Raw genomic sequence first — 56,944 nt, forward strand, 5'->3', positions numbered from 1 at the left:
GCCGTGCGGGGGAGGAGGACGGGGAGTCGGCGCCGGGGAGGAGCGTCAGGACGCGTCCTTCACCATCCCGCGGACCGAGAGCTGGACGACCAGCGGCCGGTGGTCGCTCCCGGCGTCGTCGCGGTCGTCGACGACCTGGTAGCCCGAGACCTCCCAGCGTCCGGAGAAGAGGACGTGGTCGATCGGGGCGCCGAGCGCGGGCGGGACCGAGGACGGCCAGGTGCCCAGGGCGGCGCCGCCCGCGACGGTCCCCGCGTCGCGGCAGCCGCCCAGCGCGGCCGAGCCCGGCAGCCCGGTCCAGTGGTCGACCGTGGAGTTCAGATCGCCGAGGACCACGACGTCCTCCTCCGCGGAGCAGAGCGCGGAGACCGAGAGCAGATCGCTCCGCCACTCCGCGAGGCGCGAGGGGATCGGCGCCATGGTGTGCACCGCGGCGAGGACGGGGCGCTCGGGAGTGTCGGGGCGTGCGACGAGGGACGGTGTCGATCCGGTGACGACCGCGGCGGTGTCGACGCTGTAGCCGCCGAGCGAGGGGGAGAGCAGCAGGGCCGCCCCGTCGTCGGCGCCCGACCCGGCGTAGTGGAGGGTCATCGACATCCCCTGGGCGCTGAGCGCGTTCACGACGTCCTGCGCGTGCGTCTGCGAGACCTCGAGGAGGGCGATGCCGTCGACCGCGCTCTCCCGGGCGAGCGAGGCGATCGTGTCGACGGGCACGCCGTCGTGCAGCACGTTCCAGGTCGCGAGGCGCACGTCGGCGAGGCGGTGGGCGCGCGGAGCGGCGGAGTCGTAGCCCCGCGCTCCCTGCACTCCCGCGAGCACGAGCGCGAAGACGACGCCGAGCGCTGCGAGGGCCAGCGCGAGGCGCCTGACCGGAGCGACGAGGACCGCGATCACGACCAGGACAGCGGCGAGCCCGACGGCCGCCGCGCCCGTCGCGAGCCGGAACGGCACCAGCTGGGCGAAGGGGGCCTCCCGGGCGATCCCGAAGAAGCCGGGCGCCGCGACCACCAGCAGAGCGATCGCCACGATCACCGCCACCGCGGTCTTCACCAGTCTCGTCCCCATCGCCGCCCAGGCTACTAGGGCATCGGAGGGCTCGCAGGCGGCGCGTCTACGATGAGCGCATGCATGTCGACGGGGGCCGTTACGACCTCCACACCCACTCCGTCGTCTCCGACGGCACCGAGGCTCCGGCCGTCCTGGTGCGGGCCGCGGCCGCGGCCGGGCTCGCCGGAGTGGCGCTCACCGACCACGACACGACCGGCGGCTGGGCCGAGGCGCTCGCCGCGGCCGAGGAGGCGGGCATCGACCTGCTGCCCGGCATGGAGCTCTCCTCCCGCGTCGGCTGGGCCAGCGTCCACGTCCTCGCGTACCTCGTCGATCCGGCGGATCCGGGGCTCGTGGCCGAGACCGCGCGCATCCGCTCGGCCCGCACGCACCGCGCGGAGGCGATCGTCACCGCGATCGCGGCCGACTACGACCTCACCTGGGACGACGTCCTCGCCCAGACCAGCCCGGGCACGACCATCGGGCGTCCGCACATCGCCGACGCGCTCGTCGCCCGCGGCCTGGCCACCGACCGCTCCGCGGCCTTCGCGGGGATCCTCGACTGGCGCGGCGGCTACTACCGCCCGCACTACGCGCCCGACCCGGTCGACGCCGTGCGCCTGGTCCGCGCGGCGGGCGGGGTCCCGGTCATCGCGCACCCGGCCGCGAGCGCCCGCGGGATCGCGGTCGAGTCGATCCTCCCGCAGCTCGTCGACGCCGGCCTGTTCGGCCTCGAGGTCGAGCACCGCGAGAACACGGCCGACGGCAAGCGCCGCCTGCGCGAGCTCGCCGAGCAGTACTCGCTCGTCACCACGGGCTCGAGCGACTACCACGGCACGGGCAAGCCCAACCGCCTGGGCGAGAACACGACTGCGCGCGCGACCGTCGACTCGATCCGCTCCTCCGCCCGCTGAGTCGCGGAGAGCCGCTGACAGGCGGAGAGCCGCCGGATCACCGTGACCGCTGAGGGGCGGAGAGCCGCTGAGTCGCGTGGGGACCCCGCTGAGTCGCGGGAGAGCCGCTGGGACGCCGAGAGCCCGCCCTCCCGCGACGGATCGCGGGGGGACGGGCTCGGGGCGCGGAGGCTCAGGCCTGCGCGTCGGGGCGCGGGGAGCGGCGGCGCGACCGGGTGCGGCGGCGCGGCTCGCTGTTGCCGTCGTGGTGCTCCTTGCTCTCGCTCGAGGGAGCGGGGCCGGTCTGCTGCGGAGCGGTCGAGTCGGCGGAGTCGGAGCGGGTGCGGCGGCGCGGCGGCCGGTCGCCCCGCTCGGAGCGCTCGCCGCGGTCGGAGCGCTCGCCCCGGTCCGGGCGCGCGTCGGCCTTCGCCTCGGCGGGGATCGGGGTCGGCTTCAGCCGTCCCTTGGTTCCCGCGGGGATGTCGAGGTCGGTGTAGAGGTGCGGCGACGACGAGTAGGTCTCGACCGGGTCGGGCTGGCCGAACTCCAGCGCCCGGTTGATGAGGGCCCATTTGTGCAGGTCCTCCCAGTCGACGAAGGTCACCGCGATGCCGGTCTTGCCCGCGCGCCCGGTGCGGCCGACGCGGTGCAGGTAGGTCTGGTCGTCGTCCGGGATCGTGTGGTTGATCACGTGGGTGACGTCGTTCACGTCGATGCCGCGCGCGGCGACGTCGGTGGCGATCAGGATGTCCTTCTTGCCGGCCTTGAACGCCGCCATCGCGCGCTCGCGCTGCTCCTGGTTGAGGTCTCCGTGCACGGCCGCCGCGTTGAAGCCGCGGTCGTTGAGCTCCTCGACGATGCGGGCGGCGGCGCGCTTCGTGCGGGTGAAGATGACGGTCTTGCCGCGGCCCTCGGACTGCAGGATGCGCGCGATGACCTCGTCCTTGTCGAGCGAGTGCGCCCGGTAGACGATGTGCTTGATGTTCGCCTGCGTGATGCCCTCGTCGGGGTCGGTCGCGCGGATGTGGATGGGCTTGTTCATGAAGCGGCGCGCGAGCGCGACGATCGCGCCCGGCATCGTCGCCGAGAAGAGCATGGTGTGGCGGGTGGGCGGCGTCTGCGCGAACAGCTTCTCGATGTCCGAGAGGAAGCCCAGGTCGAGCATCTTGTCGGCCTCGTCGAGGACCATCACCTGCACGTTGGCGAGCGAGAGCAGGCGCTGCCCGGCGAGGTCGAGGAGCCGGCCGGGCGTGCCGACGACGATCTGCGCGCCGGCCTTCAGCTGCTCGATCTGGCCCTCGTAGGCCTTGCCGCCGTAGATCGAGACGATCTTGGTCGGCCGGTTGGAGGCGGCCAGCTCGATGTCCTCGGTGACCTGCACGGCGAGCTCGCGGGTCGGGACGACGATGAGCGCCTTGACGCCCGGCTCCGGGTCGGTGCCGAGGGCCTGGATGAGGGGGAGGCCGAAGCCGAAGGTCTTGCCGGTGCCGGTCTTGGCCTGGCCGATGATGTCCTGCTTCTGCAGGGCCAGGGGGATCGTCTGCTCCTGGATGGGGAACGGCTCGAGGATGCCCTTGGCGGCGAGTGCGGCGACGATGTCGTCGTCGATGTTCAGATCGGAGAAAGTCACGGAGTGAAGCGCCTGTCGTGTCGAACGGTCTACGCCCCTGTACGACTCCGGGCGCAGGGTCACCGATCCAGCGCCGGTGACATCCCGGCGAGTCTACTGCTCCCGGCCCCGCCGGCCCCGGAACCCCGCTCCTCCGGCGCCCTATGCTGAGGAAATGGCTGCCTGGTTCCGACGTCGACGTCCCCTGCTCGAGGTGCCCCGCCTGACGCCCCGCGGGGAGTCGAGCCAGAAGCGCGACCGCGTCGACCTCGCCGACCTCACCCCCGAGGTGCTGCCCTACCTCGGCCAGGTCGCCTACCTCCAGCTCGCGGTGTTCGAGGTGCTGGCGCGCGCCGTCGCCGAGACCGACGACCTCGCGGACAAGGAGGCCATCTCCTCCGCCGCCGGCACGGCGCTCGCGAAGCACCACGCCGTCGTCGCCGAGCTGCGCCGCCGCGACGTGGAGCCCGGCGAGGCCATGGCGCCGTTCCGCCCAGCGATCGACACCTTCGAGCGGCTCACCCGCGGCGCGGACCTCCACGAGACGCTGCTCTCGGCGTACATCACGGCGGGCCTGCTCGACGACTTCTTCATCCGCCTCACCGGCGGGCTGCCCACCGACGTGGGGCCGCGCATCGCGCAGACGCTCGGCGCGGACACGGGCGTCGACGGCGTGATCGCGATCCTCCGCCGCGAGATCGCCGCGGACGGGCGCCTGGGCTCGCGCCTGGCCGTCTGGGGCCGCCGCCTGGTGGGCGACACCCTCCTCGTGGCGCGCTCCGCGCTGATGGGCTCGGGCAACCACGACTCCGACGAGTCGCGGATCGAGCCGGTGTTCACCGAGCTCATCGCCTCGCACACGCGCCGGATGGACGCGCTGGGGCTCACGGCCTGACGGTTCCCGGCGTCGCACTGCCCCGGAATCCGGAACGACGGAGGCGCGGAAGTCCGAGGACTCCCGCGCCTCCGGCTCGGATCAGGGGGCGACGCGTCCCGAGAGCATCGCCTGCAGGGAGGCCTCGTCGCGGCGGGCGCGGCTGCGCCCGAGCGAGAGGCCGACCGGGACGACGACCACGGCGGTCGCGACGAGGGACAGGACCCAGATCAGGCCGCCGTCCCACGGCAGGCCCGCCCAGGTCAGTGCGACCCAGACGACTGCGGCGACGAGGCCGCCGATCGCCGGGACCAGCACGGAGCCGTGCAGGTGCCGGTGCGGCAGCCCGTAGCGCGCGGCGAGACCGATCAGGACCCCGAACAGGGTGATGAAGAGGAGCTCCACGACGTGTCCGCCCGGGACGCTCTAGGCGACGAAGCCGACGCGGCGCGACTCCTCGGAGCCGACCTCGACGAAGGCGATGGTGGCGGTCGGGACGATGTAGATCTTGCCCTTCTCGTCGCGGAGGCGGAGGACGGCGGTGCCGGCCTCGAGAGCGGTGGTCACCGTCTTCTCGACCTCGGTCACGGACATCGACGACTCGAAGTTGAGCTCGCGCGGGGTGTTGACCATTCCAATACGGATTTCCACCAGCAGTGCCTTTCGGGAGGGGACGAGGGTGTCAGGATACGGGACCGCGCTCGGACGACCGCGCCGGTTTCGCGGTGAGCGGAGCGGGCGGCCGGGGCTCCCGGCGGGGACGGGCGGGAGTGTCGGACCCGGTGGCTACCGTGGTCGTGTGACCGCTCCCGCGACCCCCGCTCCCTCCACCGCAGCCTCCGTCGGCGAGGCGCTCCCGGGCGAGCCCGCGGTCGTGCTGGACGACTCCCAGCGCGCGGTGCTCGCGCTGCCCGAGGGCCGCAGCGCCGCCGTGCTCGGGGCGCCGGGGACGGGCAAGACCACGACGGTCGTCGAGCTGGTCGCCGAGCGCGTCCTCGAGCGGGGGTACCCGCCCGAGTCGGTCGTGGTGCTCGCGGCCAGCCGCACCGCCGCCACCGCCCTGCGCGACGTGCTCGCCCTGCGGCTGGGAGTGCCGACCCGGGGCCCGCTCGCCCGGACCGCGACCTCGCTCGCGTTCGAGGCGGTCACCTCCTCCGCTAAGGAGCGCGGCCTCGAGCGGCCGACCCTCCTGACCGGCGGCGAGCAGGACGCCCTCCTCTCGGAGCTCGTCGAGGGCCACCTCGAGGAGGGGACCGGCCCGCGGTGGCCGGAGGAGTTCAGCCCCGAGGTGCTGCGGCTGCGGACCTTCCGGACCGAGCTCCGCGAGTTCGGGATGCGTGCGACCGAGCACGGGCTCGACTCGGACGCGATCCGCGCCCTCGGGGTCGACGCCGAGCGAGGGGAGTGGAGCGCGGCGGCCGACGTGCTCGACGAGCTGCGCGAGGTGGTCGAGTGGATGGCGCCCCAGGCGGGCACCCGTCTGGACGCGGCGGAGTTCGCGGCCTACGCGGCCGAGGCGATCCGCGCCGGCGAGGGCGGCGAGCGGATCGACGCGCTGCGCCTCGTCGTCGTCGACGACCTCCAGGAGGCGAGCGAGTCGACGCTCGTGCTGCTGCGGGCGCTGACGGAGCGCGGGGTGACCGTGATCGCGCTGGGCGACCCGGACGTGGCGACCAGCGCCTACCGCGGCGCGGCCTCCGACACGCTCGGCCGGTTCGCCACGAGCATCGGCGCGTCCGACGTCGAGACGCTGGTGCTCGCGCGCGTGCACCGCCACTCGGCCGCGCTGCGGGCGGTCGTGTCGGCGGCCACCGAGCGGATCGGCACCGCGGCGGCCGGCCGGCAGCGGGCGGCGGTCGCGGCTCCGGCCCCCGAGGCGGGCCCGGCACCCGTCCTGGTGCTGCACGCCCCGACGGCGGCGCGCGAGGCGGCGACGGTGGCGCGGCTGCTGCGCGAGCGGCGGCTGCGCGACGGAGTGGCGTGGCGGCGGATGGCGGTCGTCGTCCGCTCCGGAGCCGCGGTCCAGCCGCTGGTGAAGGCGCTCGCGGTGGCGGAGGTGCCGACCCGCTCCGTGCTCGCCGGACGGGCGCTGCGCGACGATCACGCGGCCCGGGCGCTGCTCGTGCTGGTCGGCGTCGCGATCGGCGAGCGGCCCCTCGAAGCGGAGCTCGCGGCGGAGCTGCTGCTCGGCCCGTTCGGCGGGGTCGACCGGCTGGGGCTGCGCAGGCTCCGGCTCGCGCTCCGGGCGGAGGAGCTGGCCGGCGGCGGCATCCGCGCGAGCGACCCGCTGCTGGTCGAGGCCCTCGCCGCGCCCGGCCGATTCGCGACCATCGACTCCGCTCCCGCCCGGCAGGCCGAGCGGCTGGCCGTGACGATCGACCGGGTCCGCCGCCTGCACGAGGAGGGGGGCTCGATCGAGGAGCTCCTGTGGTCGGCGTGGGAGTCCAGCCGCGTCGCGTCCTCCTGGCGCGAGCTCGCCCTCGGCACCGGCCTGACCGCCGCCGAGGCCAACCGCAACCTCGACGGCGTGGTCGCCCTCTTCAGCGCCGCGCGCCGGTTCGTGGAGCGGGCGACCGGGCACTCCGCGGTCGGCTTCGTCACCGAGATCCTCGAGGCGGAGGTCCCCGAGGACACGCTCGCTCCGCGCTCCGTCGAGGACGCGGTCCTCATCGGCACGCCCTCCTCCGTCGTCGGCCTCGAGTTCGACGTCGTGGTGGTGGCGCGACTGCAGGACGGCGTCTGGCCCAACCTCCGCCAGCGCGGCTCGCTGCTCGATCCGGACGGCCTGCTGCGGCACGCCCGCGGCGAGGGCGGACTGCCGCTCGACGCCCGCAAGGCCACTCTCGACGACGAGCTCCGGATGTTCGCCCTGGCCGCCTCCCGCGCCCGGCGGCAGCTGGTGCTCAGCGCCGTCGCGGGCGAGGACGAGACGCCCTCCCTCTTCTTCCGGCTCACCCCGCCGGACGCGCCGCGGCTCGATCCGGCCTCCGCAGTGCCGCTCACGCTGCGCGGGGCGGTGGCGGCGCTGCGCCGGACCGCCACCACGCCGGACTCGACCGAGGCTCCCGCCGCCATCCGAGGGCTCAGCGCCCTGGCGCTCGCGGAGGTCCCGGGCGCCGACCCCTCCTCCTGGTCCGGGGTGCTCGAGCCCTCGACCACGGAGCCGCTCTTCGACGTCGGCGACCCCCAGCGTCCCGTCTCCGTCTCGCCGAGCCGCCTCGAGGCCTTCGAGCGGTCCCCTCTGGATTGGTTCGTCGACGCCGTCTCCGGCTCCACGACGAGCACGGCGATGGGGGTCGGCACCCTCGTGCACTGGGTCCTCGAGAACGCCGAGCGGCCCGATCCGCAGGAGCTGTGGGCGGCTCTCGAGTCGCGGTGGCCGGAGCTGGTCTTCGAGTCGCCCTGGCTGGGGGAGCGGCAGAAGCGCGTCACACGGCGGCTGATCGACGGCCTCGCGGGCTACCTCGCCGACTTCGAGCGCGGGGGAGGCGTGGTGCTCGGCCGCGAGCAGCAGTTCGAGCTCGACGTCCCGCCCGCCCGGGTGCGGGGCTCGATCGACCGCGTCGAGCGCGCGGCCGACGGCGCCGTCACGATCGTCGATCTCAAGACGGGCCGCAGCACCCCCCGCAAGGACGACATCGCCGAGCACGCGCAGCTGGGCAGCTATCAGCTCGCCGTCGCCGAAGGGGCGATCGAGGCGGCCGATCCGGCCGACGGGGGAGGCGCGAAGCTGCTCTTCGTGGCGACGGGCGTGCGCGGGAAGCCGTACCGCGAGGTGGTCCAGGAGCGCTTCGGCGAGGAGGAGCTGGAGCGGCTGCGCGATCGCGTCCGCGCCGCGGCCCTGGGCATGGCGGCGGCGGGCTTCTCGGGCCTGCTCGACGCGATCCCGTTCTCCCCCGGCGACGCCCTGCGGTACCGCATCCACGCGGTGCCCGAGGTCCCGGGGGACGGACTCCTGGCGATCGACGAGGTCGACGAGACAGAGGACCCGGAGGACTCCGAGGAGCCGGGTCCCGATGCGCCGGCCGATCCATCCGGCCCCGCCGACCCCGACCCCTCCGCCGTCCTCGAGGAGGAGCTGCCGTGATCGACGCCCTGACCATCGCCGAGCGCCTCGACCTGCGCCCGCCCACCGCCGAGCAGCGCGCCGTCATCGAGGCGCCGCTCGAGCCTGCCCTGGTGGTCGCCGGTGCCGGCAGCGGCAAGACCGAGACGATGGCGAACCGCGTCCTCTGGCTCCTCGCGAACGGCCACGCGGCGCCGTCGGAGGTGCTCGGCCTCACCTTCACCCGCAAGGCGGCGGCCGAGCTCGGCGAGCGCATCGGGCGGAGGATCGACCAGCTCGGCGCGGCGGGCCTGCTCCCGCTCGCGCCCGGGCAGTCGGCGCCCGACCCGTTCGAGGCCGCCACCGTCTCGACCTACAACGCCTTCGCGAACACGATCTTCCGCGACAACGCCGCCCTGATCGGCCGCGAGGGGGACGCGACCGTGCTCTCCGAGGCCTCCGCCTGGCATCTCGCGCGGGGAGTCGTGGCCGACACGGCCGATCCGCGCATCCTCGAGGTGGAGGCGGGGATCGACCGGCTGACCGACCTCGTCGTCTCGCTCGCGCACGACCTCGCCGACAACCTCGCCGATCCGGCCGCGGTCGCCGCGTTCGCCGAGGACTTCCTCCGCCTGGGCGAGCTGCCGCGCGGAGGCAGCGGCTCGGGGCTCTACCGCGAGCTCGAGAAGGCGCTGCAGGCCGTGGGCGCGCTGCCGGTGCTGACGGCGCTCGCCGAGCGGTTCCAGGAGGCGAAGGCCGAGCGCGGCTTCGTCGAGTTCTCGGACCAGGTGGCCCTCGCGCTGCGGATCGTCGACCGGGTGCCGCGGATCGTGGACGAGCACCGCGCGAGGTACCGGGTGGTGCTCCTCGACGAGTACCAGGACACCTCCGTGCTGCAGACCCGCCTCCTCTCGCGGCTCTTCGCCGGGCAGGGAGTGATGGCCGTGGGCGACCCGCACCAGTCGATCTACGGCTGGCGCGGTGCGAGCGCCGAGGGGCTCGGCCGCTTCGGCACCGATTTCGGGGGAGCGGGCCGCTTCTCCCTCAGCACGAGCTGGCGCAACGGCCGCCGCGTGCTGACCGCCGCGAACGCGATCGTGGAGCCGCTGTCGGCGGGGAGCGCGGTCGCGGTCGACACGCTGAGCGCGGGGCCTCAGGCCTCCGAGCACCCGGTCGAGCTCACCTTTCCCGAGACGATCGAGGAGGAGGCGGACGACGTCGCCGCCTGGTTCGCCGGGCGGCTGCGCGAGAACGCCGAGCCGCCGTCGGCCGCGGTGCTCTTCCGGGTGCGCGCGCACATGGACCGCTTCGCCGCCGCGCTGGCGAAGCACGGCGTCCGGTACCACATCCTCGGCATCGGGGGCCTGCTGCGGCAGCCCGAGATCGCCGACCTCGTCGCCGCGCTCACCGTGGTCGAGGACCCGGCCGCCGGCAGCGAGCTCGTCCGCCTCCTGGCCGGCGCCCGCTGGCGTCTGGGCGTCCGCGACCTCAAGGCGCTGCGCGACCTCGCCTCGTGGCTCGCGGCGCGCGACCACGCCCACCGGCTGCTCCCGGAGGAGGTGCGCGAGCGGATGCGCGCGTCCGTCACCGAGGGCGAGGGCGGCTCGATCGTCGAGGCCCTCGACTTCATCGCGGCGCGCCGCCCCGGCGACGACGGGCGGATCGACCACTCCGCGCTCGGCGGGTTCAGCGCCGAGGGCCTGCGGCGCCTGCACGAGGCGGGCACCCTGTTCGCCCGGCTGCGCGCCCGGGCCGGGCTCGACCTCCTCGACTTCGTCACCCTGGTCGAGCAGGAGCTGGGCCTGGACATCGAGGTCGAGGCGAACGAGTCGCGCGGGGACGGCCGCGCCAACCTCGAGGCCTTCCGGGAGGCGGTGGCCGGGTACCTGCAGACGGACGACCGCGGCGCCGGCACCGGTTCCTCCCTCCGCGGATTCCTCCGCTGGCTCGTCCTCGCGGACAAGCGCGACGGCCTGGCCCCGCGACCGGAGGACCCGGAACCGGGGACGGTGCAGCTGCTGACGATCCACGGCTCCAAGGGTCTGGAGTGGGACCTCGTCGCCGTCCCGCGGATGGTCGACGGCGAGCTCCCCGGCACGCCGGTCGAGGGCTTCCGCGGGTGGGTCAGACTGGGCGCGATGCCCTACGCGTTCCGCGGCGACGCCGCCGAGCTCCCCGATCTCGCCTGGCGCGGCTGCAGCACGCAGAAGGAGGTCGTCGACGCGATCGGAGCGTTCGGCGACACCCTCCGCGAGCGCAACGAGGCGGAGGAGCGGCGTCTCGCCTACGTGGCCGTCACGCGGGCGCGTCACCACCTCCTGCTCAGCGGCTCGTGGTGGGCCGGCCAGGCCAAGCCGCGCGGACCGGGCGTCTTCCTCCGCGACCTCGAGGAGGCCGGCACGATCCCGCCGCTGCCGACCGAGCCCGCGAACGAGGAGAACCCGCTCGAGCGGGCCCCGCGCACGTTCCGCTGGCCGCACGATCCGCTCGGCTCCCGCGGCGACCGGGTCCGCGCCGCCGCCGCCCGGGTCCGCAGCGCCGAGCCCGCTCTGCTGGGGGCGCGCGGCGACGACATCCGCCTGCTGCTCGCCGAGCGGGCGGTGCGGCTGGCCGGGGGCGAGCGCACGCCGCTGCCCACCCGCATCCCCGCCTCCCGGTTCAAGGACATCGTCAGCACGCCGGACGAGGTCGCGGCGCAGCTGCGCCGGCCGATGCCGGAGCGCCCCTACCGGCAGACCCGGCTCGGCACGACGTTCCACTCCTGGGTCGAGAACCGCTTCGGCGTCCAGAGCGGGGCGGAGGCGGTCGACACCTTCCCCGACGAGCTCGACGACGCCGGCCCCACGAGCGTCGAGCAGGAGCGGCTCGACGCCCTGATCGCCATCTTCGAGCGCTCGGAGTGGGCCGACCGGCGCCCGGAGGCGGTCGAGATCGAGATCCACCTCCAGCTCGCCGGCCACGTCGTCGTCTGCAAGCTCGACGCGGTGTACCCGACGGAGGACGGCGTGCAGATCGTCGACTGGAAGACCGGGCGGGCGCCGAAGGACGCCGCCGACCTCGAGCTCAAGCAGTTCCAGCTCGCGCTGTACCGGCTCGCCTACTCGCGCTGGCGGGGGGTTCCGCTCGAGAGCGTCGACGCCGTGTTCTACTTCGTCGCCGACGACCTCGTGCTGCGGCCCGAGCGGTTCTACTCCGAGCGCGAGCTCGCGGAGTCGCTCTCCTCGGCGACGGGAGCGAGCCCGCGGCCGTGAGCGGAGGAGCCCGTGCGGGCTCCCGGCGTGCGGTTGAGGAGCTCCTCGACCTCCGAGACCTCCAGCACCGGGCCGGTGTCGGTCGAGAGGGGCGCGGAGAGGTCGCCCAGCACGCTGTCGACCAGCGTGTCGAGCATGGCGACCGCGTCGTCCACGATGGCGGAGTCGTCGGTCTCGGTGCCGTGCAGCAGCCAGCGGGCGAGTTCGAGCTCGGCGTAGAGCTGGGCGCGCTGGCGGATCGTGCGGTCCACTGCTCCCGCGCGCATCCGGGAATAGGCGGAGAGCGCCGTCTCGGAGCCCGGGGCGCTCAGCAGCCAGTGCAGGTCGCGCGCCGGGTCGCCGACCCGCAGCGCCGCCCAGCCGAGCACGGCCGCGACGACGTCGCCGGAGCGGAGGAAGGAGTCGGCGGTCATCGAGCCGTTCACCACGGTCGGGTCGAACTGCCAGAGCGCCTCGTCGGAGGAGGCCGACTCCCAGCGCGCGACGAGCGCCGCCGGGACGTGGCCGGTGTCGGCCGCGCGCTCGATCACCGCGACCGTCTCGTTCACGCTGTCGCGCGCGGTCGCGATCGGCAGGCCCGCCTCCTGGACGAACGACACCGGGAGCGAGTGGATCGCCCCGACGGCCCGGCCGATCGAGTCCGCGAGCCCGCTCTGCGCGGCCACGTCGTCGATGAGGACGCGATCTCCCTCGAGGTACTCGTAGACGACCGCGCGGGTGCCGTCGAACGGCGTCTGCCCGACGCTCTCCTGCAGATCGAAGGGCAGGCGGCTGCGGATGCCGGCGGTCAGCGCCCGGAGCGCGACGAGGTCGCCGAGCTGCTCCTGCTCCGCGAGCGCGGACGTGGGCACGCGCACGACGAGGCGGGCGCCCTCGCGCGTCGTCAGCAGGGCGGAGTCGAAGTCGCCGTGCGTCGAGGAGGTGAAGGGGCGCGCGGAGCGGACGTCGAGGCCCTCGACGGCCGAGGTGGCCAGCGCGGCTAGAGTGAGATGGGATCTGGCCATGGTTTCCAGGGTAGGCGGCTCGTGCCCGGCCGGCCCGCCGCCACGCGCTGTCCCGCCGATGCCGTCGAAGGCCCGCGACAGCGGTCCTCGCGGCCCCCGTCACGAAATGAGCCCCGGATGTCACTGCCCTTCGCCGATCGCCTCCCGCTCTCGCGACAGGCGGCCGACCGCGACGGCGTCGGACGCTCGCGGCCCGCGCTCTTCGACGAGCTGCTCGCCGATCCCGCCACCCGCGTGCTCGTCCTGCACCACGACCGGACCCTGGTCGAGGCCGACCGCCTCGTCCTGCGCCGCCCCGAGGACGTGACCGCCGGAACCCTCCGGATCTACCTCGGCCGCACGCTCGCCGAGGCCCCCGGCGAGCCGGTCGGAACCCCCGTCATCGCGACCGTCCTCACCGACGCGGCCGCCGCCGAGCTCGAGCCCGACGAGGAGCGGTGGAGCGGCCTGCGCCCGATCGCCGAGCGCCTGAGCGACCGCGACGCGGGCCTGTTCACCGAGGCTCTCGCCATCGCGAACTGGCACGCCTCGCACGGCTACTCGCCCCGCAACGGCGACCCGACCGTCGTCGAGCAGGGCGGCTGGGTCCGCCGCTCGCCCACCGACGGCAGCCAGGTCTTCCCGCGCACGGATCCGGCGATCATCGTCTGCGTCCTCGACGCGGACGACCGCCTCCTCCTCGGCTCGAACGCGATGTGGGGCACCGGCCGCTTCTCCCTGCTCGCCGGCTTCGTCGAGCCGGGCGAGTCGCTCGAGGCCGCCGTGATCCGCGAGATCGGCGAGGAGTCGGGCATGCGCGTCGTCGACCCGCAGTACCTCGGCTCGCAGCCCTGGCCCTTCCCCGCCTCCCTCATGGTCGGCTTCACCGCCCGCCTCGCCGAGGACCAGTCCCCGGAGGATCTGCTCCCGGACGGCGAGGAGATCGTCGAGCTGCGCTGGTTCACCCGGCAGCAGCTGCACGACTCGCTCGAGTCCGTGCTGCTGCCCGGCCGCTCGTCGATCGCCCGCGCGATGATCGAGGACTGGTACGGAGGCGAGCTGGAGAACGGCCCGATCGCGTGACCCTGCTCGACGGACTCGACGAGGGGCAGCGCGAGGCGGCGGAGGCGCTGCTGGGGCCGGTCTGCGTCCTCGCGGGAGCGGGCACGGGCAAGACCCGGACGATCACGCACCGCATCGCGCACGGAGTGGCGACCGGCGTCTACACGCCCGGTCGCGTCATGGCACTGACCTTCACCAGCCGCGCCGCGGCCGAGCTGCGCTCGCGCCTGCGGGTGCTCGGCGCCGGGGGCGTCCAGGCCCGCACGTTCCACGCAGCGGCTCTCTCGCAGCTCGGCTACTTCTGGCCGCAGCTGGTGGGGGGCACGATGCCCCAGCTGCTCGACGGCAAGGCCCGCCTGCTCGGGCACGCGGCCGAGCGGCTCCGCCTGAAGCTCGACACGGCGACGCTTCGCGACCTCTCGGCCGAGATCGAGTGGCGGAAGGTGTCCGCCCTCTCCCTCGAGCAGTACGCCGTCGCCGCCCGCACGCGCCCCCTGCCCGGACGGCTCACCCTGGAGCAGACGGTCGCGCTCGTGGACGAGTACGAGGGGCTGAAGGACCAGCGCCGCCAGATCGACTTCGAGGACGTCCTGCTCGTGACCGCCGGGATGCTCGAGTCCGAGCCCGCGATGGCGATGCAGGTGCGCGAGCAGTACCGCTTCTTCGTCGTCGACGAGTACCAGGACGTCTCGCCGCTGCAGCAGCGGCTCCTGGAGCTCTGGCTCGGCGACCGGAGCGACCTCTGCGTCGTCGGCGACGCCAGCCAGACCATCTACTCCTTCGCGGGTGCGCGGGCCGACTACCTCCTCGACTTCCCGTCCCGCTGGCCGGCCGCCACCGTGGTGCGCCTGGAGGAGAACTACCGCTCGGCCGTGCCGATCGTGCAGACCGCGAACCGCCTCATGCGGGGCAGGCCCGGCGCCCTCTCGCTCCACGCCGTCGCCGCCGCCGAGGCGCCGGAGCCCGCGATCGACGCCTACCCGGACGACATCGCGGAGGCGCGCGGGATCGCGGCGCGGGTCGCGGCCGACATCGAGGCGGGGGTGCGCCCCTCCGACATCGCGGTCCTCTTCCGCACCAACAGCCAGTCGGCGGTCATCGAGCACGCCCTGCACGAGCGTGGAGTGAGCGCGCACATGCGCGGCGGCAAGCGCTTCTTCGACCTGCCCGAGGTGAAGCAGGCCGTGATGCAGCTGCGCGCGGCGTCCGTGTCGATCAGCGGCGAGCCGCTGTTCAAGTCGGTGAGCGACGTCCTCCGCTCGCTCGGCTGGAGCGCCGAGCCCCCGTCGGCGCCCGGTGCGGTGCGCGACCGGTGGGAGTCGCTGGACACGCTGGCCCGCCTCGTCGACGAGGCCCCTGCCGGATGGACCTTCCGCCAGTTCACCGACGACCTGATCGCACGCCAGCAGGTGCACCACGAGCCGGACCGCGGCGCGGTCACCCTCGCCACGCTGCACTCGGCGAAGGGCCTCGAGTGGGAGTCGGTGCACCTGATGGGGCTCGCCGAGGGCCTGCTGCCGATCTCGTACGCCGCCGGCCTCGAGGCGATCGACGAGGAGCGGCGCCTCCTCTACGTCGGCATCACCCGGGCCCGCCGGCGCCTGCGCCTCTCGTGGGCGCGCTCGACGGTCGGCCGCGTCACGCGGAGGGAGCCGTCGCGCTTCCTCGAAGAGCTCGGCACGCGCACTCGGGGTGCGGCTCCCGCTCCCGCACGGTGAACGCTCCGGAGGCGTCGCTGTAGACCCGCTCGGCCGCGCGGAGCCCTCGCCAGCCCGCGAGGAGCCGCCGCAGCACGGCGTCGGCGGCCGCCACGGCGATCGCCGCGCTCGCGAGCGGCGTGCGGGTGGGGGCTGAGCGGCCGAGCACCTGGATCACGAGGCGCGCGCGATCCGGGTCGAGGTCCATCCGGTCCCGCTCGGCGCAGTGCAGGCACGGTCCGGACCCCGGCTCCACCAGGGGTCCGAGGCGCACCGATTCGTCGCCGAACACCACCGCCAGGTGCGGCACATCGGCCGCGAGCCAGTGCGCGGCGCGGGCGGGGGCGACCGCGAAGTCGGCGATCAGCACGGCGAGGTCCGGCGTCCCGTCGTCGGCGAGCAACGAGCAGCCCTCGCTCCGGAGCAGCGTGCGCAGTGCGTCCGGTGCTGCGCCCGTCCCCTCGACGACGACCCGCGGTGCCGGGGGAGGGCCGGGCTCGACGCTGCGCAGCAGGACCGGCCGGAGCGCCTCGAGCACCTCGTCGACACGCGCCTCGCTCGCTCCGGCGCGCGCCGCGATCAGGCGGACGGTGCCGGCGCTGGTGCCCACGCGGAGGGCGTCGAGCAGCAGCTCCTCCGGGTAGCCGACGCCGTCCAGGACCGCGTGCGGCCGGTCGAGGCCGAGCTGCACCGCGGTCGCTGAGCGCCAGAGCAGGGGGAGTCGGGGATCGAGCCGGAGCACCATCCGGCGATCATGGCCGAGACCGGCCCGGCGCCGCGCGAGTTGTCCACAGGCGGGCGCCGGACGGGGGGTCAGACGGGGCGGTCGCCCGTGGGGGAGGAGCCGCGGTCGTCGTCGTCCGGCGAGCCGGCGTCGTCGGTCGTGTCCGGAGCGTCTCCGGAGGCGCCGTCGCCCTCGCGCGGCATCGTGCCGTTCAGCAGGTCCTCCAGCGCGCGGTCCATCTCGTCGGGCTCCGGGGTCTCGCCGCGGGCCTCGGCCGTGAGCCGGGCGACGAGCGCGCTCGGGTCGTCCAGGTCCTCCGAGCCGGGGAGCAGGTCGGGGTGCGACCAGAGGGAGTCGCGGGCCTCGGGCCCGACGGCGTCGGTCACGGCCTGCCACATCGCGGCGGCCTCGCGGAGGCGGCGCGGGCGCAGCTCCAGCCCGACGAGGGTCGCGAAGGCGGACTCGGCCGGGCCGCCGGAGGCGCGGCGGCGGCGGACCGTCTCGGCGATCGCCCCGGCGCTGGGCAGGCGGGAGGTCGCCGCCGCGGTGACGACGTCGACCCACCCCTCGATGAGGGCGAGGACGGTCTCGAGGCGGCCGTGCGCGGCGAGCTGCTCCTCCGTCTTCGGCGGGATGAGCGCGCCGGAGGTCATCGCGTCGCGGAGCTCCTCGGGGTTCGACGGGTCGAAGCCCTCGGCCAGCTCCTCGAGGCGGGTGGTGTCGATGCTGATCCCGCGCGCGAAGTCGGTGATCTGCGAGATGAGGGCGAGACGGAGCCACTTGCCGTGCCGGAAGAGGCGGGCGTGCGCGAGCTCGCGGACCGCCAGGTACAGCTGCACCTGGTCCAGCGGGATGTCGAGGCCCTCACCGAACGCGGCGACGTTCTGCGGCAGGATCGCCGCGTCGTTCTCCTCCAGCAGCGGGATGCCGATGTCGCCGCCCGAGACGACCTCGGCGGCGAGCTGCCCGACGACCTGGCCCAGCTGCAGGGCGAACAGGGTGCCGCCGATCCCGCGCATCATGCCCTCGGCACCGGCGATCATCGCCTGCATCTCCTCCGGGGCCTGCTCGCGGAGCACGCGGGTCAGCGCGTCCGAGATGCTCAGCGCCACCGGCTCGGCGAGCTGGGTCCAGACCGGCATCGTCAGGGAGATCCACTCGAGGCGGCTGATCGAGCGCGGCGTGCGGCTCAGCTCGGAGACGTACGCGACCTCGTCGAGCCAGAGCGCGGCGACGCCGAAGGCCGCGTCGATCGGAGCCCGCACGGAGTCGGACACCGGCGCGGACTCGGCGCGCGCGAGCTGCTTCGCCTGCTCGAGCGAGAGCGTCCAGTTGACGCCGCCGTCGCCGTTCTGCTGCATCGCACTCTGCAGCTGCGAGAGCAGGTTCTGCAGGGCCACCGGGTCGTTCGGCAGTCCCGCCGCTCCGGCGAGCTGCGAGGGGTCGACCGGGCCGTTCCCCGACAGGAACTGCCGCAGCATCTCCCGGAACTCGTCCTCGGAGCCGCCGCCCGCTCGGTCCGCACTGTCGCCATCGGCCATCGGGATCAGCCCTCCGTCGCTCACGTGAATCCGGTCGCCGCACCGCCTCCGCGGCCCTGCACAGGGCGCCGGTTCCGGCGCGACTCCCAGTCGTGCAAGCTACGTTAGCCCGAGCGCCCGGGGCCTCGGCGTGCAGAGCACCGCTCGGGCCCAGCCCGCTTCCGCCCGCCGCGAACATCCCGGCGGAGCCGCTCCACCCGTTGCCAGAAAGGCCCCCGTGTCGCTGTTCTCCGACGACCCGCGCCCCTCCTCCTCCCCGCGCCGCCCGTGGGTCGGACCGGTCGTCCTCCTCTCGGGTGTCGCCGTCGTGGTCGGTCTGGGCGTCGCGCCCGCCCCCTACGTGATCGAGCAGCCCGGCCCCGTGTTCGACACCCTGGGCAGCAGCAAGGACGTGCCCCTCATCTCGATCCCGGACCGCACCACCTATCCCACGGCCGGCACGCTCGACATGCTCACCGTGTCGGTCGTCGGCAACCCGCAGAGCCTGCCCACCTGGGTCGAGGTCGCGAGCGCCTGGTTCGACAGGACCAAGGCGGTCGTCCCGGTCGACGCGATCTTCCCTCCCTCCTCCACGGTCGAGGAGCGCGACGAGGCGAACCAGGCCGAGATGACCGACTCCCAGCAGGAGGCGATCGCCGCCGCGCTCACCGAGCTCGGCTACCCCGTCGAGCAGCGCGTCTCGGTCGTGCAGGTGCCCGAGGGCTCCCCGGCCGAGGGCGTCCTGGAGGCGGGGGACGAGATCCTCGCGGTCGCGGGCACCCCTGTCGCCGACGCGACCGCCCTGCGCGCGACCCTGCAGACCCTCGGCACCGGCTCCCCGGTGCAGGTCAGCATCGAGCGCGAGGGCGTCCGGCAGGAGGTGGAGGTCACGCCGCGCGACTCGAACGGCGCCGCCGTCATCGGCGTCCTCCCCGGAGCGGCCTTCGACTTCCCGTTCGAGGTCGACATCCAGCTGGACGACGTGGGCGGGCCGAGCGCGGGCATGATGTTCGCCCTCGGGATCATCGACAAGCTCACCGAGGGCGAGCTCAACGGCGGGCGGAGCGTCGCCGGGACCGGCACGATCGACGCGGCCGGCGAGGTCGGCGCCATCGGCGGGATCCGCCAGAAGCTCTACGGGGCGGAGGGCGCCGGAGCCGAGTACTTCCTCGCCCCCGGGACCAACTGCAACGAGGTCGTCGGCCACGTCCCCGACGGGCTCGACGTGCTCGCGGTCTCGACCCTCGACGACGCCCTCGCCGCACTGAAGGGCATCGCCGCGGGCGACACCTCCGGGCTGCCGGACTGCAGCACCGCCGCTCCCCTCGACTGATCCCGCCCGCCGACCCCGGGTCGACGCCCAGGTGAGCCGGACAGCCGTCGCATAGCATGGGTGGCCTCCCCTCACATCTCGACAGCAAGAGGCCCTCACGTGAGTTCCACAGCAACCGAAACCCCGCCGCGGAAGAGACGGAGCGTCCTCGCCGTCACTGTCGTGGTGGTGGCCGTCCTGGTGGTGGCGTTCTTCGTCTTCGCCGGTCTGTACACCGACATCCTCTGGTACGACCAGCTCGGCTTCCTCTCCGTGCTCACGACGCAGTGGGCGGCGGCGGGCGGTCTCTTCGTCATCGGCTTCGTCGCCATGGCGGTGCCGGTGTTCATCAGCCTGATGCTGGCTTACCGCCTCCGGCCGGTCTACGCGAAGCTCAACTCGCAGATCGACCGCTACCAGCAGGTCGTGGAGCCGCTGCGGCGCCTGGCCACCTTCGGGATCCCCGCGGTGCTCGGCCTCTTCGCCGGCGTCTCCTCCGCCACCCGCTGGCAGACGAGCCTCACCTTCTGGAACCGCACGCCCTCGGGCACCACGGATCCGCAGTTCGGCCTCGACACGTCGTTCTACCTCTTCGAGCTGCCCTTCTACCAGAGCATCGTCGGCTTCGCGTCGGCGGTCCTGCTGATCTCGGCGTTCGCGACCCTCGCCACCGGCTACCTCTACGGAGCGATCCGGGTGAACGGCCGCGAGATCCGCATCTCGAAGGCCTCGCGCATCCAGCTGGCGGTCATCGCCGCCCTCTACCTCGCCGTGCAGGCGGTCAGCCTCTGGCTCGACCAGTACGCGACGCTCGCGCAGCAGGGGCCCCGCATCACCGGCGCCACCTACTCCACCGTCAACGCGACGATCCCGGGCCTGCAGATCCTGGCCGGCATCGCGGCGCTGGTCGCGATCCTCTTCGTCGTCACCGCCTTCATCGGCCGCTGGCGCTTCCCGGTCATCGGCACCGCGCTGCTGATCGTGTCGAGCCTGCTCGTCGGCTCCCTCTACCCCTGGATCGTGCAGAAGTTCCAGGTCGAGCCCAACGAGCGCACGCTCGAGCAGCCCTTCATCCAGAACAACATCGACATGACGCGCCAGGCCTACGGCGTCAGCGACGTCGACGTCATCCCCTACGACGCGACCACCGACGCGGAGCCGGGCGCCCTGCGCTCGGACGCCGAGACCACCGCGAACATCCGCATCCTCGACCCCGCCGTCGTCACCGACGCGTTCTCGCAGCTGCAGCAGTTCCGCCAGTACTACAAGTTCGGCGACACGCAGAACGCGCTCGACGTCGACCGCTACTCCATCGACGGATCGACGCAGGACGCCGTGGTCGGCGTCCGCGAGCTGAACCTCAACGGCCTCGGCACCAACCAGACCTGGTACAACCAGACGCTGGTCTACACCCACGGCTACGGCCTGGTCGCCGCGTACGGCAACCAGCGCTCGGCCGACGGCGAGCCGGTGTTCATCGAGTCCGGCGTCCCGACGACGGGCGACCTCGGTGACTACGAGCCGCGGATCTACTTCGGCGAGAACTCCCCGCCGTACTCGATCGTGGGCGGCAACGACTCGCGCGACATCGAGCTCGACTACCCCTCGGGCACCGACGGCGCGCAGCAGACCTACACGACCTTCGACGGCGAGGGCGGCCCCGCTCTCGACAACGTCTTCAAGAAGCTCGTCTACGCGATCAAGTTCCAGTCCGAGCAGATCTTCCTCTCGGACGGCGTGAACGACGACTCGCAGATCCTCTACGACCGCGATCCCGTGCAGCGCGTCCAGAAGGTCGCGCCGTACCTCAAGCTCGACTCCGACGCCTACCCGACCGTCGTCGACGGCCGCGTGAAGTGGGTCGTCGACGGGTACACCACCTCGGCCGACTACCCGTACTCGGAGGTGCAGAGCCTCTCGCAGGCGATCGCCGACACGAACACGCAGCAGCAGTTCCCGACCGACGACGTCAACTACATCCGCAACTCGGTGAAGGCGACCGTCGACGCGTACGACGGCAGCGTCACGCTCTACGCGTGGGACACCGAGGACCCGATCCTGCAGACCTGGCAGAAGATCTTCCCGACCACGGTGAAGCCCGTGAGCGACATGTCGGGCGAGCTGCTCAGCCACGTCCGGTACCCGGAGGACCTCTTCAAGGTCCAGCGCGCGGTCCTCGGCACCTACCACGTCACCGACGCGGGCTCCTTCTACTCCCGCGAGGACGCCTGGGCGACGCCGAACGACCCGACGAGCGGAGCCGCGACCACGGCCGCCGCGACCGGCACCAGCCTGCAGCCTCCGTACTACCTGACGCTGCAGACGCCGGATCAGGACGTGCCGTCGTACTCGCTCTACTCGACGTACATCCCGGCGAGCGTCCAGGGCGCGCAGGCCAGCCGCAACGTGCTGACCGGCTACCTCGTGGCCGACTCCGACGCCGGCTCGACGGCGGGCTCCGTGGCCGACGGCTACGGCACGCTCCGCCTGCTCGAGCTGCCGAAGGACGACACGGTGCCCGGCCCCGGCCAGGTGCAGAACGCGTTCACCACCGACCCGACGGTCGCGAACGAGCTGAACATCCTCTCCCGCGGCGACACCACCGTCACGAGGGGCAACCTGCTCACGCTGCCGGTCGGCGGCGGCCTGCTCTACGTCCAGCCGATCTACGTGCGCTCCAACGGAGACACGAGCTTCCCGCTCCTGCAGAAGGTGCTGGTCGCGTTCGGTGACGACATCGCCTTCGAGGACACCCTCGACGCGGCCCTCGACAGCCTCTTCGGCGGCGACTCGGGAGCCGACGCGGGCGACACCGGCACGCCGACGACTCCGGACGCGGGCACCGGCACCTCGGGCGGCGACACCGGAGGCGACGCGGGCGGCACGACCGGCGGCACCGGCTCCACGCCGGCCACGGGCGACCAGACGGCGCTGCAGCAGGCGCTGAACGACGCGCGGGACGCCCTCACGGCTCGCGAGAACGCCCTCAAGGCGGGCGACCTCACCGCCTTCGCGGCGGCGGACGAGCAGCTGACCGAGGCGCTCTCGCGGGCGCTGCAGGCCGAGGGCGGCCAGTAGCCCGCATGGTGCAGGTCGACCGCGGCGAGCACCTCCGCTCGGGTGAGTGGCTCGAGCTGAACCGCACGTACTGGGAGGAGCGCACCGGCGAGGGTGCTCTCCACCCGGAGCTCGTCACCGCGGCGCTCCTCGACCCCGGTCCGAGGATCCTCCAGCTCGGCTCGGGCGACGGGCTCGACGCGCTCGAGCTCGCCGAGCGCGGCGCCCGCGTGGTGGGCGTCGACTTCTCGATGCCCGCCGTGCGCCGAGCACGCGCCGGCGCCGCGGACAGGGACCTCGCCGGCTCCGCCCGCTTCGTCTGCGCGAACCTCTACGAGCTGCGGCACATGCTGCCGGAGCCCGACTCGTTCGACGTCGTGCTCTGCAGCGCCGGCGTCGTCTCGTGGCTCCCCGACCTGGAGGAGTGGGCGCGGCTGGTGGAGTGGTTCGTCGCCCCCGGCGGCGCGGTGCTCGTCGTCCCGTCGTCGTCCGCTCTCGTCGACGCCGACGTCCGCACCTGGTCGCGCACCTCGTCCGAGCTCGCAGCCGCCCTGACGGCGGTCGGGCTGAGCGTGGACGGGAGCGCCGTGCTGCGCGCCGCCAAGCCCGCCTGAGACCGGAGCCCGCTCCCACCGCCGCGTCGATTTGCACCGGCGCCGGAACGCGTGTAATGTCTCTTCTTGTGCCGCGGGGTGGAGCAGTTCGGTAGCTCGCTGGGCTCATAACCCAGAGGTCGTAGGTTCAAATCCTGCCCCCGCAACAAGAAAGCGAAAGCCGGTCCTGAGAAGGGCCGGCTTTCGTCGTTAACACGGGTCGCGGACGTGCTGCCCGCGGCCGACAGTGCGCGGGCGGAGACCTCAGTCGCCCTCGATCACGCTCAGCACGTTGCCCGCCGGATCGCGGAACCAGCAGATCGTCGGCCCGTGGCCGCGCATCACTCCGTCCGCATCGGTCGGCAGCGACGGGTCGTCGTAGATCGCCGTGGTGACGCCTGCCGCGTGCAGCTCGGCGACCGCCACGTCGACGTCCTTCACCGAGAAGTTCAGGATCGTGAACGACGCCGGCTCGTGGTCCGGCTTCGGGTACGCGATCGCGCGGCCTCCGCCCGGCAGCCGGATGTCGAGGATCCCCATCGCGTTCAGCTCGACCTCGAGCCCGAGCACTCCGCCGTAGAAGGCCCGCGCCGCCTCCACGTCGTCCACGCTGAAGCCGCCGAAGGCCCTCTCGCTCCGGATCATCGCCGTCCTCCGTCCCGCGGCCGCACCGTCGCGCCCGCTCCGCTCCGGACGCTACTCCGGTCGCCCGTCCGCGTCACCGTCGGATCCGCCCGGCGCCGCCGCCGACTTCGTGCCGGGCTCGCGCGACCCGCATCCGCGGACCGGCCTCCCGACGCTCCGCGCCGACGCGTGTGCCGGACCGGCCCGCACGTTAGGCTCGACCCCGATGCGAGGGGTGCTGCTGTGAGGGACGAACGCGGGGACGACGGCTCGAACGAGGGGCTCGGCGACCGCCCGACCCGGCGGAGCCCGCGGCAGGCGCCGCACGCGGCACGCGTCGCCACTCCGGTCCTCACGCCCGTCCGCCCCGTGCGGCGCCGCCGGGGCCGTGTCTTCCGCGCGACCGTCAGCACGGTCGCCCTCGCCGCCATCGCGGGCCTCGTGGCGGTCTCCGCGCTCCCCGCCTACTCCTTCGACCCGGCACCCGATTCGCAGGCCGCCGTCGAGGCCGCCGCCCGCGTGCAGGCGCTCGGCAACCAGAAGCTCACCGTCGCGCCGACCGCGGTCCAGGAGCAGGTCATCCGCGACTCCTTCACCGCACCGACCCAGGCCCAGCTCGACGAGGCGGCCGCCCAGGCGCGCGCGCTCGCCGCCGCCGAGCAGGCCGCCCGCGACGCCGAGACCGCCCGCCTCGCCCAGGAGGCGCAGGTCGCGGCAGGCGCGACCGGCGCGGACGGTGCCGCCGCGGGCAGCGGCGGCACTAGCACCTCGGTCACGCCCCGCGAGGAGGGCGACGACTACCCCTGGCGCGACCAGCTCACCGACGACCAGGGCGGCGGCCTCTCGCCGCTGCGGTACTACTACCGCGAGTGCGTCGACTTCGTCGCCTGGCGGATCAACCGCGACCAGGGCTCGACGAGCGCACCCTTCAAGTGGACCTGGGGCAACATGACCCCGGGCGGGGGCAGCGCCTACGCGTGGGCCGGCCAGTGGGCCTCCCACGGCTGGGTGACCAGCAGCACGCCCGTCCCCGGCGCGGTCGCCTGGTTCACCGGCAACCACGTCGCGTACGTGCAGGCCGTCAACTCCGACGGCACGGTCTCGCTCGAGGAGTACAACTGGGGCAACGACCACGCGTACCACAAGCGCACCATCCCGGCCTCCCAGGTCGCCCTCTTCCTCTATCCGCCGAGCTGATGGCCGGCGCCGTCGGCATGGCCGTGGCGCAGTTCGCCCCCTCGACGGACCGGGAGGCGAACATCGCGACGATCGGGCGCCTGGCCCGGATCGCCGCCGAGCGCGGCGCGAGCCTGGTGGTGCTGCCGGAGTACAGCTCCGCCTTCACCGATCCGCTCGGGCCCGAGCTGGTCGCGGCGGGCGAGGCGCTCGACGGCCCGTTCGTCACGGCTCTCGCGGCCCTCGCGCGCGAGCTCCGGATCCACCTCGTGGCGGGCATGGTCGAGGCGGTGGACGGGCGCCGCATCGCGAACTCGCTCGTCGCGCTCGACCCCGAGGGCGCGCTCGTGGCCCGCTACCGCAAGCTGCACCTGTACGACGCCTTCGGCCAGACCGAGTCGGAGTGGGTCGCCGCGGGGGAGATCGCCGCACCCGAGACGTTCGAGGTCGGCGGCCTCGTCGTCGGGCTGCAGACCTGCTACGACCTGCGCTTCCCGGAGGTCAGCCGCTGGCTGGTCGACGCCGGGGTCGACGTCATCGCGGCACCGGCCGAGTGGGTGCGCGGCCCGCTCAAGGAGGCGCACTGGCGGACGCTGGTCACCGCCCGCGCGCTCGAGAACACGGTGTACCTCGTCGCAGCCGACCAGACCCCGCCGATCGGGGTCGGCACGAGCATGATCGTCGATCCGATGGGCGTCGAGACCGTCACCCTCGGCGAGGTCGAGGACGTCGCCGTCGCCTGGGTCTCGCGCGAGCGGATCGACGCGGCGCGCGCGAAGAACCCCGCTCTGGCGCTGCGGCGCTTCCGGGTGCTGCCGCTCTGACCGCCGCCCCCGGCCCGACGGCGCCGGGCATCCGACCGAATCCGCTGAGGCCGGCTCCTCAGCGCGCCATGCGGGCGAGGCCCGCGACCGCGGTCTCCAGCACCTCGAACCGCTTGCAGAAGGCGAAGCGGACGAGCGAGCGGTAGGGAGCGGCGTCCTCGGGGCGGCAGAACGCCGACACGGGCACCGCCACCACTCCCGCGAGATCCGGGAGCGCTCGGCAGAGCTCGACCCCGTCGTCGTAGCCGAGCGGTGCCGCGTCCACGACGACGAAGTAGCCGCCCGAGGAGGGCGCGACGCCGAAGCCCGCAGCAGCCAGGCCCGTCGACAGCAGGTCCTTCTTGGCGGCAAGAGTCTGCGCCGCGCCGGTGAAGAAGGCGTCCGGGAGCCCGAGCCCGAGGGCGACGGCCCCCTGGAACGGCGAGCCGCTGACGTAGGTGAGGAACTGCTTCACGGCGAGGACGGCCGTGATCAGCTCGCGCGGGCCCGTGACCCAGCCGATCTTCCAGCCCGTGGTGCTGAAGGTCTTGCCCGCCGAGGAGACGGAGAGCGTCCGCTCGAAGGCTCCGGGAAGGGAGGCCAGCGGGACGTGCGGAGTGTCGAAGCGCAGGTGCTCGTAGACCTCGTCCGTCAGGATCACGGCGTCGTGCCGCTCGGCGAGCCGCACGATCAGCTCGCGGGTCACGGCCGGGAGGACGGCACCGGTCGGGTTGTGCGGGTCGTTCACCAGGATGACGCGCGTGCGGTCGCTCACCGCGGCGGTCAGCTCGTCGTGGTCGACCGCGAAGGAGGGGCCGCGCAGGAGCACGGTGCGGTGCACCCCTCCGGCGAGGGCGATCAGGGCTCCGTAGGCGTCGTAGTGGGGCGTGAAGGTGACGACCTCGTCGCCCGGCTCGAGCAGGCCCAGCAGAGCCGCGGCCAGGGCCTCGGTGGCGCCCGTGGTGACGAGGACCTCGCCGTCGGGGTCGAGGGCGATCCCGGAGAAGCGCAGCCGGTGCGCGGCGATCGCCTCGCGCAGGACGGGGAAGCCGGGACCCGGCGGGTACTGGTTGACCCCGGACGCGATGGCGTCGCGCGCGGCGTCGAGGATCTCGCGCGGGCCGTCCTCGTCCGGGAAGCCCTGGCCGAGGTTCACCGCTCCGGTGCGCAGGGCGAGCGCGCTCATCTCGCTGAAGACGGTGGCGGCGACCTCGCCACCGGGGCCGAGGAGGCCGGCGCCCGCCGCGGCGCGGGACCAGGATCCGGGAATGCTCACGTGCCCAGTGTGCCCGCTCGAGCAGTCCGGCCGGTTTCATTTCCCGCTCGCAGGCCCGTCATAAGAAACCCCCAGGTACGATCGCCAAGCTATCCCCGCTTGGAAGGAGCAGCACCCATGACCGAGAGTCACGAGGGTCCTCGTCAGCCGGAGGAACCCACCACGCCGACGGAGTCCGGCGCCCGAGAGGCGACCGAGCGCACCCACGGCGAGAGCTCCGGAGCGTCGTCCTCGACCACCGGGCCCACCGAGCCGATCCACCGGGGCGGAGCGCACCGCGAGAGCGAGAACCCGACCGTCCCCTACCCCTCCTCCTCGGCCCCCCAGCCGCCGTACACGCCGAACGCGACGGCCGGCAACGAGGCGCAGCCCGTCTCCCAGCCGGCCCGCTACGGGCAGTACGCGCCGCCCGCGGCGAACACCCTGCACGGCTCCGAGGAGCCGCCCTCCTCGAGCCCCTTCGGCCCGGGCGCCGAGTACACCCCCGCCCCCACCGCCACGAAGCGCCGAGCCGGAGTGGGCGTCGTCGCGGCGCTCGCGATCGGCGCGGTCGTGGGCGGAGTCGCGGGAGCCGGCGTGTTCGGCCTCTGGTCCGCCTCCAACGGCGGCGGGACCCGCGTGGTCTCCGCCGGCGGCTCGCAGACGATCACGGTCAACAACGCCGAGGACGCGACGACCGCCACCGCGGTCGCCGCCAAGGCCACTCCGAGCGTCGTCACCATCGCGGTGAGCGGCAGCTCGTCCGCCGGCACCGGCTCCGGCATCGTGCTCTCGAAGGACGGCTACGTCCTGACCAACACCCACGTGGTCACCCTCGACGGCGAGATCGCGAACGGCACCGTCTCGGTCACGACCAGCGACGGCCGGATCTTCGACGCGACCGTCGTCGGCACCGACCCGACCCTCGACCTCGCCGTCATCAAGCTGACCGGCGCGACCGACCTCAGCCCGATGACGTTCGCGGACTCCACCAAGATCAACGTCGGCGACACGGCGGTCGCCATCGGCGCCCCGCTCGGCCTCTCCGGCACCGTGACCGACGGCATCGTCAGCGCGCTCAACCGCAGCATCCAGGTCGCCTCCTCGGCGGCTCCGGACGACTCGGGCGACAGCTCGAGCGGCGGCACCGAGAGCCCGTTCAACTTCGACATCCCGGGTCAGCAGGCGCCGACCCAGGCGAAGAGCACCATCTCGCTGCCCGTCATCCAGACCGACGCGGCGATCAACCCGGGCAACTCCGGCGGCGCGCTGCTCGACAGCGACGGCGAGCTGATCGGCGTGAACGTCGCGATCGCGAGCGCCGGCCAGTCCTCCTCGAGCGGCCAGTCCGGCAACATCGGAGTCGGATTCGCGATCCCCAGCGCGATCGCCGAGCGCATCGCGAAGGAGATCATCGCGAACGGCTCCGCCTCGCACGGCCTGCTCGGCGCGAGCGTCTCCGACTCGACCGCGGACGTCCTCGGCGCCCGCATCGAGGAGGTCTCCGGAGGCGGTGCCGCGCAGGCGGCCGGTCTCGCCAAGGGCGACATCATCACCGCGATCGACAGCACTCCGATCACGAGCGCGTCCGACCTCACCGCGCAGGTCCGCGCGCAGGCCGCGAACGCCGCGGTCGAGCTGACCTACGTCCGCAACGGCCAGAGCTACCAGGCGAAGGCGACGCTCGGCCAGATGGCCGCCGGCTGACCCTCCGCCGCCGCGCACAGCCCCTCGAGGATCCGTCCCCGGGGGGCTTTTCCGCGTCCGGGCCCGGCCCGGGGCGCGGTGCTCCCCGCTGGTAGGGTGGTGGATCCCTGCGCCCGCGCTCCTCCCGCACGAACTGGACCCATGCAGCACGAGATCCCGGAAGACGACCTCTCCGACCTGCCCGGCGTCTCCTACGTCATGCCCGTCCTCAACGAGGTCGCCCACGTGCGCGCCGCGGTCGACTCGCTGCTGCATCAGGACTACACCGGCCCCTTCGACGTCGTCCTCGCCGTCGCCCCGAGCATCGACGGCACGGAGCAGCTCGTCGCCGAGCTGAGCGCGGCCGACCCGCGGATCCGCGTCGTGCCGAACGAGGTCGGCTCCACTCCTGCGGGCCTCAACGCCGCGATCCGCGCCTCGCGTCACCCGGTCGTCGTCCGGGTCGACGCGCACTCCGTCCTGCCGCCCGAGTACGCGCGCACGGCGGTCGAGGCGCTGCAGCGCTCCGGAGCGGCGAACGTCGGCGGAGTGATGGCGGCGGAGGGCCTCACCCCGTTCCAGCGCGCGGTCGCCCGGGCCTACGGCTCCCGCATCGGGCTGGGCGGCACGCCCCACCACGTGGGAGGCGAGGAGGGCCCGGCCGACACGGTGTACCTCGGCGTCTTCCGCCGCTCCGCCCTCGAGCGCGCCGGCCTGTTCGACGAGCGCTTCAAGCGCGGGCAGGACTGGGAGCTGAACCGGCGGCTGCGCGAGCGCGGCGAGGTCGTCTGGTTCACTCCGCGCCTCACCGTCACCTACCGGCCGCGGCCCTCGATGCGCGCGCTGCTCCGGCAGTTCCTCTCGACCGGGATGTGGCGCGGCGAGCTCACCCGGATGTTCCCGGCCTCGCGGTCGCTGCGCTACTTCGCTCCGCCCGCGCTCGTCGCGATGCTCGCGATCGGGCTGCTCGTCGGGCTGGCGGGAGTCGTCCAGGCGCTCGCCGGAGCCGCGCCCTGGCTCCTGCTCGGGTTCGCGGTGCCCGCCGCCTACCTCCTCCTGGTGGCGGCGGCCACTCTCGTGGTCGCGCGGCCGGACGGCGCGCGTGCGATGCTGTGGTTCGCCGTGGTCATCCCGGCGGTCCACGTGGCCTGGGGGACCGGCTTCGTGCTCGGCTTCGCCGGGCTGACCAGCAACATCTCCGCCCACCGCCACCAGCCGCGGTCCGACTCGCCGAGGGGCGCATGACCACGACGACGAGACCCCGCTCCATCGCCGAGCTGCGCGCCGTCGCGCAGCCCCCGGAGGTGCGCGGGCGCCGCAACGCCGAGCACTGGACGGCGTCGCTCTACCTGCGCCGCTTCTCGCCCTACCTGACCTGGCTGCTGCTGAAGACCTCGATCTCGGCGAACGGCGTCACCGGGCTGATGATCCTGGTCGGCTGGAGCGCGGCGGCAGCCCTCCTGATCCCGGGGATCGCCGGAGCGGCGCTGGCGCTGCTCCTCGGCCAGCTGCAGATGCTGGTGGACTGCTGCGACGGCGAGGTCGCGCGCTGGCGCCGCACGTCCTCGCCGGCGGGCGTGTTCCTCGACAAGGTCGGGCACTACACGACCGAGGCGCTGATCCCGATCGCGCTCGGGCTGCGGGCGGCGGGCGTCCCGTTCGAGGCGCCGGCGGACTTCCTCTGGACCACGATCGGCTTCGCCCTGGCCCTGGTGATCGTCCTCAACAAGGCGCTCAACGACATGGTGCACGTGGCGCGCGCGAACGCCGGTCTCACGAAGCTGGCCGACACGAAGGGCGAGGCGGTGCCGTCCTCGTCCGGGCTGGCGGGGCTTCGCCGCGCCGCCCGCTTCCTGCCCTTCCACCGCCTCTACCACTCCGTCGAGCTGACGATGCTGGCCTTCGCGACCGCCCTCGTGGGCCTCGTCGTCGGAGCGGGCACGGCCGACCGGGTCCTCGTCGGGGCGCTGCTGCCGCTCGCCCTCCTCGCCCTGGTCGGCCACTTCGTCGCGATCATGGCGTCCAAGCGTGTCCGCTCCTGAGCCGCGGGTCGGCGTCGTCGTCCTGACGCAGGGGACTCGGCCCGACGACCTCGCCGCGGGGCTGGCCGGCGTCCTCGCGCAGGAGGGCGTCGAGCTGGACGTCGTCTGCGTCGGCAACGGCTGGGAGCCGGACGGCCTGCCCGAGGGAGTGCGCGCCCTGGCGCTCCCCGAGAACCTCGGCATCCCGGCGGGCCGGAACGCCGGAGTCGACGCCGTCGCGGGGGAGTACCTCTTCTTCCTCGACGACGACGCCCGGATCCCGTCCCCCCGCTTCCTCGTCGACGCGGTCGCGCTGCTCGCCTCGAACCGCCGCATCGGCCTGGTGCAGCCCCGCGTCGACAGCACGGACGGCACGCCGAGCCCGCGGCGCTGGATCCCGCGGATCCTCAAGGGCGACCCCCGCCGCTCCGGCCCCGTCTTCTCGGTCTGGGAGGGAGCGGTCGTGCTGCGGCGCGACGTGTTCGCCCGGACGGGCGGCTGGGCGGCTCCGTTCTTCTACGCCCATGAGGGCATCGAGCTGGCCTGGCGGGTCTGGGACACGGGTCGCACCGCCTGGTACGCGGGAGAGCTCGTCGCCCAGCACCCGGTCATCCAGCCGACCCGTCACGCCGACTACTACCGGCTGAACGCGCGCAACCGCGTCTGGCTCGCCCGCCGCAACCTCGCCGCACCTCTGGCGCTCGTCTACGTGGGGTCCTGGACCGCGATCCAGTGCCTCCGCTGGCGTCGCGACCCGGCCGCCCTGCGCGCCTGGTTCGCCGGCTGGCGGGAGGGATGGCGCTCGGATCCGGGCGGCCGGCGCGTCCTCTCGGCCCGCACGGTGCTCCGGATGGCGTTCGCCGGGCGTCCGCCGATCGTCTAGCATCGGGGAATCCGCCCCCGCCGGGGCCCCCGAAAGGACGACGGTGTTCGATTCGACCCAGCTCTCCCCGCCCGAGCGCGCCGAGGCGGAGGCGACCCCTGCCGGACCGGACCTCCTCACGACGGTCCGCGAGCGCCTCGGCGCCGTCGACGACGAGTTCTCCGGCCGCCTCGACGAGCACCTCCCGCGCCTGGTCGATCTGCTCGCCACGGTGTACGCCGGCCGCGACGACCTCGAGGACCAGCTCGTCGCGATCGTCGAGCTCGCCGCCGCCTCCTGGGAGGAGCGGCCCGAGGAGCTCCGCGCGCTCGACCGCGCCCGCGAGCAGCACCCGACCTGGTTCCTCTCGAACAAGGCTCTGGGCGGGGTCTGCTACGTCGACCGCTACGCGGGCGACCTCGAGGGGCTGCGCGCCGAGATCCCGTACTTCCGCGAGATCGGCCTGAACTACCTGCACCTGATGCCGCTCTTCGATGCGCCCGAGGGCGAGTCGGACGGGGGCTACGCGGTCTCGAGCTACCGGCGCGTGCGACCGGGCCTCGGCGACATGGAGCAGCTCCGCGGGCTGGCCTCCGAGCTGCGCGAGCAGGGCATCGCACTCGTGGTCGACTTCGTCTTCAACCACACCTCGAACGAGCACGAGTGGGCGCAGCGCGCGCTCGCCGGCGAGCAGCGCTTCGAGGACTACTACTGGATCTACCCGGACCGGGAGCAGCCCGACGCCTTCGAGCGCACGACCCGCGAGATCTTCCCGGACGACCATCCCGGCTCCTTCGTGCAGCTGGAGGACGGGCGCTGGGTCTGGGCCACGTTCCACCGCTACCAGTGGGACCTCAACTACTCCAACCCCGAGGTGTTCCGGGCGATGGCGGGAGAGATGCTCTTCCTCGCCAATCAGGGCGTCGACGCCCTGAGGATGGACGCGGTCGCGTTCATCTGGAAGGAGCTCGGCACCACCTGCGAGTCGCAGCCGCAGGCGCACCTGCTGCTGCGCGCGTTCAACGAGGTCTGCCGCCTGGCCGCTCCGGCGCTGCTGTTCAAGTCCGAGGCGATCGTGCACCCCGACGAGGTGATCGAGTACATCGACGTCGAGGAGTGCCAGCTCTCGTACAACCCGCTGCAGATGGCGCTCACCTGGGAGGCGCTCGCCACCCGCGACGTCCGTCTCCTCTCGCAGGCCCTCGAGCGCCGGCACGCCCTCCCCGAGGGCACGGCCTGGGTCAACTACGTGCGCGGGCACGACGACATCGGCTGGACCTTCGCCGACGAGGACGCCGCCGAGCTCGGGATCGACGCGGCCGGCCACCGCCGGTTCCTCAACGACTTCTACACGGACCGGTTCGACGGCACGTTCGCCCGCGGAGTGCCGTTCCAGGAGAATCCGCGCACCGGCGACCGCCGCGTCTCGGGCACCACCGCGTCCCTCGCCGGAGTGGAGGCGGGCGACGCCTACGGGATCGACCGCGTGCTGCTCGCGCACTCGATCGCCCTGAGCACCGGCGGGCTGCCGCTGCTCTACCTCGGCGACGAGGTCGGCCAGCTCAACGACCACGGCTACCTCGACGACCCGACGATGGCCGGCGACTCGCGCTGGGTGAACCGGCCGCGCCGCCCCGCGGAGCGCTACGACGAGCGCGAGGTCCCGGGGACGGCCGCGAGCGAGGTCTTCGGCGGGCTGCTGCACCTCATCGCCGTGCGCAAGGCCGTGCCGATGTTCGCGGGCACCGAGCTGAGCGTCTTCGACCCGGTCAACGACCACGTGCTCGGCTACCAGCGCCCCGGCGACGGGGAGTCGGTGCTCGTGCTCGCGAACGTGTCGGACGAGGTCCAGGAGGTCGCGGCCGAGCGGTTCGGCGGGTTCGCCGCGGAGGCGGTCGACCTGGTCACCGAGATCGCGGTCGACCTGCGCGAGGGCTTCCGTCTCGCTCCGCTGCAGTTCGTCTGGCTGAGGGTGACCCCGGCCTGATCGGCCCGCGCGACGTCCCCGGCGCGGGGGCCGTCGCCGGTACCCTGGGGCGGATGACTCCCGCTCCCCGTGCCCTGCTCGCCCGCCTCCGCACCGACGCGCGACTCGCGCGCAAGGTGGGCGGCGAGCTGCTCGCGGCCCGGCGGGCCCGCCACGCGGTGACCCGGCTGCTCGCGGAGCGCGGGCCGCTGCCCGAGGGCCGGTTCGAGATCGGCGTCTACTTCGCCGACGGCGACATCAACCTGTACCAGCTGCGGCAGTGGTACCGGCCGCTGGCCGAGCTGGCGGAGACGCACCCGGTCGTGCTGCTCAGCCGCAACGCCGGCGCCGCGGAGGTGCTGCTGCGCGAGAGCCCGGTCCCGGTCGCCTACGTCCGCTCCGTCTCCGACCTCGAGGGCACCATCGCGAGCCAGCCGCTGCGGATCGTGCTCTACGTCAACCAGAACGCCCGCAACTTCCAGATGATGCGCTACGGGCGCCGCTGGCACGTCTTCGTCAACCACGGCGAGAGCGACAAGATGTACATGACGACGAACCAGTTCAAGGCGTACGACTACAGCATGATCGCCGGGGACGCCGCCCTGGCCCGGCTGCGCCGCGTGCTCTGGGACTACGACTTCGACAGGCGCGCCCTCGCCATCGGCCGTCCTCAGGCGGACCACTTCGCCGGCGCCGTGCCGTTCACTCCCGACGAGCGCCGCGTGGTGCTCTATGCGCCGACCTGGGAGGGCGACCGCCCCGCCGCGGGCTACGGCTCGATCCGGAGCCACGGCACGGCCCTCGTGCGCGGGCTCCTGGCCGACCCGCGGTTCCGGCTCGTCTACCGCCCGCATCCCCGCAGCGGCGCGGTCGACTCCGACTACGCCGCGGCCGACCGGGCGATCGTCGCGATGATCGCCGCCGCCAACGCGGCCGATCCGCGTGCCGGTCACGTGCACGACACCGGTGCCGAGCTCGGCTGGCAGCTCGCCGCCGCCGACCTCGCGATCCTCGACGTGTCGGCGATGGTCTACGACCGGCTGGCCACGGGGCGCCCGCTGCTGGTCACCCGGCCCGTCAGCGCCGAGGCCGAGGTCGACGAGAGCGGCTACCTCGGCGACGCGGAGTGGCTGCACGCCGAGGACGCCTCCGCGATCATCGCGCGGATCGACAGCGCCGAGCACGATCCGGAGTCGGTCGAGCGGCTGGAGCGCTGGGTGCACCGCTACTTCGGCGACACGTCGCCCGGAGCGGCCACGCGGCGCTTCCACGAGGCGATCGAGCACCTGCTCACCGAGTGGGAGCGGCACGCCGCTCTGCACCGGGGCGACGGCGCGGTCGACGACCACGATCCGGAGGGCTGAGCGGGCGGGAGCACCGCTCGAACGGCCGCGTCAAGGGTGGGCCGGTCGCCGGGCGGCCTCCCGGCGCCCCGCTACGCTCGTCCCATGATGACCCCGCGCGCCTTCGCCCGCTCCCGCCGGCGCCGGTCGGCACCCGCCCAGCCCGCGGTCGAGCCGGACATCGTGGTCTCCGCCGACCCGGAGAAGCCGGTCTTCACGATCCGCTCCTTCCGCATCGGCCTGTTCGGCGCGCTCGGCGTGCTGGTGGCGCTCGTCCTGGGCGGCCTCGTCGTGCAGCTGGGCACGGTGCTGACCTACATCTTCGTGGCGCTGTTCTTCGCGCTCGGCCTCGATCCGCTGGTCTCCTGGCTCGAGAGCAAGCGCCTGCCGAGGCCGCTCGCGATCACGGCGGTCTTCGCCGCGGTGGTGCTGATCTTCGCCGGCCTGCTGGTCTACATCATCCCGATCCTGGTCGAGCAGCTGACGATGTTCGTCACGAGCGCCCCGCAGATCGTCACCGACATCGCCTCGCAGCAGTGGGTGCTCGACCTCGAGCAGCAGCTGCGCGGCGTGATCGACATCGACGAGCTGATCGAGAGCGTCCAGAGCTTCATCGGCAACCCCAACAACCTGCTCTCGCTCGGCGGCGGACTGATCGCGGTCGGGACCGGGATTGCCAGCGGCGTGACCGGCGCCGTCATCGTGCTGATCCTGACGCTGTACTTCCTCGCGTCGCTGCGCTCGATGAAGGCCGTCGCCTACCGCTTCGCCCCCGCCTCGCACCGCGCGAAGGCGCACGAGGTCGGCGACGAGATCACCGGCGCCGTGGGCCGCTACGTGGTCGGCCAGGTCTCGCTCGCCGGCGTGAACGGCGTGCTCACGTTCGTCCTGCTGCTCTCGATCGGCGCCCCGGTGCCGGCGCTGCTGGCCTGCGTCGCGTTCCTCGGCTCCCTGATCCCGCTGGTCGGCACGCTCTCGGGCGCCGTGATCATCTCGCTCGCCTGCCTCCTGGCCTCGCCGCTGACCGCGCTGGTCGCCGCGATCTACTACCTCGTCTACATGCAGGTCGAGGCGTACCTCCTCAGCCCCCGCATCATGAACAAGGCCGTCTCGGTCCCCGGTGCGGTCGTCGTGATCGCGGCGGTCGCGGGCGGCACCATCGCGGGCGTGCTCGGCGCCCTGGTCGCGATCCCGGTGGCGGCCTCGGTGATCATCGTCGTGCAGAAGGTCGTCTTCCCCCGTCAGGACGCCAAGTAGCGGACCGCACCGCGACGGCCGGTCCGCTCAGCGCCAGGGCGGCACCGCGCCGTCGACCGCAGCGCTGAAGCGGCGGACCGACTCCGGGACCGCGACGCCCTCCTCCGCCGGCACCGGCGCGAGCGTGCGGGTGACCAGCGGCACGACGCCCGCCCAGACCCCGGCCTCCGGCTCGTCGCCGGCTCCGTACGCGCGCACCTTCAGGCTCGCCTCGGCCAGGGGGAGGCGCAGCACCAGCGTGGCCGCGATCTCGCGGGCGGAGCTCGCTCGCACCTCCTCGTCGCGCCCCGGGAGGAGGCGTGCCACCAGCAGATCGAGGGCCCGCGCCTTCTCCTCGCCCTCCAGCGCCTCGGCCCGGCCGATCACCATCGCCGAGCGGTAGTTCATCGAGCTGTCGAAGGTGGAGCGGGCGACGACCAGTCCGTCGACCAGCGTGACCGAGGCGGTGAGGAGCGAGTGCCGCGCCGCCTCCCGCAGCAGCCCTCCGCCGCTCGACCCGTGCAGCAGGAGGGAGTCGCCGTCGCGGGCGAAGAGGATCGGCAGCACGATCGCGGCGCCGTCCCGCACGACGGCGACGTGGGCGACGAGCGCCTCGTCGAGCAGGGCGTGCAGCTCGGCGGGATCGGTGCGCTGGCGGTCGCGGAGACGGGAGACGCGGGTGCGGTCGGTGACGGGGAGGCTGTCCATGTCGGAATCGTCCCGCGCCGACTGGATCTGCCAGGATGCCACTGGGCCGCGATCGGAGTGGTCCAGAGCGGAGCGGTCGATGGCGTCGGGCGATCTGGAGATCCCGCTCCTCCTCGGGCCGTCGCCGCGCGGCTCGGTCCGCGCCGGGCTCGCCGAGGCGCTGCGCCAGGCGGTGCTGGACGGGCGCTACCGGGCGGGCGATCCGATCCCGTCGAGCCGCGTGCTCGCCGAGCGGCTCGGCGTCTCGCGGGGCTCCGTCGTCGCCGCGGTGGATCAGCTGGTGGGGGAGGGCTACCTCGTCGCCCACCCGCGCGCAGCGGTGACGGTCGCCTCCGACGGACTGCTGGCGCCGGCGCCGCAGGAGCCGCGGCCGGAGTCCCGGGAGACCGTCGTCCCGCCCGCCGCGGCGGACCTGAGGCCGGGCCGGCCGGACACCCGCGCCCTCGACACCCCGGAGTGGCGGGCCGCCTGGCGCCTGGCGCTCGCCTCGCCGCCCTCGGCGCCTCCTCGGGGTTCCGGGGACCCGGCCCTGCGGGAGCGGATCGCCGAGCAGCTGCGCCGGTCCCGCGGCGTCGACGTGCAGGCGTCGGACGTGGTGGTGACCAGCGGCACCGCGGGCGCCGTCGCGCTCCTGGCCCGCGCCGCCTCGGCCTCGCTCGGACGCGAGGTGCGCGTCGCCGTCGAGGACCCCGGCTACCCGGCCGTGCGGCGCCGCCTGCGCGCCGACGGGCACGAGGTCGTCGGCGTCCCGGTGCTCGGCGACGGCATCGACCTCGACGCTCTCGCGAGCTCCGGCGCGGACGTGGTCGTCGTGACTCCGTCGCACCAGTACCCGACCGGAGGCAGGCTCGCCCTTGCCGAGCGCCTGGAGCTGGTGCGCCGCGCGTCGGCCGGCCCCCTGCTCGTGGTGGAGGACGACTACGACAGCGAGTTCCGCTACGTCGGCGCCCCGCTGCCCGCGCTCGCCTCGCTCGACTCCGGCGGCGGAGTCGCCCATGTCGGGTCGTTCTCGAAGACCGTCTCGCCGTGGCTCCGCATCGCCTACCTGGCCGTTCCGCCGGCGTCCTGGCTCCGCGGGGCGCTGGCCGGCCTCGACGACGAGAAGGACGCCTCCGCCTCGGGTCCGACGCAGGCGGCGCTCGCGCAGTTCATGGCGAGCGGGGCGTTCCGGAGGCATCTCACGCGCTCGAGACGGCGCTACGCCCACCGCCGTGAGCTGGTCCACGCCTTCGGGGAGTCGGTGCCGTGGGGGCGCGCGAGCGGACTCGACGGGGGTCTGCACGTCGTCCTCTCCCTGCCCGCGCCTCTGAACGCGCACGCCGTCGCGGCCGCGCTGCTCCGAGAGGGACTGCTCGTCGCCACTCTGCACGAGTACGCCCTGTCGGGACGGGCTGCGACCGAGGCGCTGGTCCTCGGCTACGGCCATGTCGGCGACCTCGAGCTCGCTGCGGCGCTGGACCTGGTCGACCGGATCGTCCGCGCGCTCGCCGCCGGGGCCGTCCGTGGTATCCCTGGAGGATGACCCGCGACTCCGCCCTGCACATCACCGACGACCCCGACGCCGACGCGCTGCTCAGCCGCGACCCGCTGGCCCTGCTGATCGGGATGCTCCTCGACCAGCAGGTCGCGATGGAGACGGCCTTCTCCGGGCCCCGCAAGATCGAGGAGCGCCTCGAGGCGGAGGGCGCCTCGTTCGACGCCGCGTCGATCGCGGGCTTCGACGAGGACGCGTTCTCGGAGCTCTGCCGGACTCCGCCCGCGATCCACCGCTACCCGGCGAGCATGGCGGGGCGCGTGCAGGTCCTCTGCCGCGCTCTGGTCGACGACTGGGACGGCGACGCCGCGGCCGTCTGGACGCGGGACGAGCCCGACGGCCGCACGGTCCTCGCGCGTCTGAAGGCGCTGCCCGGCTTCGGCGAGCAGAAGGCGCGGATCTACCTCGCCCTTCTCGGCAAGCAGCGCGGATTCTCGGGGGAGGGCTGGCGCTCGGCCGCGGGCGCCTACGGAGAGGAGGGCACCTTCCGCTCGGTCGCCGACATCGTCTCTCCGGAGTCGCTGACGAAGGTCCGCGCCACCAAGCAGGCCGCGAAGGCCGCCGCCAAGGCGGAGAAGTAGGGCCGGGGCGGCGGCCGGATGGATCGAGCGCTCGACGACGGTCCCGGTCGCCGTCTCCGCAGTCGCAGGCCGAGCAGCCTGACCCGATGATCCCCGCCGCCACCGCTCGGCTGCGCTTCCGCGAGATGACCGCTGAGGACCTCCCCGACATGGCGGACCTGCTCGGCGACCCGGTCGTGATGCGGTACTACCCCGCGCCGAAGGACCGCGAGCAGGCAGCCGCCTGGATCGAGTGGAACCGGCGCAACTACCGCGAGCACGGCTTCGGGCTGTGGATCGTCGAGACCCTCGACGGCGAGTTCGTCGGCGACTGCGGGTTGACCTGGCAGCGCGTCGACGGCGGGATCGAGCTCGAGGTCGGCTACCACGTGCGGGCCGGTCTGCACGGCCGCGGCTACGCCACCGAGGCGGCTGCGGCCTGCCGCGACCTCGCGCTCGCCCACCGCCTCGCGGGACGACTCGTGGCGCTCGTGCACCCGGACAACGCCGCCTCGAGGCGCGTCGCCGAGAAGACCGGCCTCCGCGTGATCGCCGAGGACCGCGACGGCGGCGGACTCGTCCGCACCGTGCTCGGGATGCCGCTCGTCGCGCCCGGGCGCCGGCCTCGGGAACGCTGACCGAACGCCTCCGACGGCTCCGGACCACAGCGCGCGGCCCGCGCCGAGCAGGATGGTCTGAGCTAGATCCGGTCCTCCAGCGCCGCGATCAGCGCCGCGCGGTCCTCACGGAGGATCGAGGCCCCGCCCCCCGGCACGGTCCGCACCTCGACGCCGCGGCCGGCGAGGACGCCGCTCAGCGAGCCGTGGCCCAGCGGGTCCTCAGGCATCACGGCGAGCGTCGGCACGGGGAACGTCTCGGGGGCCTCGGCCGCACCCCGTGCCGTCAGCCCGCCGGCGGAGTCCTGCTCCCAGAGCGCGTGGGCCGACACGTCGAGCTCGATCTGCTCGTCCGTCCAGATCGGGTGGCGGTGGCGGAGCGAGTCGGCGTCGCCCTTCTCGACGTGCGCGACCGAGCCGCCGCGGTGGAGCGCGCTCGTCAGTCCGCGGGCGTCCGAGAACGCGGGGTCGAGCAGGACGAGCCGGTCGGCGCCGTACTCCGGGGCGAGCCGGGTGGCGACGACGGCGCCGAGGCCGTGGCCGATGACGAGATCGGGGGTCTGCAGCACCGAGGCGCGGACGTCCGACGCCCAGCGCTCCGGCGAGTACACGGGCGACGCCGGCGAGCCGCCGTGACCGGCGAGATCGGGGGCCACCACGCGGTAGCCGTGCTCGTGCAGCGTCGGGACCAGGGCGTACCAGATCCGGGAGTCGGAGCCGAGGCCGTGGAGGAGGAGCGCCGTCCGCTCGCCCGTTCCGCCGTAGTCGCGGACGAACAGCGCCAGCGGCTCGGCCGGCGCGGCGGCCAGCGCCTTCCGCTCGGCGCGGGTCGGCTCGAGCACGAGGGTGTTGCCGAACGCCTGCGGTGCCGGCCCGAACGCATCGCGCGCGCTGTGGATCACCTTGCGGCCCAGCATCGCGTTGCCGACGCCGCCCAGTGCCGCTCCGATCCCGAACGGCATCGCCCGGCCGACCAGGCCCGCGCCCTGCTGGGCGAGGAAGTGCTTGGCGAAGGACTTCTTGGCGCGGTCCGCCAGCTCGCCCACGAGGAAGGACGGCAGGCCCTTCGTGACCACGGAGCCCCAGTACTGGTTGAGGCCGCTGCCCCCGCCGACGGCCTGCCCGGCCACCTGGCGTACCATCTCGCTGCCGGAGGAGCCCATCATCAGCGTGAGCACGAGGGCCCGCGCGCGGTCCGGGTCCTCGAGCGGGATCCCGTGCACCTCCGTCACCGACTGCGCGAAGAGCGCGCTCGCCTCCAGGAACCCTGCGGCTCCCGCGCCGGAGAGAGCCACCGAGGCGGCCGTGCCGATGCCGGGGACGACGGCGGTCGCCCCGATCGCCGCGCCTCCCGCGGCCACGCTCGAGAGGTACTGCCGCTCGAGCGACGTGATGATCTGCTCCGGAGTCGCCCCGGGACGCCGGCGCCGCAGCAGGCGGATGTTCGCCAGCACGGCCGGGCGCTGCACCGCGAGGAGCCGGTCGAGCAGCTTCGCCAGCTGAGCGTTCTCGGAGCCGTCGGCCTGCTCCACCTCGCCGGCCCTCTCCACGGCGCGCTCGCGCTTGCGGTCCTTCTGGGCCATGTCGTGCACTCCTGCGTCCTCGGGCGCCGCGTGCGGGAGGGGTCAGTCGTCGGAGACGGTGCCCTGGACGGGCGGGCCCTCGGCCGGCGCCGTGCTGCTCCGCGGTGTCGGCGCGTAGTCCTCAGCGTAACGCGCGAGCACCTCCTCGATCGGCGCGTCCAGCACCAGGCGGCCCTTGTCCAGGTAGAGGCCGCGCGTGCAGAAGCGGCGGAGGTCGCGCTCGTTGTGCGAGACGAAGAAGAGGGTGCGGCCGGAGGCGAGCAGCTCCTCGATCCGCGCGTAGCACTTCTCGCGGAACGCCCTGTCGCCGACCGCGAGCACCTCGTCCACCAGGATGATCGGCTCCTCGAGCCGCGACACGACGGAGAAGGCGATGCGCACCTTCATCCCGCTCGAGAGGTGCTTGTAGGGGGTGTCGAGGAAGTCGCCGATCTCGGCGAACTCGATGATCGAGTCGAAGCGCGCGTCGACCTCGCGCTTGGACATCCCGTGGAGACCCGCGGTCAGGTAGACGTTCTCGCGGACGCTCAGGTCGGCCACGAAGCCGCCGGTGATCTCGATGAGCGGAGCGACGCCCCCGCGCACCTCCACCGCACCCTCGTCCGGCAGCACGACGCCGGCGACGAGCTTGAGCAGCGTCGACTTGCCCTGACCGTTCCGGCCGACGACACCGATGGCCTCGCCCGCCCGCACCTGCACGTCGAGCCCGCGCAGCGCCCAGAACTCGCCGGGCCGCGAGCGGCGGGAGCGGCCGGCGAAGAGGTCCTTGAAGGAGCGGCGGCCCCGCCGGTTGCGGCGGAAGCGGATCCCGAGGCCGCGGCACTCGATGACCACCGGGGCGTCGGCCATCACAGCTCCTTCAGCACCGCGCGCTCGGAGCGGCGGAAGACGACGAGGCCCAGCACCAGCACGAGCACCGAGAGGCCCGCGGAGGCGAGGATGAGCGGGACGTCGAGCTCGCTCTCGAAGAACGCGGAGCGGTAGAGGGCGAAGATCCCGCTGAGCGGGTTGAGCGCCGCGAGCGGCCGGATCTGCTCCGGCAGGTTGGCCGTGGAGTAGATGATCGGCGACGCGTAGAAGAGGAACCGGAGCACGAGCTTCACGGCCCGCTCCAGATCGCGGAAGAACACCACGAGCGGGGCCACCAGCAGACCCACGCCGAGCGTGAGCACCGCCTGCAGCAGGATCGCCACGGGGAACAGCAGCGCCGCCCAGGTCAGGTGCGCGCCGGCGATCACGGCGAAGAGCACCAGCACCGGCAGGCTCGCCACGAACTCGATGCCCTTCGAGAGCACGATCCGCCCGACCCAGATGGTCCGCGGGATCGACGTCGACCGCACCAGCTTCGCCTCGCGGAGGAACGCGCGGGTCGCGTCGGAGGTCGATTGGTTGAACCACATCCACGGCAGCAGGCCCGCGAGCAGGAAGACGATGTACGGGTCCTCGCCGACGGTCCGCTGGAAGACGACGGTGAAGACGAAGAAGTAGATGCCCGACATCACGAGCGGGTCGAGCACCGACCAGACGTAGCCGAGCGCGCTCGTGGCGTACCGGACGGTGAGGTCGCGCCTGGTGAGCAGCCAGAGGGAGTGGCGGTAGCGCCAGGCCCGGGAGCGCCGGTGGCGCAGCGCCGTCTCGGTCGCGAGGGTGTCGGCCGTGCTCACTGCGCGACTCCTCCCGTCGGCTCCGCTCGAGCCGGGGGAGGAGCCGAGAGCGTCAGACGAAGAGGTTCGCGCGCTCGAGGTCCTCGGCGAAGTCCACCTCGACGGCGTAGAGGTCGGAGATGTCCATCGGCTCGACGAGCAGGCGGTCCTGCTCGATCGCCAACTCTATGCCACGCTCGAAGTAGTCCTGGGCGTCGACCCGGGCGAGCTGGCGCACCAGCGCGGCCTTGTCGGAGGCGGACACGTAGTTGATCCCGACCGCCTCGCCGAGGCCGCCGCGCACCGTCTTGGAGAGCTCCTGGATGAAGCCCTCGGCGCTCGTCGTGTACTTGACCTCCTCGTCCGACACCTTCGAGGTGTTGACGGTGACGAAGGAGACGTCCTTCGCGATCAGCGCGGCTGCCCGGTCGAGGATGCGCGGGTCGAAGACGACGTCGCCGTTCATCCACAGCACGCCGCCCTGCCCGCTCGCCTGCAGCGCGCGGAGGAGGCTCTTGGAGGTGTTGGTCTGGTCGTACTGCTCGTTGTAGACGAACGTCGCCGAGGGGAAGGCCTCGATGATGTGCTCGAGCTTGTAGCCGACGACGATGCTCACCGGGACCTTCGTGCCGAAGGCGTGGTGGATGTTGTCGAACTGCTGCTGCATGATCGTGCGCCCGTCGCTGAGCGGCGTGAGCGGCTTGGGGAGGGAGCGGCCGAGCCGGCTGCCCATCCCTGCGGCGAGGATGACGACGGTGGCAGGGCTGCTGCTCGTCGAACCTGTGTGCATCATCGTGTGTTCTCCTCGAATTAACCGCTGCGTCTCGATCTGGTCGACTCCTCGGGTAGAGACCTAGTGTACAGTTCACGCCCCCCGGGGCCAGGGTGGTTGACCTCTCGCCGTGTCGCCGGGTGTCGGCGCGGGCGCCGGGGGCCCGCGGGCGAGTTGGTACCGTAGCCGGATGACGTCCGTGACGAACGCCGAGCCCGCTGAGGGTGCCGCGGATCCGGACGGCGCCTCGCCCGTCGTCTTCGAGCTGCACCAGCTGACCCGGACCTTCGGGAGGACGGTGGCGGTCGACCGCATCGACCTGGCCGTCCGCGCGGGGACCTTCTACGGGATCATCGGCCCGAACGGCGCGGGCAAGACCACCACGCTCTCGATGATGACGGGCCTCCTGCGACCCGACACCGGCCGCGTCCTCGTGCACGGCGTCGACGTCTGGAAGGACCCGTCGGCCGCGAAGCCGCTGATCGGGGTCCTGCCCGACCGCCTCCGGCTGTTCGACCGGCTCACCGGCGCCCAGTTCCTCGCCTACTCCGCCGCGCTGCGCGGCATCGACCTCGCCACGGCGAAGCAGCGCACGGTCGAGCTGGCCGAGGCGCTCGGCCTCTCCGACGCGCTGGAGCGCCTGATCTCGGACTACTCCGCGGGGATGGCGAAGAAGGTCGCCCTCGCGGCGGCGATGATCCACGCCCCGCGCGTGCTGGTCCTCGACGAGCCGTTCGAGTCGGTGGACCCGGTCTCCTCGGCCGCCGTGATCACCGTGCTGCGCCGCTTCGTCGAGGGCGGCGGCACCGTCGTCCTCTCCAGCCACGGGCTCGACTTCATCGAGCGCGTCTGCGACGACGTGGCCGTGATCGTCGGCGGGCGCGTGCTCGCCTCCGGGACGGTCGCGGAGGTCGCCGGCACCGCGACGCTGGAGGAGCGCTTCCTCGAGCTCGCGGGCGGCAAGCAGATCGCCGAGGGGCTGCAGTGGCTGCACGACTTCTCCGGCTGAGGGTCGACGTCCTCCTGGGCGCGTTCCGCTCCGGGCCCGCGCGCTCGGCCGGCGCCGTCCTGGGCGTGCTCGTGGTCGTCGCGGTGACGGCCCTGCTGATCGCGGCGATCGGCGCTCTGCGCTCCTCGGACGCGGCGGCGGGCGCTCTCGTGACCGCCGGCGGCCTCGTCTCCGTCGGCTTCCTGGTGCTGCCCTTCCTGCTCGGCCCGCTCGACCCGATGGATCCGCGCGCGTTCCGCCTCTTCGGCCTTCCGCCGCTCCGCCTCGCCGGGGCGCTCGCCCTGGCCGGCCTCGTCTCGGTCCCCACGCTCGCCCTGCTGGTGGTCGGGCTCGCGAGCGCGCCGCTCGTCCCGGGCGCAGGCGCCCTCGCCGTGGTCGGCCCGCTCCTCGCGGTGGCGACGGCCTCGCTGTTCGCGCGGATCGGCCTCGCCGCCTCCGCCGCCCTCGTCCCCTCCCGGACCGCCCGCGAGCTGCTGGCCGTCCTCGGCCTGGTGCTGATGCTCGGCGGTCCCGCAGCCCTCGGCGCCGCCGCGCTGGTCGACACGGGGGACACCCCGGTGCTCGAGCGCTGGGGCGCGGCGATGGGGGCCACTCCGTTCGGCGCGGCGTGGATGATCGCCCCGGCCGCCCGGACCGGCGACGCGCTCGGCCCGCTCCTGCTGGCACTGGCGACGCTCGTCGCGGCGGGCGCGCTCTGGTGGCTCGTCGTCCGCCTGCTGACCGGGCGCCCCGAGCGCACGCACCGGCCGCCGCGCGGCCTCCGGCTGGGCTGGTTCGACGTCCTCGGCTCGACCCGGACCGGCGCGATCGCGGCGCGCAGCATCACCTACTGGCTCCGGGATCCGCGCTACCAGGCGTCGCTCGTCGCCGTGCCGGTGCTGCCGGTCGCGGCCCTGCTGCTGCTCGCGGTCGTCGGCGTCCCCTTCCCGCTGCTCTCGCTGCTCCCGGTCCCGCTGATCGCGCTGTTCCTCGGCTGGTTCCTCCACAACGACGTCGCCTACGACGGATCGGCGTTCTGGCTCCACGTGGCGGCGGGCGTCCGCGGCTGGTCGGACCGGCTCGGCCGCGCCTTCCCGACCCTCCTGCTCGGCGTGCCGGTCGTCGTGCTCGGCTCGCTGATCAGCAGCGCGACCTCGGGTCTCCCCGGTGCGCTGCCCGTCGTGCTCGCGGTGAACACCTGCCTCCTGCTCGTCCCCGCCGGCGTCGCCAGCGCCGTCTCGGCACGGCTCGCCTATCCGGCTCCGCGCCCGGGCGACAGCGCGTTCACGCAGCCCCAGGCCCCCGGAGCCAGTGGCGCCGGTCCGCAGTCCCTCGCGTTCGGCCTGGGGCTGCTCCTCTCGGCTCCGGCCGTGGTGCTCGGCGTCCGGGCCCTGTTCGTCGACCCGGAGGCGGCGGGCGACGCCGTGCTCGTCGGCTTCGGCAGCGCCGTGGTCGTCTTCGCCCTCGGCGTGCTCCTCGGCGGCCGGCTGTTCGAGCGCCGCGCGACCGAGCTGGTCGCGTTCACCAGCCGCTACTAGCGCCGCCCGATCCGGAGCGCACGGCCGCGGGCCCGGGCTCCGCGCGTAGGATCGTCGGCATGATTCCGCGCGTCCAGAACAGCAGCACCGACCCCCTCGAGGGAGGCGGAGGAACCGCCACGCTCGACCGCGAGCTCGAGGAGCTCCTCAACCAGGAGTCCATCGAGCCGGGCGACCACGAGCGCTTCTCCCACTACGTGCCGAAGGACAAGATCCTCGAGAGCGCCATCACCGGCAAGCCGGTCCGCGCGCTCTGCGGCAAGAAGTGGCTCCCGGGCCGCGACCCGGAGAAGTTCCCGGTGTGCCCGGCCTGCAAGGAGATCTACGCGAAGATGAAGTGAGCTCCCGCCCCGCTCACTCGTAGCGGGTCGGGAGGACGGGCTCGCCGCGGCCGAGCCGGAGCGCGTCGATCGGCAGCTCGAGGACCGCGTTCGCGTGGTGCGCGCGGGCGGCCGCCACTCCCTCGATGCCGAGGTGCTCGGGACGGATCGTCCCGTCCTCGATCAGGGGGACGAGCAGCGCCCGCTCGCCCTCGCCGACGGCGCCCTCGGGGCCGGCGCCCACGTGCACGACCTCGGCCTCGGCGACCCCGTCGTCCGAGAGCAGACGGCCGGCGGCCTTCCGCCCGCCGATCGACGCCTTCGAGACCGACTTCTTCGCCACCGCGACCCACTCGCCCGCGTCGTCCTCGTGCGCGACCAGCTTGTAGACCATGCCCGCCGTCGGGTGGCCCGAGCCCGTCGCCACCGAGGTGCCGACACCGTAGGAGTCGACCGGCGAGGCCGCGAGCGCGGCGATCCCGTACTCGTCGAGGTCGTTGGTGACGGTGATGCGCGTGCCGGTCGCGCCGAGCGCGTCCAGCTGCTGCCGGACGGCGGCCACCTGCTGGGGGAGGTCGCCGGAGTCGATGCGCACAGCGCCGAGGCCGGTGCCGGCGACGCGGACCGCCAGGTCGACGGCGGCTGTCACGTCGTAGGTGTCCACCAGGAGGGTCGTGCCGGGGCCGAGCGCGGCGACCTGCGCGCGGAACGCCTCCTCCTCCGAGTCGTGGAGGAGGGTGAAGGAGTGCGCGGAGGTGCCCATCGTGGGCACGCCGAAGCTGCGGCCCGCCTCCAGGTTCGAGGAGGCGCCGAATCCGGCGATGTAGGCGGCGCGAGCCGCGGCGACGGCGGACCGCTCGCCGGCGCGGCGCGAGCCCATCTCGGCGAGCGGTCGCCCGTCGGCGGCCGAGACCATCCGCGCGGCGGCGCTCGCCACGGCGCTGTCGTGGTTGAGGACGCTGAGCACCAGGGTCTCCAGCAGCACGCCGTCGGCGAAGGGCGCCTCGACGATGAGCACGGGGGAGCCCGGGAGGTAGACCTCGCCCTCGCGGTAGCCCCAGACGTCGCCCCGGAAGCGGTAGTCGGCGAGCCAGTCCAGCGTGCGGGAGTCGACGACGCGGTTCTCGCGGAGCCAGGACAGCTCGTCGTCGCCGAAGCGGAAGCGCGAGATCAGCTCGAGGAGCCGGCCGGTGCCCGCGAGCACGCCGTAGCGGCGTCCGGGCGGGAGGCTCCGGGCGAACACCTCGAACATGCAGCGGCGGTCGGCGGTGCCGCTGCCGAGGGCGCCCTCGACCATCGTGAGCTCGTACCGGTCGGTGAGGAAGGCCGTGGAGTCCATCCGCTCAGTGTTCCACGGCCGCCCCCGCGCGGCCCAGGCGCGGGTGCCGGGGCTTGCGCACGCCGCCGGGCCCGGGAACGGCGTGCGGCCGGGACCGGGCCGCAGGGCGCGGGTAGGCTGTTCCTCCGTGACGGACGCACCGCTGGGCATCTTCGACTCCGGAGTCGGCGGGCTCACCGTCGCCCGCTCCGTGATCGACCAGCTGCAGAACGAGTCGATCGTCTACCTCGGCGACACCGCGCACTCGCCCTACGGGCCCAAGCCGCTCGCCGACGTCCGCGCCTACGCCCTCGACACCCTCGACACCCTGGTCGACCAGGGCGCCAAGCTGCTCGTCATCGCCTGCAACACCGCCTCGGCCGCGATGATGCGCGACGCCCGCGAGCGCTACACGCTCGGCCGCGGCATCCCGGTGATCGAGGTCATCCAGCCCGCCGTCCGCAGCGCTGTCCGCGACACCCGCAACCGCCGCGTCGGGGTGATCGGCACGGTCGGGACGATCCGCTCCCGCGCCTACGACGACGCCTTCGTCGCCGCGCCCGACCTGCAGCTGTTCACCGCCGCCTGCCCGCGCTTCGTCGAGTTCGTCGAGGCGGGCGTCACCTGGAGCGACGAGCTGCTCGCGGTGGCGGAGGAGTACCTCGCGCCGCTCAAGGCCGCGGGGGTCGACACGCTCGTCCTCGGCTGCACCCACTACCCGCTGCTGCGCGGTGCCATCGCGTACGTGATGGGGCCGGACGTCCGCCTCGTCTCGAGCGCCGAGGAGACCGCGCTCGACGTCTACCGGACCCTCGTGGCGCACGGCCTGCAGCGCACCTCCGCCGCGCCTCCGACCTACCGGTGGGAGGAGACGGGCTCGAGCGACTTCGTCCGCCTCGCCCGCCGCTTCCTCGGTCCGGAGGTCTCGAGCGTCGACCTCGTCGAGACCGGCACCATCAACCTGCGCGAGCTCGACCGGGCCGCGCTCCCGCACGACCGAGGGAGACCCGAGTGACCGACAGCACCGCATCGAAGGCCGCGCGCAAGGACGGGCGGGCGCCCGACGAGCTGCGCACCGTGACGATCGAGCGCGGCTGGAGCACCCAGGCCGAGGGCTCCGCGCTCGTCTCGTTCGGGAACACCAGGGTGCTCTGCACCGCCTCCTTCACGAACGGCGTGCCGCGCTGGCTGCAGGGCAAGGGCAAGGGCTGGGTCACCGCCGAGTACGCGATGCTGCCCCGCTCCACCAACTCCCGCATGGACCGCGAGTCGGTCAAGGGGAAGGTCGGCGGGCGCACGCACGAGATCTCCCGGCTGATCGGCCGGAGCCTGCGCGCGGTGGTCGACACGAAGGCGCTCGGCGAGAACACCCTCGTCATCGACTGCGACGTCCTCCAGGCCGACGGCGGCACCCGCACCGCGGCGATCACCGGCGCCTACGTGGCGATGGCCGACGCGATCGAGTGGGCGCGCGGCAAGAAGTACGTGGGGCAGAAGGCGCAGCCGCTGATCGACAGCCTCTCGGCCGTGTCCGTCGGCATCATCGACGGCGTGCCGATGCTCGACCTGGCCTACGTCGAGGACGTGCGCGCCGAGACCGACATGAACGTCGTCGTCACCGGACGCGGCCTGTTCGTCGAGGTGCAGGGCACCGCCGAGGGGGCCCCGTTCGACCGCCGCGAGCTCGACGCCCTGCTCGACCTCGCGGTCGCCGGTGCCGCCGACCTCGCCCGCATCCAGGCCGAAGCGCTCGCCGCGGAGCCCGGAGCGTGAGCCTGGACCTCGTCCTCGCCACGCACAACGCGGGCAAGGTGGAGGAGTTCCGCGCCATGCTGGCCGGCGCGCTCCCCGGAGTCGGCGTCCGCGCCTACGACGGACCCGAGCCCGTCGAGGACGGCGTGAGCTTCGCCGAGAACGCGCTGATCAAAGCGCGCGCGGCGGCGGCGCACACCGGCCTCGTGGCGCTCGCGGACGACTCCGGGATCTGCGTCGACGTCCTCGGCGGCGCGCCGGGCATCTTCTCGGCCCGCTGGTCGGGACGCGCGCACGACGCGACAGCCAACCTCGAGCTCCTCCTGGCGCAGCTGCACGACGTGAAGGCGGAGCACCGCGGTGCGCACTTCAGCTGCACCATCGCCCTCGTGGTGCCGGACTCCGTGCTCCCGGGCGGACAGGAGACGGTGGTCGAGGGCCGCTGGGACGGCGCGATCGCGACGGCTCCCCGCGGTGCGAACGGCCACGGCTACGACCCGGTGTTCGTCCCCGAGGCCGGGGCGCTCACGGCGGCCGAGCTCGCTCCCGAGCAGAAGAACGCCCGGAGCCACCGCGCCCGCGCCTTCACCGCGCTGCGCGCCGAGCTCGCCGCCCTGTCCGCCCGGCTCTGACCCCGGCGGGTTCCCACCGCGGGATGTCACTCCGGTGCACGCCTGTCGGCGTGCCGCGTGCCGGAGTGGCGTCTCGCGGAGGCGGAGGTCAGGACTTCGGGTGCTTGTCGTCCAGCGTGTCGGCGTCGAGCACGTAGGCGGCCGACTCGGTCGAGTCGGTCTCGGGGTCGGCGGCGAGCTTCGCCTTGCGCTGCTGCTGGAAGAAGTGGAACAGCGTCGGCACCAGCGCGAGCACGACCGCGCCGATCAGGATCACGTCGATGTAGTGCGAAACGAAGTCGGCGACCGGCGGGATGAAGGCGAGCAGCCACCCGATCAGGGTGACCCCGCTGCCCCAGATCAGGGCGCCGATGAGGTTGTAGAGGCTGTACTTGCGGTAGTTCATGTGGGCCACGCCGGCCGCGATCGGCGCGAAGGTGCGGACGATCGGCACGAAGCGCGCGAGGATCACGGCGAGGCCGCCGAAGCGCTCGAAGAACGCGTTGGTCCGCTTCACGTTCTCGATGCTGAAGAAGCCGGACTCCTTGCGCTCGAAGATGCGCGGGCCGGCCTTGTGCCCGATCAGGTAGCCGACCTCGCCGCCGACGAAGGCCGAGAACCCGACGGCCAGGCAGATGACCCAGATCGGGACGCCGAGGCCGCCGTTCGACGCGTTCTCGTGCGCCAGCAGGCCCGTGATGATCAGCAGCGTGTCGCCCGGGAAGAGGAAGCCGATCAGCAGTCCGGTCTCGGCGAACACGATGAGGCAGACCACGAGCACACCCCAGGGGCCGAACGAGGTCAGGATCGTCTCCGGATCGAGCCAGGGGACGAGGGCGGCGTGATTCAACGGATCTCCAGTCGACGGGGGCCGGTGGCCGGTCGGCGGTCACGCGAGCGCGCTCAGCGTACCGGCCGATCCCGTGCGGAAGGAGGGACTCGAACCCTCACGCCTCTCGGCACAGGAACCTAAATCCTGCGTGTCTGCCATTCCACCACTCCCGCGTGCGGGCTCCAGTGTAGGAGGAGGGCCCCGCGCCTCAGCCGCGGGAGGCCGCCCGGGGGAGGTACCGCGGGATCCAGCGGGCGAGCGCCCCCGCTCCGCCCAGACCGAGCACCCCCATCACGACGGCGGCGAAGGGGAGGGAGATCAGGGCGGTGAGCGCCGACACGACGATCGGGGCGGCGGCGTTGCCCGCGTCGCCGGTGAAGCGGAACGCGCCGAGGAACGGGGCCGGATCGGCGGGGGGCGCGAGATCGGCGCCGATGGTCATCAGGATCCCGGAGCCGATGCCGTTCGCGGCCGCGAGCACGCAGGCCACGGCGACGAACCAGGGCACCGGATCGAGGGCGAGCACCGAGGCGGCGAGGGCGAGGTGGCCGAGCCCGAGGCCGATCATCGAGGGGATCGCGGTGGCGCCCCGGCCGAAGCGGTCCATCAGCTGGCCGCCGGCGTAGAAGAGGGCGAAGTCGAGCGCGCCGGCGATGCCGATGATGATCGCGGTGTCGGTCTCGGCGAGCCCGATGCTCACCGCCCAGAGGGGGAGGATCAGCGTCCGGCTCGCCCGCAGCGCCCCGATCACGGCGGCGCCGGTCCCCATCCGAGCGAGGACCCCGCGGTGCTCGCGCAGCGTCCCGAGCAGCGACAGCGGCGACTCCGGGACGGTCGCCGACGCCTCCGCGGCGACCACGTCCTCCGGAGCGGCGCGGTCGGCCGCGGCCTGCGCCCGCCGCAGCACCGTCGCGGGGTCGGGCACGAGCAGCAGGACCACGACCGCCGCCACGCAGCAGACGATGTGCACCCAGAAGACGGACTCGACGGAGCCGGTGAGGTGCACCACCCCGGCCGCCAGGAACGGGCCGATCAGCCAGCCGGCGCGGAACGCCCCGGCGAGGGCGCTGAGCGCGCGGGCGCGGTGCGTGATCGGGACGAACGACGTCATGAACGCGTGCCGCGCCAGCGCGAAGACCGCGGTCGCGAGGCCGATCACGAAGACGCCGATCGTCAGCCCGACCCATGACGTCGAGAGCAGGCACACCACGAGCCCGAGGATCGACGCGGCCGAGGCTCCGAGCATCGCGCCGCGCTCGCCGATCCGGGAGACGATCCAGCCGCTGGGGATATCGCCCGCCAGCTCGCCGATCATGATCATCCCCGCCACGAGGCCCGCCAGGGCCAGCGTCGCGCCGAGGTCGCCGGCCGCGGCCGGCAGGAGGGGGATGATCGCCCCCTCGCCGATGGAGAAGAGGAGGGTGGGGAGGAAGGTCGACAGCAGCAGCGGCCCGACGGGGAAGGGGCGCGGAGCGGTGCTGGTCACCGTCCCCAGGGTACGCCCGGGCCGGAGGGCGGCCCCCGGCCCCCGGTAGTCTGGACGCACCATGCTGGACAACGACTTCACCGAGCAGATCACTGCTCTCCGCTCCACCTTCGCCGACATCCGCGCCGTCATCGACGTGGACGGTCTCCGCTCGAAGATCGCCGAGCTCAGCGAGCAGGCCGGCGCCCCCGACCTGTGGGACGACACGGCCAACGCGCAGAAGGTGACCAGCGCCCTCAGCCACCGCCAGTCCGAGCTCGCGCGGATCACCGCGATCGACCGGCGCCTGGACGACCTCGAGGTGCTCGTCGAGATGGCGAACGAGGCCGAGGACGCCGAGTCCGAGCAGGAGGCGATCGCCGAGCTCTCCTCCCTCCAGAAGGTCATGGGCGAGCTCGAGGTGCAGACCCTGCTCGACGGCGAGTACGACGACCGCCCCGCCGTGGTCACCATCCGCGCGGGAGCGGGTGGCGTCGACGCCTCCGACTTCGCCGAGATGCTCATGCGCATGTACCTCCGCTGGGCCGAGAAGCACAAGTACGCGGCGACCGTCATGGACGCCAGCTACGCGGAGGAGGCGGGCATCAAGTCGGCCACCTTCCAGATCGACGCCCCCTACGCCTTCGGCACGCTCTCGGTCGAGGCCGGCACCCACCGCCTCGTGCGGATGAGCCCCTTCGGCGCCGCGGGCAAGCGCCAGACCTCCTTCGCCGCGGTCGAGGTCATCCCGCTGATGGAGGAGGCCGGGGCGATCGAGATCCCGGACAACGACATCCGCGTGGACGTCTTCCGCTCCTCCGGCCCCGGCGGCCAGTCGGTGAACACCACCGACTCCGCGGTGCGCCTCACCCACCTGCCCACCGGCACCGTCGTGTCGATGCAGAACGAGAAGAGCCAGATCCAGAACCGCGCCGCGGCGATGCGCGTGCTCCAGTCGCGGCTCCTGCTGCTGCAGAAGGAGCAGGAGGCGGCCACCAAGAAGGAGCTCGCCGGCACCATCACCGCGAGCTGGGGCGACCAGATGCGCAGCTACGTCCTCGCTCCGTACCAGATGGTGAAGGACCTGCGCACCGACCACGAGGTCGGCAACCCCTCGCACGTGTTCGACGGCGATCTGGACGGCTTCATCGCCGCCGGGATCCGCTGGCGGAAGTCCTCCTAGCGCGGCGCGGGCGCGTCCCCACCGACGCGCCGCGCGCCCCCTCGGCGGACTCTTCGGGATCGTCGCTTACCCTCGTACCGACATGATTCGCTTCGACAACGTCTCCAAGCAGTATCGGGGCGGCACGAGACCCGCCCTCAACGCCATCGATCTCGAGATCCTCCGGGGCGAGTTCGTCTTCCTCGTCGGCGCCTCCGGCTCCGGCAAGTCGAGCTGCCTCCGCCTGATCCTCAAGGAGGAGCGCCCCTCCTCCGGGTCGATCCACGTGCTCGGGCAGAACCTCGGCAAGATCTCGAGCCGCAAGGTCCCGTACTTCCGCCGCAACATGGGCGTGGTGTTCCAGGACTTCCGGCTGCTGCCGAACAAGTCCGTCTTCGACAACGTCGCGTTCAGCCTCCAGGTGATCGGCAAGTCGAAGGGCTACATCCAGGAGGCCGTCCCGGACACGCTCAAGATGGTGGGCCTCGCGGGCAAGGCGTCGCGCCTGCCCCACGAGCTCTCCGGCGGCGAGCAGCAGCGCGTGGCGATCGCCCGCGCCGTCGTCAACAAGCCGGCCGTCCTGCTGGCCGACGAGCCCACGGGCAACCTCGACCCGACCACGAGCGCCGGCATCATGGCGCTGCTCGAGCGGATCAACGCGGGCGGCACGACCGTGATCATGGCGACCCACGAGGCCGGCATCGTCGACCAGATGAAGCGCCGCGTCATCGAGCTCTCGGCAGGCAGCATCGTCCGCGACGAGAGCCAGGGCGGCTACGGCCAGACCGAGAGCATCACCGTCGTCCACGACGGCGTCGTGGTCGTGGCGGCCGACGACCACGCGGTCGCCGAGCAGCCCGCGCCCCCGGCGATCATCGACAGCGAGCTCGCGCCCGCCGAGGTCCCCGAGATCGACCTGCGCCAGGAGGCCCCGGCCCCGCCGCCCGAGCCGGCCCGCCTCTCGCAGACCGCCGCCCAGCCCCGCGTCCCCGAGGGCCGCCGCTCCGCCGCCGTCGAGCCGGAGCGCGAGCCGGAGCCGGCCGCCGAGCCCGCCGCCGCCCCGCGCGTCGTCGAGCTGCAGAGCCAGACCGGTCCGATCTTCCTCCCCGCCGACACCGGCGCCCTGCCCGAGGAGTCGCTCGCCGCGCGCCTCGGCCTCCGCGCCCACGCGGGCGAGGGCGACGAGACCGGCGACGACCAGCAGAACGTAGGACCCGTCAAGTGAGATTCGCACTGATCTGGTCGGAGGTCGCCAGCGGCCTCCGGCGCAACGTCTCCATGGTCGTCTCGGTGATCCTGGTGACCTTCATCTCCCTCACCTTCGTCGGCACGGCGATCCTGCTCCAGATGCAGATCGGCCAGATGAAGAACTTCTGGTACGACAAGGCGCAGGTCGCGGTGTACATGTGCACCGCCACCTCCGGCGGCTCGAACTGCAGCGGCTCCGACGCCACCGCCGAGCAGATCGACGCGGTGCAGGGCCAGCTCGAGGGCGCCACGCTCGCGCCGTACATCGACCGCTCCTACTTCGAGGACCACGACCAGGCCTACGCGAACTTCCAGGAGCAGTTCGCGGGCAACCCGGTCGCCGAGTACGTCACTCCCGACCTGCTCAACCAGACCTTCTGGATCAACCTGAAGGACCCGACCCAGTCGGACGTCATCGTGGAGAGCCTGTCGAGCGTCTCGGGAGTCGAGAGCGTCACCGACCAGCGGCAGTACCTCGACCAGATCTTCTCGATCCTCAACGCGGCGAGCTACACGGCCATCGGCATCGCCGTCCTGATGCTCGTCGCGGCCGTGTTGCTCATCGCCACCACGATCCGCCTCTCGGCGTTCTCGCGGAGACGGGAGCTGGGCATCATGCGGCTCGTGGGGGCCTCGAACAGGTTCATCCAGACCCCGTTCATCCTCGAGGGGGTCTTCGCCGCGCTGGTCGGCTCGATCCTCGCGGGAGTCGCGGTGGTCGCCATCGTGCAGGTCTTCGTGCAGGGGTTCCTGGCGTACCGGATCCCGCTGACCTCCTTCGTGGGACTCGACGACGCTCTGATCGTCGTGCCGATCCTGATCGTGGTCGGCATCGTCCTGGCCGCCGTCTCGGCGAACGTCGCGATCGCGCGGTACCTGCGGGTCTGATCCCGGACCGGACGTATACTGGTGGGCTGTCCCGTTCGGGGCGGCCCACCGGTGCATCGCCCCGACGATGCCCGCCCCCTTCATCCGCTCGCGACCCGAGGAGCAGCCGTGCCCAGAGAACAGGGACAGAAGGTCGTCGCGACCAACCGCAAGGCGCGCCACGACTACCTCATCGAGGACACCTACGAGGCGGGCCTCGTGCTCACCGGCACCGAGGTGAAGTCCCTCCGGGCCGGCCGAGCCTCGCTGGTCGACGGCTACGCGTTCGTCGACGGGGGAGAGGCGTGGCTCGACGCCGTCCACATCAACGAGTGGGCCCAGGGCACCTGGACGAACCACCCGCCGCGCCGCAAGCGCAAGCTGCTGCTGCACAAGGCGCAGATCCTCAAGATCCACAACAAGGTGAAGGAGGGCGGGTACACGCTGATCCCGCTCTCGCTGTACTTCAGCGACGGCAAGGCCAAGGTCGAGCTGGCCGTGGCCAAGGGCAAGAAGGACTACGACAAGCGCCAGGTCCTCCGAGAGCGCCAGGACCGCCGCGAGGCGGACCGTGCGATGTCGACCCGCCGCCGCCTCGGCGAGTAGGCCCCGGCGGGCACTGTCCGACGGGTGCCGCGCAAGCCTCTTCTTCGCGCCCCGTGCTTTGGGAGACTGGGGCGCGTGACCTCCCCCGAGAACAGCGCCCCCGCCGCCCTGAGCGCCGCCGACGAGAAGACGCGGTGGCGCGCCTTCGCGGTGAGCGTCGGAGTCGCGGCCATCACGATCCTCGACCTCTCGAAGGTCAACGTCGGCCTGCCGTCGATCGAGCGCTCGCTCGGAGCGGACGCGAGCCAGCTGCAGCTGATCGTCGCGGGCTACGCGCTCGCCTTCGGACTGGCGCTCGTGCCGGCCGGTCGGCTGGGCGACATCCGCTCGCGCCGCCTGCTGTTCCTCATCGGGCTGACCGCGTTCACGGTGACGAGCCTGCTCTGCGCGCTCGCGCCGTCGATCGAGCTGCTCGTCGTCGCGCGCTTCCTGCAGGGCGTCGCCGCGGGCATCCAGATGCCCCAGGTCCTCGGGCTGGTGCAGCAGATGTTCACCGGCGCCGAGCGGGCCCGGGCCTTCGGGGTCTTCGGCGCGACCATCGGCCTGTCGACCGCCTTCGGCCCGACCCTCGGCGGCCTCCTGATCGCGATCGGCGGCGAGCAGGACGGCTGGCGCCTGCTGTTCTGGATGAACATCCCGCTGGGCGTCGCCGCGCTGGTCTTCGCCTGGAAGCTCATCCCGAAGAAGCGCTCGCGGCCCGAGGGAGACCGGTCCCTCGACCCGGTCGGCCTGCTCCTGCTGGCGGTCGCGATCTTCGCGTTCATGCTGCCGTTCCTGCTGACCACGGGCTCCTCCTCGGACTCGCCCTACCGCTGGTTCTGGCTGGTGCTCGCCGCGGCCGCCGCCGCCGTCTTCGTGCGCTGGGAGGCGCACTACGCCGCGTCGGGGCGGACGCCCGTCATCGACTTCCGCATCTTCCGGACCAGCTCCTACCGCAACGGCATCCTGGTCGCGACCTCCTACTTCGCCGCGATCCCGGCGACCTTCCTCCTCACCACGCTCTTCCTCCAGCAGGGGCTCGGCCTCGAGCCGGTGTTCGCCGGCATGGTGAGCATCCCGTTCGCGCTGACCTCGGCGGTGACCGCCTGGTACGGCGGCAAGCTCGTGCAGCGCTACGGCCGCGCACTGGTGGTGCTCGGCATCGTGCTCGTGGTCATCGGCTTCACGCTCGTGCTGCTCGC

Annotated in this window: 49 protein-coding genes and 2 tRNA genes (1 of these 51 cut by a window edge); 33 read left to right on the plus strand and 18 right to left on the minus strand. The window is 73.3% G+C overall.

The genetic code is table 11. The annotated features are described in order from the left end of the window. Positions 1–45: 45 nt before the first annotated feature. Positions 46–1,065 (minus strand): endonuclease/exonuclease/phosphatase family protein, encoded by a 1,020-nt coding sequence (locus C5C71_RS06605; protein ID WP_104256196.1) that lies wholly within the window; start codon positions 1,063–1,065, stop codon positions 46–48. A gap of 59 nt (positions 1,066–1,124) precedes the next feature. On the opposite strand from C5C71_RS06605, the gene C5C71_RS06610 reads away from it, so the two are divergent. Further along, positions 1,125–1,961 carry a PHP domain-containing protein gene (locus tag C5C71_RS06610; RefSeq protein ID WP_104233176.1) on the plus strand — a complete coding sequence of 279 codons (837 nt, stop codon included), beginning with the start codon at positions 1,125–1,127 and terminating at the stop codon, positions 1,959–1,961. Positions 1,962–2,133: 172 nt separating this feature from the next. Here the strand turns inward: C5C71_RS06610 and C5C71_RS06615 are convergent, their stop codons facing one another. Then, positions 2,134–3,570, minus strand: a complete 1,437-nt coding sequence (locus C5C71_RS06615) for a DEAD/DEAH box helicase (protein WP_104224844.1) — start codon at positions 3,568–3,570, stop codon at positions 2,134–2,136. Between the two features lie 154 nt (positions 3,571–3,724). Here C5C71_RS06615 and C5C71_RS06620 point away from each other — a divergent pair, with 154 nt between their 5' ends. Continuing rightward, on the plus strand, positions 3,725–4,444 hold the full coding sequence (locus C5C71_RS06620) for a ferritin-like fold-containing protein (RefSeq protein WP_104261755.1): 720 nt from the start codon (positions 3,725–3,727) through the stop codon (positions 4,442–4,444). Between the two features lie 81 nt (positions 4,445–4,525). Here the strand turns inward: C5C71_RS06620 and C5C71_RS06625 are convergent, their stop codons facing one another. After that, positions 4,526–4,828: a hypothetical protein gene (locus tag C5C71_RS06625; RefSeq protein WP_104226942.1), complete on the minus strand. Its 303-nt coding sequence runs from the start codon at positions 4,826–4,828 to the stop codon at positions 4,526–4,528. 21 nt (positions 4,829–4,849) lie between these two features. Then, positions 4,850–5,074: a DUF3107 domain-containing protein gene (locus C5C71_RS06630; protein WP_104224841.1), complete on the minus strand. Its 225-nt coding sequence runs from the start codon at positions 5,072–5,074 to the stop codon at positions 4,850–4,852. Positions 5,075–5,222: 148 nt separating this feature from the next. On the opposite strand from C5C71_RS06630, the gene C5C71_RS06635 reads away from it, so the two are divergent. Both C5C71_RS06635 and C5C71_RS06640 read left to right on the plus strand, forming a co-directional pair. Further along, entirely contained in the window at positions 5,223–8,510 is a 3,288-nt protein-coding gene (locus C5C71_RS06635) for an ATP-dependent DNA helicase (protein ID WP_104337368.1), read from the plus strand. After that, entirely contained in the window at positions 8,507–11,719 is a 3,213-nt protein-coding gene (locus C5C71_RS06640; RefSeq protein ID WP_104337369.1) for an ATP-dependent DNA helicase, read from the plus strand. Before C5C71_RS06635 ends, C5C71_RS06640 begins: the two co-directional genes overlap by 4 nt. On the opposite strand, the gene C5C71_RS06645 is transcribed toward C5C71_RS06640, so the two are convergent. Further along, the gene (locus tag C5C71_RS06645; protein ID WP_104224838.1) at positions 11,656–12,723 is read right to left on the minus strand and encodes a phosphotransferase; all 1,068 of its coding nucleotides are present in this window, start codon (positions 12,721–12,723) and stop codon (positions 11,656–11,658) included. The two genes, C5C71_RS06640 and C5C71_RS06645, sit on opposite strands and share 64 nt — an antisense overlap. Positions 12,724–12,840: 117 nt before the next feature. Here C5C71_RS06645 and nudC point away from each other — a divergent pair, with 117 nt between their 5' ends. Together nudC and C5C71_RS06655 are read left to right on the plus strand one after the other, a co-directional pair. Next, positions 12,841–13,785 carry an NAD(+) diphosphatase gene (gene nudC, locus C5C71_RS06650; RefSeq protein ID WP_104261196.1) on the plus strand — a complete coding sequence of 315 codons (945 nt, stop codon included), beginning with the start codon at positions 12,841–12,843 and terminating at the stop codon, positions 13,783–13,785. After that, a complete protein-coding gene (locus C5C71_RS06655) occupies positions 13,782–15,482 on the plus strand; it encodes an ATP-dependent helicase (protein ID WP_104224836.1) in 1,701 nt (566 codons plus the stop codon). Before nudC ends, C5C71_RS06655 begins: the two co-directional genes overlap by 4 nt. On the opposite strand, the gene C5C71_RS06660 is transcribed toward C5C71_RS06655, so the two are convergent. Then, positions 15,403–16,206: a hypothetical protein gene (locus C5C71_RS06660; RefSeq protein ID WP_104224835.1), complete on the minus strand. Its 804-nt coding sequence runs from the start codon at positions 16,204–16,206 to the stop codon at positions 15,403–15,405. The two genes, C5C71_RS06655 and C5C71_RS06660, sit on opposite strands and share 80 nt — an antisense overlap. Positions 16,207–16,274: 68 nt before the next feature. Further along, the gene (locus tag C5C71_RS06665) at positions 16,275–17,726 is read right to left on the minus strand and encodes a zinc-dependent metalloprotease (RefSeq protein WP_104337402.1); all 1,452 of its coding nucleotides are present in this window, start codon (positions 17,724–17,726) and stop codon (positions 16,275–16,277) included. A 217-nt stretch (positions 17,727–17,943) separates the two neighbouring features. Between C5C71_RS06665 and C5C71_RS06670 the strand changes: the two genes are divergently transcribed. The 4 genes from C5C71_RS06670 (at position 17,944) to C5C71_RS06685 (ending at position 22,834) form a co-directional block, all read left to right on the plus strand. Further along, positions 17,944–19,038 carry a PDZ domain-containing protein gene (locus tag C5C71_RS06670; protein WP_104337370.1) on the plus strand — a complete coding sequence of 365 codons (1,095 nt, stop codon included), beginning with the start codon at positions 17,944–17,946 and terminating at the stop codon, positions 19,036–19,038. Positions 19,039–19,137: 99 nt separating this feature from the next. Further along, positions 19,138–22,095, plus strand: coding sequence for a UPF0182 family protein (locus C5C71_RS06675; protein ID WP_181027225.1), 2,958 nt, complete (start codon positions 19,138–19,140; stop codon positions 22,093–22,095). A 5-nt stretch (positions 22,096–22,100) separates the two neighbouring features. Next, entirely contained in the window at positions 22,101–22,688 is a 588-nt protein-coding gene (locus tag C5C71_RS06680; RefSeq protein ID WP_104261194.1) for a class I SAM-dependent methyltransferase, read from the plus strand. A gap of 72 nt (positions 22,689–22,760) precedes the next feature. Continuing rightward, positions 22,761–22,834 (plus strand) — tRNA-Met (locus C5C71_RS06685). A 97-nt stretch (positions 22,835–22,931) separates the two neighbouring features. Here the strand turns inward: C5C71_RS06685 and C5C71_RS06690 are convergent. Continuing rightward, positions 22,932–23,312, minus strand: coding sequence for a VOC family protein (locus C5C71_RS06690; protein ID WP_104337371.1), 381 nt, complete (start codon positions 23,310–23,312; stop codon positions 22,932–22,934). A 222-nt stretch (positions 23,313–23,534) separates the two neighbouring features. Here C5C71_RS06690 and C5C71_RS06695 point away from each other — a divergent pair, with 222 nt between their 5' ends. Both C5C71_RS06695 and C5C71_RS06700 read left to right on the plus strand, forming a co-directional pair. Next, entirely contained in the window at positions 23,535–24,488 is a 954-nt protein-coding gene (locus tag C5C71_RS06695; protein WP_104337372.1) for a CHAP domain-containing protein, read from the plus strand. After that, a complete protein-coding gene (locus C5C71_RS06700) occupies positions 24,488–25,291 on the plus strand; it encodes a carbon-nitrogen hydrolase family protein (RefSeq protein WP_104337373.1) in 804 nt (267 codons plus the stop codon). Before C5C71_RS06695 ends, C5C71_RS06700 begins: the two co-directional genes overlap by 1 nt. Positions 25,292–25,349: 58 nt before the next feature. Here C5C71_RS06700 and C5C71_RS06705 read toward each other — a convergent pair whose 3' ends face one another. After that, a complete protein-coding gene (locus tag C5C71_RS06705) occupies positions 25,350–26,546 on the minus strand; it encodes an aminotransferase class I/II-fold pyridoxal phosphate-dependent enzyme (protein ID WP_104337374.1) in 1,197 nt (398 codons plus the stop codon). A gap of 117 nt (positions 26,547–26,663) precedes the next feature. Between C5C71_RS06705 and C5C71_RS06710 the strand changes: the two genes are divergently transcribed. The 7 genes from C5C71_RS06710 (at position 26,664) to C5C71_RS06740 (ending at position 35,660) form a co-directional block, all read left to right on the plus strand. Then, entirely contained in the window at positions 26,664–28,232 is a 1,569-nt protein-coding gene (locus C5C71_RS06710) for a S1C family serine protease (protein WP_104337375.1), read from the plus strand. Positions 28,233–28,373: 141 nt separating this feature from the next. Further along, positions 28,374–29,456, plus strand: a complete 1,083-nt coding sequence (locus C5C71_RS06715) for a glycosyltransferase family 2 protein (protein WP_181065659.1) — start codon at positions 28,374–28,376, stop codon at positions 29,454–29,456. Next, entirely contained in the window at positions 29,453–30,253 is an 801-nt protein-coding gene (locus C5C71_RS06720; protein ID WP_104223579.1) for a CDP-alcohol phosphatidyltransferase family protein, read from the plus strand. Before C5C71_RS06715 ends, C5C71_RS06720 begins: the two co-directional genes overlap by 4 nt. Continuing rightward, entirely contained in the window at positions 30,240–31,115 is an 876-nt protein-coding gene (locus tag C5C71_RS06725; RefSeq protein ID WP_104223578.1) for a glycosyltransferase family 2 protein, read from the plus strand. Before C5C71_RS06720 ends, C5C71_RS06725 begins: the two co-directional genes overlap by 14 nt. Positions 31,116–31,158: 43 nt before the next feature. Beyond that, positions 31,159–33,081: an amylosucrase gene (locus C5C71_RS06730; RefSeq protein ID WP_104337376.1), complete on the plus strand. Its 1,923-nt coding sequence runs from the start codon at positions 31,159–31,161 to the stop codon at positions 33,079–33,081. A gap of 53 nt (positions 33,082–33,134) precedes the next feature. Then, entirely contained in the window at positions 33,135–34,424 is a 1,290-nt protein-coding gene (locus C5C71_RS06735; protein ID WP_258068663.1) for a hypothetical protein, read from the plus strand. An 84-nt stretch (positions 34,425–34,508) separates the two neighbouring features. Beyond that, the gene (locus C5C71_RS06740; RefSeq protein WP_258068664.1) at positions 34,509–35,660 is read left to right on the plus strand and encodes an AI-2E family transporter; all 1,152 of its coding nucleotides are present in this window, start codon (positions 34,509–34,511) and stop codon (positions 35,658–35,660) included. A gap of 27 nt (positions 35,661–35,687) precedes the next feature. Here C5C71_RS06740 and C5C71_RS06745 read toward each other — a convergent pair whose 3' ends face one another. Further along, positions 35,688–36,347, minus strand: a complete 660-nt coding sequence (locus tag C5C71_RS06745) for a pyridoxamine 5'-phosphate oxidase family protein (protein ID WP_104262676.1) — start codon at positions 36,345–36,347, stop codon at positions 35,688–35,690. Between the two features lie 79 nt (positions 36,348–36,426). On the opposite strand from C5C71_RS06745, the gene C5C71_RS06750 reads away from it, so the two are divergent. The 3 genes from C5C71_RS06750 to C5C71_RS06760 all read left to right on the plus strand — a co-directional run bounded on the left by C5C71_RS06750 (position 36,427) and on the right by C5C71_RS06760 (position 39,079). Beyond that, positions 36,427–37,869, plus strand: coding sequence for a PLP-dependent aminotransferase family protein (locus C5C71_RS06750; RefSeq protein ID WP_181065660.1), 1,443 nt, complete (start codon positions 36,427–36,429; stop codon positions 37,867–37,869). Beyond that, positions 37,866–38,462 (plus strand): HhH-GPD-type base excision DNA repair protein, encoded by a 597-nt coding sequence (locus C5C71_RS06755; protein ID WP_104337378.1) that lies wholly within the window; start codon positions 37,866–37,868, stop codon positions 38,460–38,462. The genes C5C71_RS06750 and C5C71_RS06755 overlap by 4 nt, the downstream gene beginning before the upstream one ends. Positions 38,463–38,548: 86 nt before the next feature. After that, positions 38,549–39,079 carry a GNAT family N-acetyltransferase gene (locus C5C71_RS06760; protein WP_104247834.1) on the plus strand — a complete coding sequence of 177 codons (531 nt, stop codon included), beginning with the start codon at positions 38,549–38,551 and terminating at the stop codon, positions 39,077–39,079. Positions 39,080–39,141: 62 nt separating this feature from the next. Here C5C71_RS06760 and C5C71_RS06765 read toward each other — a convergent pair whose 3' ends face one another. Genes C5C71_RS06765 through C5C71_RS06780 form a run of 4 tightly spaced genes read right to left on the minus strand, consistent with a single transcriptional unit; the run spans position 39,142 to position 43,074 of the window. After that, the gene (locus C5C71_RS06765) at positions 39,142–40,641 is read right to left on the minus strand and encodes an alpha/beta fold hydrolase (protein WP_104337379.1); all 1,500 of its coding nucleotides are present in this window, start codon (positions 40,639–40,641) and stop codon (positions 39,142–39,144) included. A gap of 42 nt (positions 40,642–40,683) precedes the next feature. Further along, positions 40,684–41,490, minus strand: coding sequence for an ABC transporter ATP-binding protein (locus tag C5C71_RS06770; protein WP_104223571.1), 807 nt, complete (start codon positions 41,488–41,490; stop codon positions 40,684–40,686). Next, positions 41,490–42,305 carry an ABC transporter permease gene (locus tag C5C71_RS06775; protein ID WP_374954288.1) on the minus strand — a complete coding sequence of 272 codons (816 nt, stop codon included), beginning with the start codon at positions 42,303–42,305 and terminating at the stop codon, positions 41,490–41,492. Before C5C71_RS06775 ends, C5C71_RS06770 begins: the two co-directional genes overlap by 1 nt. 52 nt (positions 42,306–42,357) lie before the next feature. Then, positions 42,358–43,074: an NTP transferase domain-containing protein gene (locus C5C71_RS06780; protein ID WP_104226983.1), complete on the minus strand. Its 717-nt coding sequence runs from the start codon at positions 43,072–43,074 to the stop codon at positions 42,358–42,360. 172 nt (positions 43,075–43,246) lie between these two features. On the opposite strand from C5C71_RS06780, the gene C5C71_RS06785 reads away from it, so the two are divergent. From C5C71_RS06785 to C5C71_RS06795, 3 genes are read left to right on the plus strand one after another with little or no spacing between them, the layout of a single operon-like run. Beyond that, a complete protein-coding gene (locus tag C5C71_RS06785; RefSeq protein ID WP_104223570.1) occupies positions 43,247–44,065 on the plus strand; it encodes an ABC transporter ATP-binding protein in 819 nt (272 codons plus the stop codon). After that, the gene (locus tag C5C71_RS06790) at positions 44,041–45,582 is read left to right on the plus strand and encodes an ABC transporter permease (protein ID WP_104337380.1); all 1,542 of its coding nucleotides are present in this window, start codon (positions 44,041–44,043) and stop codon (positions 45,580–45,582) included. Before C5C71_RS06785 ends, C5C71_RS06790 begins: the two co-directional genes overlap by 25 nt. 59 nt (positions 45,583–45,641) lie before the next feature. Then, positions 45,642–45,923 (plus strand): DUF3039 domain-containing protein, encoded by a 282-nt coding sequence (locus tag C5C71_RS06795; RefSeq protein WP_104223568.1) that lies wholly within the window; start codon positions 45,642–45,644, stop codon positions 45,921–45,923. A gap of 13 nt (positions 45,924–45,936) precedes the next feature. Here C5C71_RS06795 and C5C71_RS06800 read toward each other — a convergent pair whose 3' ends face one another. After that, positions 45,937–47,241 carry a nicotinate phosphoribosyltransferase gene (locus C5C71_RS06800; RefSeq protein WP_104267045.1) on the minus strand — a complete coding sequence of 435 codons (1,305 nt, stop codon included), beginning with the start codon at positions 47,239–47,241 and terminating at the stop codon, positions 45,937–45,939. A gap of 127 nt (positions 47,242–47,368) precedes the next feature. Between C5C71_RS06800 and murI the strand changes: the two genes are divergently transcribed. Genes murI through rdgB form a run of 3 tightly spaced genes read left to right on the plus strand, consistent with a single transcriptional unit; the run spans position 47,369 to position 49,604 of the window. Further along, on the plus strand, positions 47,369–48,235 hold the full coding sequence (gene murI, locus C5C71_RS06805; RefSeq protein WP_104223566.1) for a glutamate racemase: 867 nt from the start codon (positions 47,369–47,371) through the stop codon (positions 48,233–48,235). Further along, the gene (rph, locus tag C5C71_RS06810; protein ID WP_104223565.1) at positions 48,232–48,993 is read left to right on the plus strand and encodes a ribonuclease PH; all 762 of its coding nucleotides are present in this window, start codon (positions 48,232–48,234) and stop codon (positions 48,991–48,993) included. Before murI ends, rph begins: the two co-directional genes overlap by 4 nt. Continuing rightward, positions 48,990–49,604 carry an RdgB/HAM1 family non-canonical purine NTP pyrophosphatase gene (gene rdgB, locus C5C71_RS06815; protein ID WP_104223564.1) on the plus strand — a complete coding sequence of 205 codons (615 nt, stop codon included), beginning with the start codon at positions 48,990–48,992 and terminating at the stop codon, positions 49,602–49,604. The genes rph and rdgB overlap by 4 nt, the downstream gene beginning before the upstream one ends. An 88-nt stretch (positions 49,605–49,692) precedes the next feature. Here the strand turns inward: rdgB and C5C71_RS06820 are convergent, their stop codons facing one another. The 3 genes from C5C71_RS06820 to C5C71_RS06830 form a co-directional block, all read right to left on the minus strand. Next, on the minus strand, positions 49,693–50,433 hold the full coding sequence (locus C5C71_RS06820; RefSeq protein WP_104223563.1) for a DedA family protein: 741 nt from the start codon (positions 50,431–50,433) through the stop codon (positions 49,693–49,695). A gap of 74 nt (positions 50,434–50,507) precedes the next feature. Then, positions 50,508–50,588, minus strand: a tRNA-Leu gene (locus C5C71_RS06825). Positions 50,589–50,623: 35 nt separating this feature from the next. Beyond that, the gene (locus C5C71_RS06830) at positions 50,624–51,901 is read right to left on the minus strand and encodes an MFS transporter (RefSeq protein WP_258068665.1); all 1,278 of its coding nucleotides are present in this window, start codon (positions 51,899–51,901) and stop codon (positions 50,624–50,626) included. 61 nt (positions 51,902–51,962) lie between these two features. On the opposite strand from C5C71_RS06830, the gene prfB reads away from it, so the two are divergent. From prfB to C5C71_RS06855, 5 genes are all read left to right on the plus strand, one after another. Next, positions 51,963–53,063 (plus strand): peptide chain release factor 2, encoded by a 1,101-nt coding sequence (prfB, locus tag C5C71_RS06835; RefSeq protein ID WP_104226967.1) that lies wholly within the window; start codon positions 51,963–51,965, stop codon positions 53,061–53,063. An 82-nt stretch (positions 53,064–53,145) separates the two neighbouring features. After that, positions 53,146–54,267 carry a cell division ATP-binding protein FtsE gene (gene ftsE / locus C5C71_RS06840; protein WP_104233202.1) on the plus strand — a complete coding sequence of 374 codons (1,122 nt, stop codon included), beginning with the start codon at positions 53,146–53,148 and terminating at the stop codon, positions 54,265–54,267. After that, positions 54,264–55,178, plus strand: a complete 915-nt coding sequence (gene ftsX / locus C5C71_RS06845; protein WP_104223559.1) for a permease-like cell division protein FtsX — start codon at positions 54,264–54,266, stop codon at positions 55,176–55,178. Before ftsE ends, ftsX begins: the two co-directional genes overlap by 4 nt. A 108-nt stretch (positions 55,179–55,286) precedes the next feature. Beyond that, positions 55,287–55,763, plus strand: a complete 477-nt coding sequence (gene smpB / locus C5C71_RS06850) for an SsrA-binding protein SmpB (protein WP_104223558.1) — start codon at positions 55,287–55,289, stop codon at positions 55,761–55,763. 75 nt (positions 55,764–55,838) lie between these two features. Further along, positions 55,839–56,944: the 5' portion of an MFS transporter gene (locus tag C5C71_RS06855; RefSeq protein ID WP_104223557.1), read on the plus strand. Its footprint extends 382 nt past the window's final position; only the first 1,106 of its 1,488 coding nucleotides appear in the window; its start codon is at positions 55,839–55,841; its stop codon lies off the right edge, out of view.

This window comes from Rathayibacter sp. AY1C1, assembly GCF_002932105.1.
Taxonomy (GTDB): Bacteria; Actinomycetota; Actinomycetes; order Actinomycetales; family Microbacteriaceae; genus Rathayibacter.

What these genes read in the sequence shown, in the direction of transcription:
- C5C71_RS06755 (WP_104337378.1), top strand. Translation starts at nt 37,866, where the DNA reads ATGACCCGCGACTCCGCCCTGCACATCACCGACGACCCCGACGCCGAC.
- C5C71_RS06605 (WP_104256196.1), bottom strand. Translation starts at nt 1,065, where the DNA reads ATGGGGACGAGACTGGTGAAGACCGCGGTGGCGGTGATCGTGGCGATC.
- C5C71_RS06765 (WP_104337379.1), bottom strand. Translation starts at nt 40,641, where the DNA reads ATGGCCCAGAAGGACCGCAAGCGCGAGCGCGCCGTGGAGAGGGCCGGC.
- C5C71_RS06715 (WP_181065659.1), top strand. Translation starts at nt 28,374, where the DNA reads ATGCAGCACGAGATCCCGGAAGACGACCTCTCCGACCTGCCCGGCGTC.
- C5C71_RS06665 (WP_104337402.1), bottom strand. Translation starts at nt 17,726, where the DNA reads ATGGCCGATGGCGACAGTGCGGACCGAGCGGGCGGCGGCTCCGAGGAC.
- ftsE (WP_104233202.1), top strand. Translation starts at nt 53,146, where the DNA reads ATGATTCGCTTCGACAACGTCTCCAAGCAGTATCGGGGCGGCACGAGA.
- C5C71_RS06720 (WP_104223579.1), top strand. Translation starts at nt 29,453, where the DNA reads ATGACCACGACGACGAGACCCCGCTCCATCGCCGAGCTGCGCGCCGTC.
- C5C71_RS06735 (WP_258068663.1), top strand. Translation starts at nt 33,135, where the DNA reads ATGACTCCCGCTCCCCGTGCCCTGCTCGCCCGCCTCCGCACCGACGCG.
- C5C71_RS06770 (WP_104223571.1), bottom strand. Translation starts at nt 41,490, where the DNA reads ATGGCCGACGCCCCGGTGGTCATCGAGTGCCGCGGCCTCGGGATCCGC.
- C5C71_RS06680 (WP_104261194.1), top strand. Translation starts at nt 22,101, where the DNA reads ATGGTGCAGGTCGACCGCGGCGAGCACCTCCGCTCGGGTGAGTGGCTC.
- C5C71_RS06620 (WP_104261755.1), top strand. Translation starts at nt 3,725, where the DNA reads ATGGCTGCCTGGTTCCGACGTCGACGTCCCCTGCTCGAGGTGCCCCGC.
- C5C71_RS06700 (WP_104337373.1), top strand. Translation starts at nt 24,488, where the DNA reads ATGGCCGGCGCCGTCGGCATGGCCGTGGCGCAGTTCGCCCCCTCGACG.
- C5C71_RS06660 (WP_104224835.1), bottom strand. Translation starts at nt 16,206, where the DNA reads ATGGTGCTCCGGCTCGATCCCCGACTCCCCCTGCTCTGGCGCTCAGCG.
- C5C71_RS06750 (WP_181065660.1), top strand. Translation starts at nt 36,427, where the DNA reads ATGGCGTCGGGCGATCTGGAGATCCCGCTCCTCCTCGGGCCGTCGCCG.
- C5C71_RS06800 (WP_104267045.1), bottom strand. Translation starts at nt 47,241, where the DNA reads ATGGACTCCACGGCCTTCCTCACCGACCGGTACGAGCTCACGATGGTC.
- C5C71_RS06780 (WP_104226983.1), bottom strand. Translation starts at nt 43,074, where the DNA reads ATGCACACAGGTTCGACGAGCAGCAGCCCTGCCACCGTCGTCATCCTC.
- C5C71_RS06760 (WP_104247834.1), top strand. Translation starts at nt 38,549, where the DNA reads ATGATCCCCGCCGCCACCGCTCGGCTGCGCTTCCGCGAGATGACCGCT.
- C5C71_RS06785 (WP_104223570.1), top strand. Translation starts at nt 43,247, where the DNA reads ATGACGTCCGTGACGAACGCCGAGCCCGCTGAGGGTGCCGCGGATCCG.
- C5C71_RS06795 (WP_104223568.1), top strand. Translation starts at nt 45,642, where the DNA reads ATGATTCCGCGCGTCCAGAACAGCAGCACCGACCCCCTCGAGGGAGGC.
- C5C71_RS06645 (WP_104224838.1), bottom strand. Translation starts at nt 12,723, where the DNA reads ATGGCCAGATCCCATCTCACTCTAGCCGCGCTGGCCACCTCGGCCGTC.
- prfB (WP_104226967.1), top strand. Translation starts at nt 51,963, where the DNA reads ATGCTGGACAACGACTTCACCGAGCAGATCACTGCTCTCCGCTCCACC.
- C5C71_RS06710 (WP_104337375.1), top strand. Translation starts at nt 26,664, where the DNA reads ATGACCGAGAGTCACGAGGGTCCTCGTCAGCCGGAGGAACCCACCACG.
- C5C71_RS06610 (WP_104233176.1), top strand. Translation starts at nt 1,125, where the DNA reads ATGCATGTCGACGGGGGCCGTTACGACCTCCACACCCACTCCGTCGTC.
- nudC (WP_104261196.1), top strand. Translation starts at nt 12,841, where the DNA reads ATGTCACTGCCCTTCGCCGATCGCCTCCCGCTCTCGCGACAGGCGGCC.
- C5C71_RS06690 (WP_104337371.1), bottom strand. Translation starts at nt 23,312, where the DNA reads ATGATCCGGAGCGAGAGGGCCTTCGGCGGCTTCAGCGTGGACGACGTG.
- C5C71_RS06740 (WP_258068664.1), top strand. Translation starts at nt 34,509, where the DNA reads ATGATGACCCCGCGCGCCTTCGCCCGCTCCCGCCGGCGCCGGTCGGCA.
- C5C71_RS06745 (WP_104262676.1), bottom strand. Translation starts at nt 36,347, where the DNA reads ATGGACAGCCTCCCCGTCACCGACCGCACCCGCGTCTCCCGTCTCCGC.